Origin of the sequence: Trinickia sp., from assembly GCF_036503415.1 — a bacterium.
Classification (GTDB): domain Bacteria; phylum Pseudomonadota; class Gammaproteobacteria; order Burkholderiales; family Burkholderiaceae; genus Trinickia.
This window is the reverse complement of record NZ_DASXWY010000161.1, coordinates 1-51,397: the sequence shown is the minus strand read 5'-3', so window position 1 is coordinate 51,397 and position 51,397 is coordinate 1. Positions and strand designations below refer to the sequence as shown.

Here is a 51,397-nt window from a genome sequence, read left to right as displayed (position 1 = left end):
CACGCGCTGCAGCAGCTCGCGGTAGGTCACGTTCGTCACCGTACCGTCGTCGGCTTCGAACACGATCGCCGTTTTCTCGGCGTTGCCGAGCTCGATTTGCCGATCCAGGCAGTTGTACGACGCATTCAGCTCGCCGTCTTCGTACCAGGTGTAAAACGGCGCATTCGATTCGTCGAGCACCTTCGTGAACGGCTTGTGCCACGACAACGTCTCGCGAGCGAGCTTCGCCCAGAATCCCTCGTAGTCGTGTTCCGCGTGCTCCATCAGCGCGCGGTACGCGTCCATTCCGGACACCGTCGCATTCGCCACCAATTCGGGGGGCGGCGCAAAGACGCGACTTTCATGAAGGACCGATTCAATCGCAGACATCGACAACTCCTAATCGACAAGATGAAATTTCCTATCCGCCGCCGGCGCGCCCGTCGTTCGAGCATTCGGTCGGGCAGCTTGCAAGCTGGCGCCGATGGATGCGGCACTGCAACATGAAGCGCATCCATCCCGGGTATCGCGTAACAATCCCGAGAATATTCCCTGCACCCGCCCTGCCGCAACTCGCGTGATACCTACCGGTCGCTCTGTCCTATACGCCGCGCTGGGGATTGAATACTGCTGGCGAGATGATCCATGCGCACATCGCGCTTGCTTTACCGTGGCCCAGGCGCGCCCATACAATGCCAGCCTGACCCATGCCCCCGCACCCCATGAATCGATACGCCTGGTTTCTCATTGCCGCCATGCTGCTCGTCGGCAGCAATGTCGGGATCGGCAAGTCGATCGTCGCTTTCGTCCCCGTCCCGCTTTTCGCCACGCTGCGTTTCGTCATCGCGCTCGCCGTACTTTGGCCGCTTTTGCGTGTGAGCAAAATGAAGCGCGTCAAGCGCGACGAATGGTTCAACCTCTTCCTTCAGGCTCTTTTCGGTACGTTCGGCTTCACGCTGCTGATGCTGAGCGGAGTCGCGCGTACCAGCGCGGTGGCGGCCGGAGTCATCACCAGTACGATCCCGGCCGTGGTCGCCCTGTTCGCATGGCTTTTTCTGGGTGAAAGACCTACGGGCCGGGCCATCGTCTCGATCGCATTCGCCGTCGCCGGCATCGTCGTCATCAATCTCTCGCAAGTCGGCGCACACGCACCCGCGCGGCCCGTTGCGGCATCGCTGGCCGGCAACCTGATGGTGCTCGGCGCCGTTTGCTGCGAATCGCTGTACGTGATCTTGTCGCGCCGCCTCACGCAGACATTGGCACCGATCGATATCTGCGCTTACACGCACCTGTTCGGTTTCCTGCTCATGTTGCCGCTCGGCGCCAATACGCTCGCGCACTTCGATTACACGAGCGTGCCCAGCCACACCTGGGTACTCGTCGTCTGGTACGGGCTGTCCGCCAGCATCTTCTCGTTCTGGCTCTGGATGAAAGGCATCCGCCACGTTCACGGCAGCCTTGCCGGCGTCTTCAGCGCCGTACTGCCCATCGCGGCTGCCGCGTACGGCATCGTATTTCTGGACGAACGCCCCACATTCGCGCACGGCATTGCTCTCGCGTGCGTCATGGCCGGTATTGCGCTGGCGAGCGTCGGCACGAAACGCACGCCGCCCGTCGCCTCCTGATCGGGCGCCGGCTCCGGCCGGCCCGGGCGGGTGCCGGGCTCCGAGACGAACGGCCAATGCACAGCGCGGTACAATAGCGCGATTTTTCGCGTTTTCCCGGCGGCCGGCGCGCCGCCTCGCCCCCACAGCATCCAAGCCATGACAGTCATCAAACAGGAAGACCTGATCCAGAGCATCGCCGATGCGCTGCAATACATCAGCTACTACCATCCGCTCGACTACATCCAGGCACTCGGTCGCGCGTATGAACTCGAAGCCAGCCCGGCGGCGAAAGACGCCATCGCGCAAATCCTGACCAACAGCCGCATGTGCGCGGAAGGCCGCCGGCCGATCTGCCAGGACACCGGCATCGTCACCGTCTTCGTGAAGGTCGGCATGGATGTGCGTTGGGGCAGCGAGAGCGGCCCGGCAACGATGGGCGTGACGGAGATGATCAACGAAGGCGTGCGCCGCGGATATCTGAATCCCGACAACGTGCTGCGCGCCTCGATCGTCAATCCGCCGGAAGGTGCGCGCAAGAATACGAAGGACAACACGCCGGCCGTGATCCATTACGAGATCGTGCCCGGCAACACTGTCGATGTGCAGGTCGCGGCCAAAGGCGGCGGCTCGGAGAACAAATCGAAGTTCGCGATGCTCAATCCGTCCGATTCGATCGTCGACTGGGTGCTGAAGACGGTGCCGACGATGGGTGCCGGCTGGTGCCCCCCCGGCATGCTCGGGATCGGCATCGGCGGCACGGCCGAGAAAGCGATGGTAATGGCGAAGGAATCGCTGATGGATCCCATCGACATTCAGGAAATCATTGCGCGCGGCCCGCGTGACTGGATCGAAGAGCTGCGCATCGAGCTGCACGAAAAGGTCAATGCCCTCGGCATCGGCGCGCAAGGCCTCGGCGGCCTTGCGACCGTGCTCGACGTCAAAATCATGGCCGCGCCGACACACGCCGCCTCCAAGCCCATCGCCATCATCCCGAACTGCGCGGCCACGCGCCATGCGCACTTCACGCTCGATGGATCCGGCGCCGCGAAGCTCGAGGCGCCCCCGCTCGACGCCTGGCCGAAGGTTCAATGGGTGGCCGACACCGAGACGAGCAAACGCATCGACCTCAATACGCTGACGGCGGAAGAAGTCGCCAGCTGGAAGCCGGGGCAAACGCTGCTGCTGTCGGGCAAGATGCTCACCGGTCGCGATGCGGCGCACAAGCGCATTGCGGACATGCTGGCGAAAGGCGAAAAACTGCCGGTCGACTTCACGAACCGCGTGATCTACTACGTCGGGCCCGTCGATCCCGTCCGCGACGAAGTGGTCGGCCCGGCCGGCCCGACCACGGCCACGCGCATGGATAAGTTCACCGAGACGATGCTGTCGCAAACGGGTCTCATCTCGATGATCGGCAAGGCCGAGCGCGGCCCGGTCGCGATCGAGGCGATCAAGAAGCACAAGGCGGCTTATCTGATGGCAGTCGGCGGAGCGGCCTATCTGGTGTCGAAGGCCATTCGCGGCGCGAAGGTGCTGGCGTTCGAAGACCTCGGCATGGAAGCCATCTACGAATTCGACGTGACGGACATGCCGGTCACGGTGGCGGTCGACTCCACGGGTACCTCGGTGCATGAAACCGGCCCGAAGGAGTGGCGCGCCAAGATCGGTAAGCTGCCCGTGGTACCGGCTTAAGGCGACGACCTGGCCGCGGCGTCTCGCGTGCGAAAGCCGGGCCGTCGCGCCCGGCTTTTTCACTGCGGCACGCCGAACATCGTGCGATCGGCCAACGCTCGCGCACGCGGCTTGGCATTTCGGACAGCAGCGTTTATCGTTCGCAAACAGATGCCTCACGACAAAGGAAGATCATGCAAGGCGACAAGCAAGTTCTCGACTATTTGAACCGCCAACTGACCAACGAGCTGACGGCAATCAATCAATATTTCCTGCACGCCCGCATGTACAAGCACTGGGGGCTCGAAAAGCTGGGCAAGCACGAATACGATGAATCCATCGGCGAGATGAAGCACGCCGACATGCTCATCGAACGCATCTTCATGCTCGACGGATTACCGAACCTCCAGGATCTGCACAAGCTGCTCATCGGCGAGGAAACGCGCGAGATTCTCGAGTGCGATCTGAAGCTCGAGCAAGGGTCGCAGGCGACTTGCAAGGAAGCCATCGCCTACTGCGAATCGGTTCGCGACTACGTCTCGCGCTCCATCTTCGAAAAAATCCTCGACGATACGGAAGAACATATCGATTGGCTCGAGACGCAACTCGATCTCATCGATAAACTCGGCATTCAGAATTATCAACAGTCGGCAATGGGTTCGATCGAATCCTGATCGAGCAGTAGCCGGACTACGCGATCGTCGCTTCGTCGCTTCGTCACTTTGTCACCTTTCATGACGACCACCCCAACTTCGTTCGAAAGCAGCCCGGCGGACACCGTTCCCGATCTGGCCGCCGCACCCGTCGGGATCTTCGATTCCGGCCTCGGCGGTCTTTCCGTGCTGCGGGCCGTTCGTACCGTGCTGCCCGGCGAGTCCCTCCTCTACGTGGCCGACTCCCGTCACGCCCCCTATGGAGAGCGCGACCACGCCTATATCGTCGAGCGCACGCTCGCGATGGGGGACTGGATCGTTTCGCAAGGTACAAAGGCGCTCGTTGTCGCTTGCAACACGGCGACGGCCGAGTCGATCGCCGCGCTGCGCGAGCGCCTGCCCATTCCCGTCGTAGGCGTCGAGCCCGGCATCAAACCGGCGGCCGCTCAGTCGAAGACGCGCGTGGCCGGAGTGCTGGCCACGCACGTCACGCTGAAAAGCGAGCGGTTTCGCCAATTGGTGGAGCGCCACGCGGCCGATTGCCGCTTCATCTGCCAACCGGGACACGGCCTCGTGGAGGCGATCGAACGCTGCGACATCGATTCACCGGCGCTCTCGCGGCTCCTCGAGGGTTACATCGAGCCCATGCTGGAAGCGGGCGCCGACACCCTCGTCCTCGGTTGCACCCATTACCCGTTCCTCGATACGGCCATCCGCCGAATCGTCGGAGACCGGTTGACGCTCATCGACACGAGCGTTGCCATCGCCAGACAGCTCGAACGCATCCTCGATACTCACGGGTTGCGTGCTGTGCAAGGCACCGCACCCGCGGCGCCGCGCCTCTGCTCCACGAGCGACGGAGCCCATCTGCGGCAGCTGGCCCAGGCTCTCTTGAGCCTGGATCTGCCGGTGGAGCAGTTGCAGCCCGTTGGCGCGCCCGGCTCGGAACGCGGCGTGGCCGGACACGCTCCCAAGGCGGCATAACAGCAAAACCGTTTACACCGGCCTACACCGGCCCGCCCTTCCTGCCCCAATAAAGGGGCAGGACATCCTTCCCCGATAAAAAAACAACGCGCAGGCTTGCAAAGCGTTGCGAACGAAATGATAATAGTTCGCATTAACGTTCTCTACTGCACGAGCCATGATTGTCTGCGTCTGCAAGTCCGTTTCGGACCGGAAGATTCGCGCCGCCATCGCGGAAGGTGTCGATTCGTTCGACGAACTGCAATTCGAGTTCGGCGTCGCCACGTGCTGCGGCAAGTGCGAGGAATCGGTGCGAGACGTCATGGCACAGTGCGGGGTATGTGAGACGCGCTGCGGCGTGCAGCGCCCGGCGCACGCACATCCGATGGAAGTCACTTTTTACGATCGCAAAGCTGCTTGAGCATTGCGCAGTTTGCTTTCGCTGTTTATCTTTTCGTTCGGCGCGCCAGTTTCGTCACCCGCCAGCAGCCGCTCGTGTTCGTCGGAGGACTTCGAGATGGAATTGCTTATCGGTTTCGCCATGGCGCTGGGTATCTCCCTCCTGATTTTTCGCGCATGAAGTGCCAGCCATTGGGTCGCGCGCGCCATGAAGTCGGCGCACTGCCGTATTGATGATGGGCGCGCCATTGAACGTCCCGGCCTCGACGGCATCGGCGCTGCCGCCAGCGGCGCGCATGCGCGCAGTGTCGACCGTGGCCGCGGTTGCCATCATCCACGTCGTGTTGATCGCCCTGATCATGCGGGCGAGCGAGCGTACGGCCCCGCCCGTCGCGATTGAATCTCCCGTCATCCGCGCACAATTGCTGAGCCCCGAACCGGCGCCAGCCGCCCCAAGCGCATTACGGTCGAGCCCCGCGCCCGCTCCGGCACCCCAACCCGTCGTGAAAAAGCACATCGAGCCGCGCGTGCGCCCGCCAGCACCTGTGCACACGGTGTCGCCGCGCGTTCCCGACCATCCAGCGGCGCCCGCGCCATCAGCCGCGTCACAGAACAAGCCCGAGCCGGCTGCGGTCGTCGCGCCTCCCAAAGCGAACGAGGCGGCCAGCCAGCCGGCTCAGCCCGCGCCGGCCGCCACAGGGCGCGAAACGCTTGCGATGAGCGCGCCCAAAGACGTACGTCACGTCGACTGCAACATCGTCAAACCGGACTACCCCGCGTTATCGCGTCGCCGCGGGGAAGCCGGCACGGCGGACGTGAATTTCGTGATCGGCCTCACGGGTACGATCGAAAACATCGAACTTGCCAAGAGCAGCGGCTACCCGCGGCTCGACGAAGCGGCGCTTGCTGCGATGCGCGCGAGTTCTTGCCGTCCTTATACGGAAAATGGCTCGCCGGTCCGCGTGGCCTATACGAAGCCGTTCATATTCGCGTTCGGCGATTGACGTCACCGAGAAAAGAGGAAACCAATGCAGAGCTACGGTGTAGCCCATGTCTGGGCACAGGGCGATTTCGTCACGCGCGCGATTGCGATCGCGTTACTGGCAATGTCGTTGATGTCGTGGAGCGTGATCATCGCGAAGGGATGGAGCGCGCTCCGGCTGCGCCGCCTGACGAAGCATGCCGAGCGCGATTTCTGGCATTCCGGTGATTTCACGAGCGGCATCGAGAAGCTTGGCGCATCGGCGCGCGCCGCCCACGACAACCCTTTCCTTGCGCTCGCGCTGTCGGGCCAGGAAGCCGCCGATCACCACAAGCGAACGCAGCCCCATTTGCACGATCAACTCGACGTTTCCGAATGGATCTCGCGGTGCTTGAAGGACACGATGGACAATCGTGTCGGGCATCTGCAGAGCGGCCTCGGCGTGCTCGCGTCGATCGGATCGACTGCGCCGTTCGTCGGGCTCTTCGGTACCGTATGGGGCATTCATCGTGCGCTGGTCTCCCTCGGTGCGAGCGGCGCGGCATCGATCGATCAAATCGCCGGCCCGATCGGTGAAGCGCTCGTCATGACGGCGTTCGGGCTGATCGTTGCGATTCCGGCCGTGCTCGGTTACAACGCGCTCACCCGCTCGAACAAGGCGATCGTCGGAGGTCTGCGTCGGTTTGCCCACGGCCTGCACGCGTATTTCGTGACAGGGACACGGCTTTCATCGACGGGAACGGGAAGCCTGCGCCTCGCGACGCGCGCGAACTGAACACGGGACGGGCAACGACCATGCAAGCCTTCGATGTCGATGACGACGACGATCTGATGAACGAGATCAACATGACACCGTTTATCGATGTCATGCTCGTGCTGCTCATCGTGTTCCTCGTAGCCGTTCCCGCGATTCATCGCGCAATCGCGGTCGATCTCCCGCAAGCCGGGGGAAGCGCGCCGGCTCCACGTCCCGCCCATGTGAGCGTCAGCGTGCGCGCCGACGGCGCCCTCTTCTGGAACAACGAGCCCGTTGCGCCGGACGCGCTGTTGCAACGAATTCGGAAGACGGCCGAGGCCGATCCACAAACCGAGTTGCATCTCGAAGCCGATCGGAAGGTTCCGTATGAGCGGGTCGCCGAAGTCATGTCGATGGCGCAAGCGGGCGGATTGACGAGAATCGGTTTCGTCACTGCACCCAAGCCGAACGGCGCCCGTTGAGCGCGCATTCCGCGCTCAATAAAAAAGGCCCTCATCATGCGACGAGGGCCCTTTTTTTCATGCGCACACGGCGCCTTCGGGCGGCGGGCTCGCTCGCCATCGGGGTAGCGGGAGCACGCAAATGCGACAGCCGTGATCGTCACGGACAGCGCGTTTCAGCCCTATTCGGCTTGCTATGAGAGAAGCCGCCATATTCCGCACTGGACCGCCAGCGCGAACGGGATTCCACTATAGGTCTCCCTGCCGGACGGTTCAAGCGAACCGCCATAGAAACTACTGATCGTCGCCGGCGCTTCAATGACAAAAGCGATGCACCCGCCTCATGGCGCCACCAGGGACGCTTGCCGTTGCGCCGCGCGAACCTGCTCTTTTGTGGGGCATTCGCCCGGATGTTCGGCCCGATCGATGACCTCGACGAGATAATCGACGAAGGCCCGCACCGCCGGGATCATGCCCTGTCGCGAGACGAACACCGCGAAAAGTTGCGGCGCCGGCAACGTCCAACCCGGCATCACGGGCGAAAGCTGTCCCGTTCGCATGGCGGCGCCATACATCATGACAGGCAATGCAGCGATACCGACACCGGCCAGCACTGCGTCACGAATCGTCGTGAGATCGGCCGTCACCACGCGCGGCTCATGCTCGTGCGCGTGCCGCTTGCCATCGGGTGAAATCAGATTGAACACGTGGCGCCCGTCCCCGCTCGGGGTATCGAGCGTCTCGAAGCGTGCCAGATCGGCCGGAACAACGGGCGGCGCATGCTGGCTCAGCAGGCTCGGGGCTCCCACGAGCATCTGCTCGGTGCGCCAAAGCGGTCGCGCGACGATGTTGGCGTTGTCGGGCGGCTCCGAACGTACGCGCAGTGCCACATCAATGGAGTCGTCGTAAAGATCCATCACCCGATTGGTCACACGGATCGATAGCCGAATTTCCGGATATCGCAGCAGGAACTCAGGAAGGACGTCCGACAGCAGCGTCTGCGAGACCGTCACTGGAACGCTCACACGTACGGTACCGCGCGGCGAGGACCGCAACTCCTGAACCGCATCCATTGCGGCTTGCGCTTGCGTCAGCATCTCTCGGCAATGCTGGTAAAAGAGCTGCCCCGCTTCGGTCAGTGCAAGCTTGCGTGTCGAGCGCTGCAGTAACCGCACACCCACCGCCGATTCCAATTCCGCCACTCTGCGCGACAGGCGTGATTTCGAAATACCGAGCACACGCTCAGCCGCGGAGAAACCACCGTGTTCGACGACGCGTGCGAAATACATTAGGTCGTTCAGGTTGTGCGAATCGAGCTGCATCTGATTGTTCCATCAATGGGACGGTCCATTGCCCTGGAGGTGGCTGGAATGGCGGGTGCCGGTCCATATAATAAGCCTACACACTCTAACCGCGATGCCCGAGAGGGATCGCAGAGATCACTCCACATGTCAGCCACTCGCAGCATCAGATATACGCTCCCGGCCGTCCGCACGACGGAAGGCGGCGGGTTTGTCGTCCATCGACCGTTCCCTACCCGCATGCTGATGGACTTCGATCCATTTTTGCTGCTCGACGAGATGGGGCCCACCGACTACGCGCCCGGCGCGGCCAAGGGCGCGCCCGATCACCCGCACCGCGGATTCGAAACGGTGACCTATCTGCTCGAGGGCCGTTTCAGCCACAAGGATTCGGCCGGGCATGCCGGTGTACTGAAGCCGGGCGACGTTCAGTGGATGACGGCCGGCGCGGGGGTCGTTCACAGCGAGATGCCCGAGGCGGCCTTCGCCGCCGGTGGCGGCCGCGTACACGGGCTCCAACTCTGGGTCAATCTGCCGCGCAAGGACAAGATGATCGCGCCGCGCTACCAGGAAGTCCCTTCGGAGCAGATTCCGATAGCGATTTCGCAAGACGGTAAGGTACGAGTCAAAGTGATCGCGGGCGAAGCGCTCGGCGTGCGGGCCACCATCGAAACGCGCACTCCGATCCTGTATCAGCACTTTTCGCTGCAGCCTGGCGGCTCGGTCGTCCATCCGGTGCCGGAAGGGTTCCGCGTATTTGCTTATGGGCTCTCCGGTGTGGGGCAGTTCGGTCCGACAGGGCAAGCCGTGCGCGCGCAGCATATGGTCGTATTCGGCGACGACGGCGACAGCGTGACGCTGAGCGCGGGCGACGAGCCGCTGGAGGTGCTGCTCATCGGCGGCGCACCGCTCAACGAGCCGATCGTGCGGCACGGTCCGTTCGTGATGAATACAGAGGAGGAAATCAGGCAGGCCGTCGTCGACTATCAGACGGGCCGCATGGGCCAGATCGCCCACTGATTCCCGGCTCCGGGCATTGCCGTGCGCGCGCTGTCTCTCGCGCAGGCGGCGATGAATTGCGTCACAATAGTCGTTCGTGCGGCTGACCGTCTGCGCGCCAGCCGTACGACGGCTATCGGCGCCGCAACGTCGAGCCCGCCCTTGAACCCGGAGCCCAGGCATGAGCGAACGCGTCGTCCACGCAAAGATCGGTCCTACCCCTTATCAAGTTTTGTTCGATGACGGTATCCATCTCTGGCATGCCGACGAACCCGCCGCGCTCGGCGGCGGCGATCGAGCACCCACCCCAGTCTCGCTGCTACTGTCCGGTCTAGGCGCATGCACTTCGATCACGCTGAAGATGTATGCCCAGCGCAAACAGTGGCCGCTGGAGGATGTGCATGTCACCCTCTCGCTCGAGCCCACCGAAGAAGGTTCGACGATCAATCGCACGATCGTTCTCACGGGGCCGCTGTCCGACGAGCAACGCGAACGGCTTCTGCAAATCGCCAACGCCTGCCCCGTTCACAAAATCCTCACGCGTCCGATCAACATCAATACCGGCCTTGCCGCGGTGCCCCCGTCGACCGTGGATGCCACCGGAAAATGAACGCCTGAAGCGAAGGACCCGTCTTGAATTTCGAACACCTCATCCAGATCAACGACCCGCTCAATCCGCTCGTCGAGAAGCTGACGCGCGAGCAGCTTTGGGAGGGGCTCGTGTTGCGTGCTGAGCAACCGCAACTGTTCGTGATCGGATTGGATAGCTGCACGATCCTCTCACGAACGGACTTGACGCTCGAACGCGAACTCCACTACGGCTCCGCTACGGTTCGAGACCGCGTCACGCTGACGCCGAACGAAAGTGTGCGGTACGACATTCTCCCGACGCAGGCATATGTGGGCGGCTCGCTTACGATGACGATCGAGCAACCGAACGCATCCCAGCTTTTTCTGCGTTTTCAGTACGAGACGACCCTCCCTACCGCTGACACCGAAGACGCAAGGCAAACGACGGAAATCGTGAAATCCGCATATCGGGAATCCGATATCGACACCGTGCGCCTCATTCGCCAGTACGCCAGCAACCCGAAAGAACCGCGCGCCTTGCATTAACGGCAACCCACGCGTGGGGTAAGCAAACGGCATCGATACGTCGCTATCGGTGCCGTATCTCGATGAAAATCTTTTTTTCAATTAATAATGATTCTCATTTATACTTTGCTTCATCGAATCGAGACATTGATGCGCAGATGAGTGAATTCAACCGCCCGACAACCCTGACTTTGCGACGCGCTATGCCAACCGCCTCACGTCACAGCCGAAACGAACGGACCGATCCGGCTTCTGGTCTGGGCACGGCTTCAGCAAGCGATGGGAGCGGCAGCGAACGTCGCGAGCAGCGCGTGGTGCGCAGCGATACGCTGCTTCAGGGAGGAACGCATGTGCTGATCGCCCATAACGGCGAAACGTACCAGCTGCGCGCAACGCGCCTGGGCAAGCTGATCCTGACGAAGTAACGACCGGGTATTGTGGGGACCACCTCCCAAGAGGTGTTGGGCAGTAGCCAGCCGCGACGGAATTGCACGCGAGTCTAGACCCCTTCGTGCAACCACTTTTTGCAACCGCCGCAGCCAGCCATGCCGTTTTTTTTATGCGGCGTTACGCTGCTCCAGCTCGACTAGCGAGCGAAACCCCAGAACATCAACCACCAGGCGCTATCGGCGACGGCAAGCGCCGCAATATACGGCAGCATTGCCGCTCCACGCGCAAGGAAGGTGGTCGCATAACGGCTGATCACGCGCCAGCCGAGCCATAGACTCCATAGATTCGCGATCGCAAGCACGGCGATTCTGACGCCCGGCGCCCACTCGAGCGGAATGTGCTCCGCGCGCAGCAGCGAAAGCGTCGTAGCGGACAATCCCAGAAAAACGCCGGCGCCTGCAACGGGGATCAGCGCCTGCGTCAGATGATGCAGCCGCTTGAAATCGAACCGGCCCAGCGCGCGCGTAGCAAGCGACAAACAGACGAGCAGCACGGTGCCATAGACGGCGGCAGTCGCCAGAATGTAGCCGACGATGAGCGCGCCATCGAGCCACGAGAAAACATCGTTTTGTTCAGGGTAGTGAGTCAGCAGGAACCACGGTGCACTCGTGTCGAGCGGCCAGGTGATATCGCGATCGATCAGCCACATGGCAAGCGACTGCTTGATCTGCACAAACCACGGGCTGACCGTCCAGTGAAACGCGCCGATGGCGATCCCGAGCAGGCCATAGAGAATCAGCGCGGTATCCCAGCCGCTCGCGGCATCACGCCCCAACTCCACGACCTCCTGCGACGGCGAACGCCATGACAGCGCAATCGCGTCGCGATGCCCGCTGCACCGACCGCACATATGGCAGGCGGCACCGCCTTTCATATTGCGCAAGGGAACGAGCGGCGCACAATTGATCGGAATCACGCGGTGACCGTGCTCGCCGGCTTTATATGAACGCCGCCACGCGTCTTCATTGACCTTGTAATGAAACGGCGCGAGGCGCGCAAGCAAGGCAAACACACCGTTGACCGGGCACAGGTACCGGCACCACACACGCTTTTCCCGGCCATACAGCAAACCGATCGCGATTGCCGCCACCGTCGAGCCGCCTAGTACGAGCAAAACCGCTCGCGGGTACTGATAGACGCTCACCATCTGTCCGTAGATCGTGGTGAGCCCAAACGCGACAAACGGCCAGCCACCCCAACGCATCCAATGTGGAATGGCGCGTCCTCGCCCATGTTTGCTCGCGAATTCCGACAGTGCGCCTTCGGGACAGAGCACGCCACACCAGAAGCGGCCGAGCATCACCATCGAAAGCAAAACGAACGGCCACCAGATCCCCCAGAAGACGAACTGGGCGGCAAGCGTCAAATTGGTCCAGAGATGAGCAGTGTTGTCGGGCAGCGGCATGCAGGCTGGCACGACAATGAGGAATGCATAGATCGATACGACAACCCATTGCACCGCACGAATGACCGCACCGTGACGCTGCATCCATGCGCCAACTTGCGCGAGCCGACTCGAACCCAACATCGTGACCGCGGGGCTGCTCATACCGGGCGGCCCGCTGTAGTTGCCGGCATGCGGCTCGCGCGGCGCGCAAGCCAACCGACGACCGCCCAATACAAAACGTAGGCGACGAGATTGGTCAACGAAGGATGAGCCCGGTAGCCCGTCAATGCGGCGACGAGCGAGCCGACGGTGCTTGAATCGTCGATCAAAGCCGACGTGTTCCACAGTTGCGCGATACCGAGCGGCAATATCTCCTTGTCGATCAACTTATCGACACCGGTCTGCAGCAAGCCCGCACCGAGCAGCAGCAACATGATCTCGGTAACGCGGAAGAAATGCCGCCACGAGAAGAACCGGCCGCCCAATTGCAGGCAGTAGAACGTGAGAAACGCCAGAGCGAGACCGAGCACGATCGCGAGCACATCGGCGCCGCCGACATGTCCGGACTGCCCGAATCCCAGGCCGTAAAGAAAGATGACCGTTTCGCTGCCTTCGCGGGCAATGGCGAGCGCGACGAGGATCGCGATGCCCCAGCCGTTGCCGTCGCGTGTATGGGTCTGCAGCGAGCGCTCCATGTCGCGCTTCAAGGTGCGCCCGTGCCGCTTCATCCAAAGCACCATCTGCACGATCAGCACGCAGGCGACGAGTACCATGCCCGTCTGGAAGTAATCAGCCGCATCGCCCGAGAGGAATTCGCTGAATCCGACGAGCGCAGCACCCAGCGCGATAGCCGCCAGTACACCCACGCCGACGCCGGCCCAGAGAAACGGCAAAGACCGCCGCGCGGACATATCGCCGTTTTTCAGCCACGCATAGAGGATACCGACGACGAGCAACGCCTCGACGCTTTCCCGCCATACGACGAACAATACCTGCCCCATCCGAACTTCTCCGGCACGCGGCAAACGCGGGTTGCGTCCACCGCGCGCAATGCTCGACTCATCCCACTACTTTGCGACGATCACACCCTGCGCGCTCTGATGGAAATCGTCGAAGAACTTGTACTCCCCGGGCGTCAGCGGCGCGATCACGACGAACGAATCCGCGCCCGGTGCGAGCACCTTTTCCTTGCGCAACTGCACGCTCTCGAACTCGACAGCGCCCTTGCCCGTGTTCCGGATTTCGATCTTGATGCGTTTGCCCGCCGGCACCTCGATGCGCGCCGGCTCGACTTTGCCGTCCGCCATGTCGAGCTTGAATGTCGGCAAGTCTTCCGCATGGACCGAGGCACCGGCCAGCCCGAGAACGACGCCGGCGAGCCATAGACTGAGACGATGAAATTTCATACGTGCAATCCTTCGTCAACGGATCAATATCCGCCCTTCTTGCCGATACCGGCGAACGGGAAGTCGTATTCGATCGTGATCGGCTTGAACCAGGGGCCGACGCCGGTTTCCTTGTCCACATGCCGGCCGAATGCCATATGGCCCGTTTGCATCGGTGGATTGACCACGAGCTTCAGGTGATACTTGCCCGGGCCGGCGAGCTTGACGTTATCGCCATAGTGCGGACCGTCATCGGCCACCATCGGCATGAGGTCGCCCGTCTGCTTGTAGCTCGCACCTGCTTTCGTGAGTTCGTACTTGACCTGCAGGTAGGGCATCCAATCCCCTTCGGCAAAGCCCGTGGGGTTGTTCTTCACAGCGTGGATGTCCGCCTCGAGATGGACGTCAGAATCGGACGCCTTGCGCATCATCCCTTCCGGATCCATCGTGATCGGCTGCAAATAGACGGCGCCGATCTCCATTCCCCCCTCGATCTTTTGCTTGCCGATCGGGTATTCGGCGGCCGACGCCACCGTGGCGACCATCGCGGCAGCCACGATCAGGCCACCGCGCATCCAGGAAGAACGCTGCATTTACACTCCTTCGAAAGACGACCGCGGGCCATTCCGCCCGCGCTGAACTGTGACTCGACGTAATCCGATCGCCGTTCGCATTGCGAAAAGTAACGCGAATGCGAACGATTATCAATTGCGCATAAGTCTAGCATCGTTCCGTCGGACAAACAAACAAAAGAACGACAGCGAAACGTCTCAGTCGCCGCCGACGATGGAGTCCCCGACGTTCGCGCCGAATACGCGGGCGCGGAGCACCGCGAGTTGATCGCGCGCCTGCGCCGCCTTTTCGAATTCGAGATTCTTGGCGTGCTCCATCATCTGCTTCTCGAGCCGTTTGATTTCCTTGGCCAACTGCTTTTCCGACATGTCCTCGAACTTCGCGCGCTGCTGCATTTCCTTGAGCTCGGCACGCGCGTCGTCGGCGTTGTAGACGCCGTCGATGATGTCCTTGATCCGCTTGACCACTCCGCGCGGCGTGATCCCCATGCGTTCGTTGTGAGCCAGTTGCTTTGCGCGCCGACGCTCGGTTTCGTCGATCGCGCGGCGCATGGAATCCGTGATGCGGTCCGCGTAGAGAATCGCACAGCCGTTGACATTGCGTGCCGCCCGCCCGATCGTCTGGATCAGCGAGCGCTCGGCACGCAGGAAGCCTTCCTTGTCCGCATCGAGAATGGCGACGAGCGACACTTCGGGAATGTCGAGCCCCTCGCGCAGCAAATTGATGCCGACGAGGACGTCGAACGTCCCAAGTCGCAGGTCGCGGATGATTTCGACGCGCTCGACCGTATCGATATCGCTGTGCAGGTAGCGGACTTTCACGCCATGGTCGGCCAGAAACTCGGTCAACTGCTCGGCCATCCGTTTGGTCAGCACGGTGACGAGCACGCGTTCGTTCACCGCGACCCGGACATTGATCTCCGAGAGCACGTCATCGACCTGCGTGCGTGCGGGGCGCACCTGCACTGCCGGGTCGACGAGCCCCGTGGGCCGCACGACCTGCTCGACGACCTGCCCGGACGTTTTCCTCTCGTATTCCGCGGGCGTTGCGGTCACGAACATCGCCTGGCGCATCTTGCGCTCGAATTCGTGGAACTTGAGCGGACGATTGTCGAGCGCCGACGGCAGGCGAAAACCGTAATCGACGAGGTTTTCCTTTCGAGCGCGGTCGCCGTTGTACATCCCGTTCAACTGGCCGATCAACACGTGCGATTCGTCGAGAAACATCAGCGCGTCCGACGGGAGATAGTCGACGAGCGTCGGAGGCGGCTCGCCCGGCGCCGCGCCCGAGAAATGCCGCGTATAGTTTTCGATGCCCTTGCAAAAACCGAGCTCCTGCAGCATTTCCAGGTCGAAACGCGTGCGCTGCTCGAGCCGCTGCGCTTCGACGAGCTTGCCGTCGCGATGGAAGAATTCGAGCCGCTCGCGCAGCTCCGCCTTGATCGTCTCCACTGCGCGCATGACGGTCTCGCGCGGCGTCACATAATGCGAGGACGGATAGACGGTAAAGCGCGGGATCTTCTGGCGCACGCGTCCCGTGAGCGGATCGAACAGATGCAGCGATTCGACCTCGTCGTCGAAAAGCTCGATGCGGACTGCCATCTCGGCGTGCTCGGCCGGAAAGACGTCGATGGTGTCGCCCCGTACGCGAAACGCGCCCCGCTGGAAGTCCGCCTCGTTACGGCTGTACTGCATCGCGATCAGCCGCGCGATCACGTCGCGCTGGCCGATCTTGTCGCCCGTGCGCAGTGTCAGGATCATCTGGTGGTATTCGCTCGGATTGCCGATACCGTAGATGGCCGAGACAGTCGCGACGATCACGACATCGCGACGTTCCATCAGGCTCTTGGTGGCCGACAGCCGCATCTGCTCGATGTGTTCGTTGATCGACGAATCCTTTTCGATGAAAAGGTCTCGCTGCGGCACATACGCTTCCGGCTGGTAATAGTCGTAGTAAGAGACGAAGTACTCCACCGCGTTGCGCGGAAAAAACTCGCGAAACTCCGAATACAGCTGCGCGGCAAGCGTCTTGTTGGGCGCGAAGACGATGGCGGGCCGGCCGAGCCGCGCAATCGTGTTGGCCATCGTAAAGGTCTTGCCCGAGCCCGTCACGCCCAGCAACGTCTGATACGACAGGCCGTCGTGGATGCCCTCGACGAGCAAGCGGATCGCCTCCGGCTGGTCGCCGGCCGGCGGATACGGTTGATACAGGTGGAACGGGGAGCCCTCGAACTCGATGAATTTCGATTCGTCGAGTGCATCGGCGGCATGAGGCTGATGTTCGGACATGAGGGAAAAAGGGGCATCGTTCGCCGAAGAAAAAAGCTATTTTAGCGTTTTACGGATAGGCAAGCAGCGGAGCGACCCGACGAGCGCGATATACACGGAAACGAACGCCCGTCCGGCGAAACGCCGCATGCCCGGGCAGAAAAGGCTCCGACGCCGGCCCCGGATTCGTTACAATTACGATCTTCAGCGCTCGCCGTCGGTTCAAGCTCCTGGCCCGTACTCCCGGGCCAACTGCTGCCGGCATGCACGAAGCCGCCGCTTTTCTACTCAGCCGATACAGACCATGTCACTCTTTTCCGCTGTCGAACTGGCCCCCCGTGATCCGATCCTCGGCCTCAACGAAGCCTTCAACGCCGATCCCCGCTCGACGAAGGTCAATCTGGGCGTCGGTGTCTATACCAACGAAGAAGGCAAGATTCCGCTTTTGCGCGCGGTGCGCGAGGCTGAAAAAGCGCGCGTCGAAGCCGCGCTGCCGCGCGGCTACCTGCCGATCGACGGCATCGCCGTCTATGACGCAGCCGTGCAAAAGCTGCTTCTCGGCGAAAGCTCGCCGCTCATCGCAGCCGGGCGCGTCGTGACGGTACAGGCACTCGGCGGTACAGGCGCACTGAAGATCGGTGCGGATTTCCTGAAGCGCGTGGAACCGAACGCGAAGGTCGCCATCAGCGATCCGAGCTGGGAAAATCACCGTGCCCTCTTCGAAAGCGCTGGCTTCGAGGTCGTCGCCTATCCGTACTACGACGCCGCAACACACGGCGTGAATTTTCCGGCGATGCTCGATGCGCTCAACAGCTATCCGGCAGGCACGATCGTCGTGCTGCATGCCTGCTGCCACAATCCGACCGGCGTCGATCTCAGCGAAGCGCAGTGGAAGCAGGTCGTCGAAGTCGTGAAAGCACGCGGGCTCGTACCGTTTCTCGACATCGCGTATCAAGGCTTCGGTGACGGCATCCAGGAAGACGCATTCGCCGTGCGCCTGTTCGCCGAGGCTGAGCTCAACGCATTCGTTTCGTCGTCTTTCTCGAAGTCGTTTTCGCTTTACGGCGAGCGTGTCGGTGCGCTGTCGGTCATCACCACGGGCAAGGACGAGGCTGCGCGCGTATTGTCGCAATTGAAGCGTGTGATCCGCACGAACTACTCGAACCCGCCGACGCATGGCGGCTCCATCGTCGCGAGCGTGCTGGCCACGCCGGCGTTGCGCGCCACGTGGGAAACGGAACTGGGCGAGATGCGCGATCGCATCCGCGCCATGCGCACCGGACTCGTCGAACGCCTGAAGGCTGCCGGCGTCGCGCGAGACTTCGGCTTCGTCAATGCGCAACGCGGCATGTTCTCGTATTCGGGACTCAACGCGGCTCAGGTGGATCGTCTGCGCGAAGAGTTCGGCATCTATGCGGTCGGCACGGGTCGCATCTGCGTCGCCGCCCTCAACATGCGCAACATCGATACGGTGGCAAATGCCATCGCTCATGTGTTGAAGTAATCCAGGCGCTGCCGGCCGCGCCCCCCGTGGGCGGCCCAACGCCCGCTTCGCTGAACGGCACGCTCGCTGCGTGCCGTTTTTTATTGAACGAAAGCGCCGAACCGGCTACCCGCGCTCCCGGGGACAGCTTCGGAGGCACGGCTCACCGCGAGTCGCGGTGGATGTCGTGTGTAACGAAGCCGGCGTCGTTCTCGGGCATATCCAGCCATCCGGGCTGCGCCAGGCTCGCGCGCATATCCTGCAAGCCGCTTTCCCAGTGGAGCCGCATCGTCGAGAGCCCGAACTGATAGTCCTTGTAGTTGCCCTCGAATTCCTTGTCGCGATAGACGAGCTGAAATACGTTATAGCGACGCGAAGTCGCAAGCTCCTCGGCAAGCTTGCACCAAGGATCGTCCCGATGCTCGGGCGATACGCGCGCGAGTACTTCGCGCAGCACATGCCTGAACCGCTGCGAGTGCTGCAGCATATCCGTGACGAGTCTCGTGCGGCTCGAATACTGAATATCCTTGATGCGGCTTTGAACATCGGTGAGCGTATTCGGCGCAGGGCCGCGCGCGCTCCATAGATCAACCTGGAATGCGAGCGTGTCGCGGCGCGGCGTTGTCTGGACGACCTCCGAAAGCGGCGTATTCGACATCAAACCGCCATCCCAGTAAAACTCTCCGTCGATCTCCGTGGCGGCAAAACCGGGCGGCAGCGATGCCGATGCCATGAAGTGCTCGGCCCGCAGCTTCGTATGCTGATTGTCGAAATAGGCGAAGTTACCGGTCTGAACGTTGACAGCCGCCACCGAGACGCGCGTCTCGCCAGAATTGATCCTGTCGAAATCGCACAAACGCTCCAGCGTTGCTTTCAGCGGAGCCGTGTCGTACCAGCTCGCCGTATCGGGCGTGCCGACCGAAAACGGCAACGGCGGCGGCACACGCGGAACGAAAAACCCCTTTTGCCCGTCAACGAGCGCGCTGGCCGCCTGCATGGCGGTGAATGCGGTCCGCACCACCTCTGTCGAATCGAAGAATGCCTGTTCGACCGCGGGCGGCAGCGCCAACCCGTAAGCCGGTTGGCAAATGGTTTCCCAGAATTCTCGCAAGCGCGCGACCCGACGCTCGGGTGCGTTGCCGGCAAGGATCGCGGTGTTGATCGCCCCGATCGAAATGCCGGCTATCCAATTCGGGACGACCCCGGCTTCGTGCAGCGCCTCGTAGACGCCAGCCTGATAAGCGCCGAGCGCACCGCCGCCTTGCAAAACCAGCGCGATCGTCTCATAGGGCGGCAACGCAATGCGTGGCCGTTCGGCTGTTTCCTGCTCCCGTGCGCGCACATGTCCCTCTCGGGACGGAGATTGCGTCTGCGCGTGCAACGGCTGAGCGTTGTGCTCCGCCATCGTGGCTCCTTTTTTTTCAGTGCATGTGCCAACCGTGGCTGAGAACGATCGATTGACCCGTCAGGACCGCATTGGGGAACGCTGCAAGGAACAATGCGGTTTGCGCGACGTCCTCGACCGTCGTGAAAACGCCGTCCACGGTCTGCCCCAGCATGACCCGCTTGACAACCTCCTCCTCGCTGATCCCGAGCTCCTTCGCTTGCTCGGGAATCTGCTTGTCGACGAGCGGCGTACGCACGAAGCCAGGACAAATCACATGCGAGCGCACGTTGTGCGGAGCGCCTTCTTTCGCCAGCACGCGCGCCAGTCCGAGCAAGGCATGCTTGGCGGCGACGTAAGCCGATTTCAGCGGCGAAGCCTCGTGCGAATGGACCGAGCCCATGTAGATGACCACACCGCCGCGATTGTCGCGATACATATGCTTGAGGGCCGCTTTCGTTGTCAGGAATGCGCCGTCCACGTGGATCGCCTGCATTTTCTTCCAATCGGCGAACGAGTAGCTTTCGATTGGATTGACGATCTGGATGCCGGCGTTCGACACCAGAATATCGACCGAACCGAACCGCTCGGCCACTGCATCGATGCCTTGGGTGACAGCGGCTTCGTCGGTCACGTCCATCGCAAGCGCAAGCGCTTTGCCGCCGGCTTTTTCGATCTCCTCCACCACGGCCTGCGCCCCGGCGATGTTCAAATCGGCAATGCCGACGGCTGCTCCATTCGCAGCGAACGTCAGCGCGATGCTTTTGCCAATGCCGCTTGCCGCGCCTGTCACGACCGCGGCCTTACCGCTCAAATTGCTATTCAACGAGGACATTCAGATCTCCATCGACTCGAGCACAATGACACCATGACGCACGATGCGGGACAACCTGGCCGAATGGCATATGCCGTCCGGTCGACTCGCGCGCCAGGATCGACTTCGCTATTGTGCATGAAGGGACGGCCGGCGCGTGGCGATTTGCTCGACGGCGCCGGATCGCCGCTCGAACTCCGAGCGCCGCACTCGAACCTGCACGGGAATCGCTCGCGTACAATGACGCGCCCGTTTGCAGGACGCAATGCGGCGCACCCATACGCTGTCGGCGCGAGTCTCGTGTCGCGGTTCAACTCTCGTTCGATTTGCCATGCTCAGCTATCGCCATGCGTTTCACGCCGGCAATCACGCCGATGTCCTCAAGCACGCTGTCGTCGTACAGTTGCTGCGCTATCTTGGCCAAAAAGAAAAGCCCTACTGGTACATCGATACGCATGCCGGTGCGGGCGTCTATGCGTTGACCGAAGGCTACGCGGCCAAGACCGCCGAATTCGAAACGGGCATAGCCCGACTGTGGAATCGCAACGACTTGCCAGCCGCGCTTGCCGATTACGTCGAGCAAGTGAGCGCCATCAATGCCGATGGCAATCTGCGCCTTTACCCCGGCTCGCCCTATCTGGCCTGGCGCTTGATGCGCCCTCAGGACCGCATGCGCCTATTCGAACTGCATAGCACGGAGATCGAGGTGCTGCGTCATAACTTCCGCGACGCGGGCCGTCGCGCGATGCTCTACGCCGGGGACGGATTCGAAGGCATCAAGGCCCTGCTGCCGCCCGCACCGCGGCGCGCGCTCGTGCTGATCGATCCGTCCTATGAAGACAAGCGCGACTATGCGCGCGCAATAACGTGCCTCGAGGAAAGCCTCGCCCGATTCGCCACGGGCGTGTACGCGGTCTGGTATCCGCAGGTGGTACGCCCGGAGTCGCAGCGGTTCCCGGAGCAGCTGAAGCGCCTGCAAAGCACGGACTGGCTACATGTGAGCTTGACTGTAAGCCGGCCGCCATCGGACGGCTTCGGGCTGTACGGCAGCGGAATGTTCGTTCTCAATCCGCCCTATACGCTCGCGGCGTCAGTGCGGGAGATGTTGCCGTTTCTGAAGGATGTGCTGAACGAGGACGGCGAAGCGCGCTTCGAGATCGAAGCGCGCGTGTCGTAGCGCGTCACTGCCCTGCGGCCGGGCGCGGCCGGTACACGGCGCGCCGATCCGACGCACCGGGCAATTCAATGTAAGGTGCAACCACGATAGGCTGCTGGGCTTGAGGCGCCATCTCCGGCAGCGTGGCCGTGGGCTGCGTGGGCACCATCGCCTGGCGCGCAAGCGGAGCGTTTTGCAGTACAACGCCGCTTCTGCCGTCGTGGATGCCGGTTTGAGTATCGAGCACGACGGGTGCGCGGTCCGAGTCCGCCAGAACGGGGCTCGCTACAACGGCAATCGAGAGTCCGGCCGCCGCCGCGAGTGAACGCGCAGGCGCGGAGAAAAAAGAAATGAGGTGCATGGAGAACTATCCACAAGGCGCGCGACGCAAAACGCGTACGCGACGCTCACACCTTAGCGCGGCCCGGACATTCCGGCTACCGGAAACGCGCGAAACACCGGGTCGAGCCAACGCCGATTGTGATGATCGTCCTCGGCGAGCTGGGAGCACTCAATGCTGCCCCGCTTGCTGCGACTACACAATTACAGCGTATAGCCGTTGCTTTCGAGGGCGCGCAGGCGCTTTTCGAGATCGACGACATCGGACGACGAGGCGAGATATGCTTCGCGGCGGGTGCGTTCGGCCGATTCGAACCAGTTGCTGAGCTTTTCGATGATATAGGCGAGCATGACGTTTCTCCGGGGTCGGGAAACCGCTGCCGAAGCTAGGGATTTCCCGCAAAAGGGTTAACCCGGATTATATAGTGATCACGGAAAGTCGCCAGTGAAATGCACGAATGACGTGCATTCCGCTATGGAATGGTGCCGGCAGCCGTCTTTTTCGTCGAGAATGCACCTTGACGGTGCAACCGGCGTGCGAGCGTCGTTTCCCAGCCTCACACGACCTTTGCGGCAAACGTCGAGTGGCTTTCTTGAAATGCGACGGGATCCTCGCTCGCGAGTTCCTCGAGGATCGGGCAGTCGGGGCGCGCGTCGCCGTGACAATGGCGCGCGAGGTGCGCCAAAACGTCTCGCATCTCTTTGAGTTCGGCAATGCGCCTGTCCAGTTCGCCGACGTGTTCCAGTGCGATCGCCTTGACCTCGGAGCTTGCACGGGATCGATCGTGCCAGAGGGCCACCAGCTTCCGGATATCTTCGACGAGAAAACCCAAACGCCGCGCCTGACGAATGAACCGCAACGTATGCACCTCGGCCGGACCGTAAAGCCGATAACCGGATTCGGTGCGGCCCCGGGGTGCGAGCAACCCGACCTGCTCGTAATAGCGGATCATTTTTGCGCTCACGCCCGACGCGCGCGCAGCTTCGCCGATATTCATCGATACCTCCCGATTCGTGAAGACAGCGTATACCTTCCCACTATGGCAAGGTATACGCTCGATGCAAGCGTGACGATGACCGGCAACGATCCGGCGTTCGCGCTTCGAACCCACTTACATCGAAGGGACACCGAATGATCGAATTCCATGTCGAAGGCATGAGCTGCCAGCATTGCGTTTCAGCTGTCACCCAAGCGGTGCAGGCGGTCGATGCCGACGCACAGGTCGACGTCGACCTTGCGGGGGGACGTGTGCGGGTCGCGTCGAGCGCAGATATCGGGACGCTGACTGCCGCGATCGATGAAGCCGGCTATGCGGTCCAGGAAGCAAAGACCGTCGCCGATCCGGGCTGAGACACCGCATGTTTACAGTCGCGGTGATCGGCGGCTCGGGGCTGGTCGGCCGGGCCGTCATGGAAACGCTGGCCGAGCGGGCGGACTGGCGCGTGATCGGCACCGCTCATCGTCGAGCGGGAGGCGCGCTGATGTCCCTCGACATCCGGGACGCAGCGGCCATCGACGCGTTCATGGCGCGAACATCGCCGGACGCCGTCGTCATTGCGGCAGCTGAGCGGCGCCCCGATGTTTGCGAAAGCGATCCGGCACTCGCTCGCGCGCTCAACGTCGACGCGGTCCGGGCGATCGCATCGGCCGGACGGCGCCACGATGCGTGGGTCTTGTCGATCTCGACCGATTACGTGTTCGACGGCACGAGGCCGCCGTACCGCGTAGACGATCCGCCCTGCCCGCTCAACGCCTACGGCCGCAGCAAGCTCGACGGAGAGCGCGCGCTGGCGCAGGCCACGGATTTCGGCTGTGTGCTTCGTCTACCGTTGCTTTTCGGCCACACAACGGACTTGAGCGAATCGGCGGTGACGAGCCTCGTGCCGGCTGTCGTCGCATCCGCCAAGGCAGGCGCGCCCGCCGCTCGCATGGATGCCTGGGCGACACGCTACCCCACGTTCACCGGCGATGTGGCTTACGTGATTCGCGGCCTGCTGGAGCGGGCGGCAAGCGGGGCCGCCGTATGCGGCCGCGCCCATTGGTCCGGTGACGAGCCGATGACCAAATTCGATATCGCGGTGCGAATCGCCCGCACCCTGAGGCTCGATGCGCGCCTCGAGCCGGTGGCATCGAGCGTCGATTCCACGCCGCGGCCACGCGACTGCCATCTCGACGCAAGTCGGCTCGAAGCGCTCGGGATCGGGCGCCGCACGCCATTCGATGACGCGCTCGAATGGGTGCTGGAACGATATCTCGCCCTGCACCCCGATGCGTCGACTTGATACTGTATAAAAACACAGTATCATTGACACACGCGCCGACGAACGCACCGCCCGGCATTTTTGCTCGCGTACTTCCGTAATTGCATGGCGACTTCGTAGGGGCCGGGTGCCAAACACTACGAAATACCGGGCTACACATCGCCAGCGCGCTCAATACAATCCTTTTCATGAGGGCGAGTCGCTTCGACGAGCTGCCTCAACCGCGTGCTGTTCGCGCGCTGCGGCTCGGCGCCACAAGCGACGTGCCTCGGCCCATATAGGAATTCCGCATGTCTTACCTCGAGGTAGTGGAAGAAGGCGAAGATCTCGAACCGCTCCCACCCGCGCCGGCGCGTCGGACGGGCTCCGCGATGCTCCGGGAGATCGCGCCGCGTTGCGATACGCGGTATTTCGACGAAGCGGCGCTGTCTCCGTTAGCCCGCGCCGACGGTGCGGCGGATTCGACGTTTCTCGCGGCCGAACTCAGTGCGGCGCGAACGGCGGAGGAACGGATCCGGATGATCCGCGGGGTACTTCACATCGTGGGCTTCAGAGGCCTTGGCTACGCAGCCTTGAAACTCAATGCCCAGGCCCAGGCCGAGCGCGCTTATTTGCTACGCGATTACCTGGCGAGCGATTTGTTGCCGAAGGCGCTCGAGGGCGGCTACTTCCTCCGGGATCCGCAAATGCGGCGTGCACTCGACTCGAGCCGGCTTCATGTCTGGGACATCCGTTCGATCCTGGACGCGTCGCGTAACGACGCCCTCGACCCGCAGGTCCGTCGCCACTTCGACGAGCTTCGTGCGCACGGCCTCGCCAGCGGCCTGGCATTCGGGTTACCGATCTCGCAAACGCCGATGCGTGCAATCATCGTTTTTGCAGGGGCGCCGGAGCACTGCGAATGGATCACGGACAGCGTCATCGCGCAGGCCATTGGACTCGGTCTGTCGTTGCACCAACGCTGCTCGGCCTACATCCAGGCCATGTGCAGGCGCGAGGCCACAAACGGGCTGTCCGAGCTGCAGCAACGGATCTTGTCGGCGGTCGTGGCGGGGCTGTCCGATAAGGCCATCGCAGCGCGCTTCGATACGACCGTGCACAACGTCGACTATCACTTGCGGCAACTGCGCGAGAAGCTGGGCGCGCGTAATCGCAGCCAGCTCGCCTATCTCGCCGGACGGCTTCAGGCGGCTTGACTCGCGCGGGCGCGCTAAACGCCGCTTAACCTTCCCAACCCCAGCGCGCAGCGCGGTACACGAGCTGCGCGCGGTTCTCGACGCCGAACATCTTTTGCAGCGCCCGCACGTGGGACGCCACCTTGTGCAGCGAACTCGCCGTTGCGGTGGCGATCTCCTGATCCGACAGCCCTTTGAGGAGCCGCTCGAGAACCGCGGCCTGATCTGCGCTCAACATGAGCTCCCGCGCGCGCCGGACGCAAGCGTCGATATAAGGCTGCACGATGCGGTGCACGGTCAGGGCGATCGTCAATGCGCCCCCCACGGTGCGATCGTTGATCCACCCGATCTCGTGCGCTCGCGAGGTCAGATTGACCGCTACGCGCAAATCGGGCTGCGGTGCCGGCAAGCCGAGCGTCAATCCCGCGTTCATTTCATGCGACCGCAGGCTGTTTGAAAGCATGCGCGCCCGCGAGTCTCCGGTCCGCTCTGCGTACGCTGTGACCTGCCCCGCCTGCCATGTAGCCGGCAATCCGCTTTGCCACAGCGCGGCAAAACGCGGATCGCTTTCGTACAACCGGTGTTTCCAATAAAGGCGAGAGAACGAGATATCGGCTAAATCGCTCATCGAATAGATGCGCAACACGCGTCGGCCTATCATTTCGAACGCGCCGTAATTGAGCATGTGAAACCCCATGTGCAATAGGCGTTCGTGACAACCGAGCAGATCCGATGCGGCACGGTCGACATCGGCGCTTGCGTCGATCTCGTGCAGATGAGCGAGCGCGTCGGCCTGCGAAAACCATATGAGCGTCGGGAATTCGTCGACATCTGTCATCAGGGTACGCCTCGCGTGCCGATATGCGATTTTCTGATTATCATTACCATAAGTTACACGCACTGACCGGCACCACCGTGCCGCGTTACGTGGCGCGCAACGCGACTCTCGACCGGAGGCTCATCGATGCATCACGCCGCATTGCGCGAGGACGCGTCGTCGTTCCCGCCCTCACGTCGTTCATTGGACGCTCAGCAGTCCGAAACGCCAACTTCGCAGCAACATCCGATCGATGTGATCTGGTGCAACGACCCGCGACAAACGAGTGCGGACGATCAACCTTGCCCGTCCCTCGGTATCGCCGGCGCGCTGGCCAGCGCGCGCACCGCTGCAGAGCGCAATCGCATGATCAACGGCCTCTTGCATCTGGTCGGTTTTTCGACGTTTGCCTATTTCGCATTGGAGAGCAACGTCAAGCAAGCCGAGCGGCTCTTCCTGCATGAGGCGTTCGTGCCTCCCACCTATCGCGGCGACTACGTGAAGCAAGGCTATCACGAGATCGATCCGCGCACGCTCGCTGCGCGGCGCGCCAATGCGCCGATGGTGTGGGACTTGTACCATCTGCGCGAGCAAAGCATCGGATCGAGCATCGGCACCCCGGAAGATCGAGCAGTCGACGGCTTTCTGAGCACCATGCGCGATGACGGTATGTGCAGCGGCCTGATGTTCGCCATGCCCATCCCCGGCACGCGCTTGAGCGCCTTCATGAGCTTCACCGCACCGCGCCGCTCGCGGGACTGGATCACGTCGGCAACGGTCGAGCAATCGTTGTCGATCGCGCTGTCGGTCCACGCGTTTGCCTTGCCGCAATTGACCGCGGCCTCGCGCAGCTGTGCGACGAATAGTTTGACGCCATTCGAGCGCGAATTGCTGATGGGTATTGCCGAAGGTGCGTCCGACAAGGAAATCGGCCGCCGCCTGGACACGAGCGCACACAATGTCGATTACCACCTGCGCAAGCTACGCAAGCGTTTCGGCGTAGCGAATCGCATCGAACTCACCTACCTCACCTCCAAGCTCGAGTTGATTTAAGCCGTCACGGCAAGAAGCGGCGTTCGTACGCGCGCTTCCCCACGCCGGTCCATACCGGCCGCGGCCGACCTCGTTAGGACTCCCAACCATTACGTCGAGTCTCGCACGCCGCCTGGCCGTGCGTCGGGCCACCCCGCGTCGGGCTCGGGTCCAGGATGGCGGCTTCCCGTGCCCAGGTCGATTGAGGACTCCGCCTATTGACACGCGCGAGCTCTTCCTGGCGCCAGGCCGCGCCGTCGAACGCGCCTGCCAAGCTCAAGAACCGCTTCCACTCTGCCGTTAAGTGAAGGAGGCACGTACTCGCGCCACCGGCTTTACGACTTCGCTCTAATGGTCCCCAGACAACACAAACGCGGTATCACGTTCATCGTTCGCATCGCCCTGGCCGTTGTACCGATTTTCGTCGGGTCGAACGAGAGCGTTGCTGCGCCGCCGCAATCTGGTCCCGACGACGCGCCACTGACCGCCGACGCGCTTGCATCGATGCCGCTCGAAGCGCTCATGAACGTCAAGGTGGTCAGTACGGCGTCCCTCTTCGAGCAACCTGTTTCGGAAGCACCCGCGGCCGCCGTCATACTGACCGCCGACGATATCCGCAACTTCGGTTGGCGCAAGCTCTCCGATGCACTCGCCTCCCTGCCCGGGCTCTATGTCTCGTACGACCGGACTTATGACTATCTCGGCGCGCGCGGTTTTCGCCGCCCGGGCGATTACAACAGCCGCTTTCTGCTGTTGATCGACGGAATGCGCCTCAACGATTCCGTCTACGATCAAGCTTCGATCGGAACCGACTTTCCGCTCGATATGGATCTGGTCGAGCGAATCGAATATGTGCCGGGCCCCGGATCGGCGGTGTACGGCTCGAACGCGCTCTTCGGTGTCATCAACGTAGTGACGAAAAAGGGCGCGGCATTGGGCGGCGCCCAAACCGCTGTCTCGGTCGGCAGCTTCGGCGAAAAGCGCGCACGCGCGAGCTATGGCTGGCATGGAAGCAACGGGGCCGATCTGCTGCTGTCGGCCACTTCGTACGTCCGCAGCGGGCAAGACCTCTATTACGGCGAGTTCGACACGCCCGACCAGAAAAATGGCGTGGCCAACGGACTCGATTACGATCGCGCGCAGTATCTGTTTGCCAAATTCGCCTACCGTGATTTCGTATTCAGTGCCGGCTACGGCAACCGAACGAAAGGTGTGCCGACCGCGGCCTATGGCGCCAACTTCAACGCGCCGGACAGTACGAGCGATACGCACACCTTCGCCAACGCAACCTACCGCCATGCGTTCTCGGGCAGTCTCGAGGTCGCGTCCGAGATTTATTGGGAACGCTATGACTATCGCATGCCGTCGCTATACGGCACGGCCCCCGCTGTAGTCAACGTCGATGGAGACAAGGCGATCTGGTACGGCGCCGACGTCCATGCGACTTTCACGGGCGTGCCGCGCAATAAGATCGTCGTCGGCATGAGCGTGACGCGCAATGCGAGACGCGATCAATACAACTACAACGTCGACCCGTATCAATCGATACTCGACGATCATCGCAGTTCGAACATTTTCGGTGTCTATGCGGAGGATGAGATCCAGCTTACGGATCGATTGACATTGAACGCCGGTGCGCGATTCGACGAGGAGAGCGTATCCGGTGCGAATGCGAGTCCTCGTCTTGCACTGATTTTCAAAGCGACAGCCGCCGACACGCTCAAGCTCGTGTACGGGCGTGCTTATCGTGCACCCAACGCGTACGAGCTCTATTACACCATTCCGGGAACGGACGGCCAAACTGGCAATCTTGCGCTCAAACCCGAGCACATCACGACGTATGAGTTCATCTACGATCGAAAGATCAGCGACTCCGGACATGCCACGCTGTCGGTCTTCCATTACGACGTGCGCAACCTGATCACCGAAGTACTCACCGATTCCGGGCTGTTCCAGTTTCAGAACGTCGATCGCGTCCAGGCCAACGGCGCCGAGCTTGCCTACGAGCAGCAGCTGGCCGGCGGTGCAACGATCCGGGCGAGCTATTCATGGCAAAGAGCCCGCAACAGCGATACGGGCGCGGCCTTGCAGGATTCGCCGCGACGGCTCGCCAAGCTGAATGTGTTCGTACCGGTCTTCCATCATTCGGCGCGAGTCGGCGCCGAGCTACGGTGTGTATCGTCGCGGCTGGCGCAAGCCGGCGATGCAAGCGGCTACTGTCTCGGCAATCTGAGCATCGGCACAGCGCGGCTTATTCCGCATGCCGACCTGTCGTTTTCGATTTACAACATCACCGACCGGCGCTTTACCGATCCCGCCGGTCCCGGGTTCACGCAAAGCGTCATCGTGCAGCAAAGCCGCACGTTCCTCGCCAAACTCGTGTATGGGTTCTGATGGACCGCACATGAGAAGAAAGCTTGCCGCCGCCGTGTTCATCCTTGCTATCGCAGCCTGTCTGCGTGTGACGGCACATGCTCAGGTCGATCTCTTTTCACTCGAAGCAGCCTATATCTTCAACTTCACCGCGTTCACTGAATGGCCTTCGACGCGTGCCGCTTCGACGAGTCTCACGGTCTGCTCGAGCAACAAGGGGGAGCTCGGTGCCGCGCTCGCCAAACTCGAAGGGCGCCAGGTGGCGGCGCGTACGTGGCACCTGCGCATGCTTTCCGAAGGTTCAACTGCCGCGGGATGCGATGTACTGATCGTAGATGGCAGCCCGGCGACATCGACCGCAATCAAATCCGCACTGGGTACGGACTCGCCATTGCTCATCGTGCGCACGCCCGATGCCCCCGAGGGTCCGTGCGTGGTCCTGCTGGTTCGCCAAGGCGATCAACTGCGCTTCGATATCGACAATAGCGAGGCAGCCCGACGCCATCTGGGCCTGAGCTCCAAATTGCTTCGGCTTGCGAGGAATGTCACATGAAGCACGTCAAGCTCGAAACGCCAAGTCCGGCGCGCGAAATGGCACGGATCAAGACGTTGCGCGTGGGAGTAGCCTTGCTCATATCGAGCCTGGTACTCCTTGTCTATCAAGCCGTGACGCTGCGGACATCCCTGACCGAAGACGCCAACATGATTGCCGAGATGGTGGCGGACAACACCGCGGCGCCGCTGATGTTCGACGACAAGCCGGCTGCGGGCGAAGTCCTGCATTCGCTGAGCAAGGTGCCTTACGTCGAAACGGTGGCGGTCTTCAAGAGCAATGGAGCATTGTTCGCCCGCTACGCGAAGCCCGGACTCACAGAACGCGAGCGCGGCGAAGCCACGCTCGAGCATGCACGCATGCACGCGGGACCCTGGTCGCTCACCGATGTCATCGTCGAATCCGAGGTCCAGGTCAAGGGCAAGGCAATCGGCGAAGTCGTGCTCGTCGCCACGACAGATGCGGTCGTCGCTCAACTGCTCCACTACGGCGCGTTTCTCTCGGCGGCTTCGTTGGTGGCGATCTGGGTCGCGTTCGCGGTCACGTCGCGAATGGGCGCGCGCGTCGCACAAGCGGAGAAAGAGCTCGAATACCTGGCGTCCACCGACCCGTTGACGGGGCTGCCGAATCGTCGCGCGTTCTACGACGAGCTCGACCGGCGGCTGCATCGGCCGAGCTACGTCGGCACGCGTCTCGCACTGGTGCTTGTCGATCTCGACGATTTCAAGACTGTGAACGACACGCTGGGGCACGGTGCGGGCGACGAGTTGCTCACGCGGGTCGCGACTGCCTTGCGTCAAGCCGTACGCAGTACCGATGTGGTGAGCCGGATCGGCGGCGACGAATTCGCGGTACTCGTCGAGATCAATGAAGACAAGAGCGAGGGGCATCTGGCGGCGATGCGCATCGCCCGTGCGCTCGCTCGCCCGTTCAACCTGCAACGATCGAGTATCGTGGCATCCGCGAGCGTTGGCGTGAGCGTGTTTCCCGACGACGCCCGGGAAGTCGCCGCGCTCGTCAGCAGCGCGGACATGGCGCTTTACGCCGCAAAGGGCCGCGGCAAGAACACGGCGGTCGAATTTCACCCCAACATGACGGTGGAGGCGCGGCGGCGCGCCAGACTCGAAAGCGAATTGCGCAAAGCAATCGAGATGGATGCGCTCGATCTCGTCTATCAGCCTCAATTCGATTGCAAAACCGGCGCGCTCGTCGGCGCGGAGGCCCTCGTGCGGTGGGAGCACCCCGCCGACGGTACCGTCTCGCCGGCCGAATTCATTCCTATTGCCGAAGACAGCGATCTCATCGTCGCGCTTGGACAGTGGGTGCTGCGGAGGGCTTGCCGCGACGCCGCGCATTGGAATGAAGTGTCCGCCACGCGAATTCACGTGGCGGTCAACGTCTCGGCCCGTCAGTTGCGGCAATCGGAATTCGATCATCAGGTGAAGGCGGTGCTGTCCGAAAGCGGGCTGGATTCTCAACTGCTCGAGCTGGAGCTGACGGAAAGTCAATTGATGGCGAATATGGATGCGGGCATCGATTCGATGAACCGCCTTCGAGCATCGGGCGTAAGACTATCTCTCGACGACTTTGGAACCGGCTACTCGTCGCTTTCGTATCTTCAATCGTTTCCCGTCAACAGCCTCAAAATCGACCGCAGCTTCGTTCATCCGCTTCCCGATGCGGGGCAACCCATCGTGACCGCGATTATTTCGATGGCGCACAGTTTCGGTATCGCCGTAGTGGCGGAAGGTGTCGAGCACGCCGCGCAACTTGCCTGGCTCGCCGAATCGGGCTGCGATATCGTGCAGGGTTTCCTTACCGGGCGGCCCATGCCGTTCGAGCAACTGATGAAATTGCTGGGCGATGACGCAGCCAAACCACGCGTGCTTAGCGACGCCGGAATGTCACCGAAGACGTTGGCGGAATGAACGGTCGGCACGGCGACTGTTCGAAAACCGTGTATATCGCCGCGATAACCGGCGATCGAACCTGAAAATCGGAATCGGCGCGATTTTCCGAAAACGGCGTCGTCTTGGAGTTTACGGTTCAAATCGCCGATAATAGGCCCGCGCGAACGCATGAGCGTCTCTTTTTCAAAGCGGGATGCGAAAAGCGCTCGCTGGCATGGTCCTTTTCAATATCGACGGTTCGAACAGATGGAAGAATTGCTTCCGCATTACGAGCGCGAGCTTGCGTTGCTCCGGCAATCGCTGCAGCAATTCGCCGCGCGCTATCCGAAAATCGCCGCGCGCCTCGCGATTGCGGGCGAGCACTCGGAAGATCCACATGTGGAACGCATGCTTCAGTCGTTCGCCTTGCTGGCCGCGCGCATCGACGTCAAGCTCGACGACGACTACCCCGATTTCACGGAAGCGTTGATCGAGATACTGTTTCCGCAGTACCTGCGTTCGATTCCTTCATGCTGCATCGCGCAGGTCCGCACCGATGCAGTCTTTGAGAAATTGACCGCCCCGCTGACGATCGCGCGCGGTACGCAATTCGTCGCCAAAGCCACCGAATGCGGCTTTCGCAGCACGTACGACGTAACGCTCGCGCCGCTGCGCGTCACGCAGGGGTCCTACACCGCGTCCCCGCATGCGCCTACCGGCACGATCTTGCCTGCCGAAACGACGGGACTCGTTTCGCTCGGAATTTCGGCCACGCGCGCAGGCGCCCTGCTCAACGCCACTGCACCGCCTCGCTTGCGTTTGCACTTGGCCGGCGCGCGCGAAGTGATCGCGGCGTTGAACGATGCCCTGCATCTGAAGACGGTCGCCGCGTATGTCGAAGCAGACGGTTTGGGCCGTTGGAAGCGCCTCGAGCCCTCGCCTGTTTCCGCGGTGGGGTTCGACGACTGCGAGACGCTCGTCGCGGGGTCCGACGATACTCCCGCTGCGCTGCGTTTGCTCATGGAGTATTTTGCGTTTCCGGAGAAGTTCGACTTCATCGATCTCGATCTGGCCGCATTGCTGAGTACCACCGGTCCCTGCGGTAGTGTGACGGTCCACTTCGCGCTGGCCGAAATTCATAAGGACTCCTGGGCATCGCAGCGTCTCGCGAGGATCGGGGCGAATACCTTCCAGCCGTTTTGTACACCCGTGGTCAATGTCTTCAAACGCGATGCCGCGTCGATCAAGATCAATCCGGACGTGACCGCTTATTCGCTGCTCCCGTCGTTACCGGGCAAACCGGAGGCCGAGATTTTTTCGATCGATGGCGTCAGCACCGCGGGGCCCTCCCCCGCTCGCAAGACAGTGCTCCATCCGGTCAACTCCCTGATGCACGGCAGCGCGGAGAAGCTCGCCGGGCCCTATTGGACGGTGCGCCGCGACCGATGGCGAGCCGATGCCGAGAACCGCGGCCGAACCGAACTCGTGTTCGTGGGACTCGATGGCGAACCGGTAACGCCCGAGTTCCGCGAGTTCGGTGTCGATATGACCTGCACGAACGGGGATCTGCCCGCCTCACTGCCGATCGGCATGCCCGGGGGCGATCTGCAAAGCGGAGGCAGCGAATTGGGACGCAACGTGGCGATGTTGTCGCGGCCGACGCAGCCGGTGCGCTTGCCCCGCGGCGATGGCGCATTGTGGCGGCTCATCGGTCAGATGGCACCTCATACGCTGCAGTTGAGTCAAGCGGGGCTCGATGCGTTCAAGCAGTTCTTTCGGCAATTCGCGACGCTATCGCAGTCACAGGCGCCACACATCGACGGCATCGTGTCGCTGGACTACCGCCCGACGATGCAGTGGATCGCGATGGAACCGTCGCCCGCATTCGTTCGGGGCATCGAGATCACCGCGACCGTCGACGAGCATGCGTTCGCATCGAGCAGCCTGCGTGTTTTTGCGGGCGTGATGGACCGGTTTTTTGCGCCGTATGCGCCCGCGAACAGCTTCGTACAGGTGGTACTGGTATCGAAAAATATCGGCGCCGAAATTTGGCGTTGTCCGCCACGGGAAGGCGCGGCGCCGTTGATTTGACGCTCGTCTATCCCTTGCTGGCGCCAAACGTCAATCCGACGACAAAGTGCCGCTGCATGGCAAAGAACATCAACACCGAAGGCAGCGCCGCCATGATCGAACCGGCCGAGACGAGGTTCCACGCCGTTGTCCACTGCCCCTTGAGCGCCGCGACGCCCACGGTAATGGGCGCAGCCTCGTCGCCTTGCGTCAGGCACAACGCCCAGAAGTAGTCGTTCCAGACGAACGTGAAGACGAGAATGGCCAACGCAGCCAGCGCCGGCCGGATCAGCGGCAATACGATGCGGAAAAACACCGTCCATTCCCCGGCGCCTTCAACTCGCGCAGCCTCGATCAGTTCATACGGCAACTGCTTGATGAAATTGCGCAGAAACAGCGTGCAAAACCCGGTCTGAAATGCGATATGAAAGAGCATCAATCCTTCGACGGTATTGAAAAGCCCGAACTTCAGCGTCAGGTCGCGCACCGGGATCATCAACACCTGCACGGGAACGAAATTCCCCGCCACGAATGCCGCGAACAATAGCGTATTGCCGCGAAAGCGATAGGTCGCAAGCGCGAAACCGGCCATCGAGGCCAGCGCGATCGAGCCCACCACGGCCGGCACCGTGATCAGCACGCTGTTCCAGAAGTAATGCAGCATGGGCGAGGTCGTCAGCGCCTCGGTGTAGTTGCCGATCAGCGAAATATGCTTCGGCCATCCCCAGTAATTGCCCTCGCTGAGCTCTTCGGACGAGCGCACCGACGTCATCAGCACTGCAAGCATCGGCAGCATCCAGACCACGAGCGCAATCGGCACCGAAATCTTGTAGAACCGTCGCGGCAGCGGCTTCCATTTATCGACAGGCAGCGGATACATGAACTTCTCCTTCTACTGCTCGTTACGCAGCGTGCGCCGCAACTGGTAGACGATGTAGACCAGCATGATGGCGAAAAGCACCACGGCGATCGATGCCGAATAACCCAGGCGGTAATACTTGATCGCCTGGTCGTACATGTAATAAGCAAGTACGGTCGAACTCTCGAACGGCCCGCCGCCCGTCATGACGGCGATGAGATCGAAACTGCGCAGTGCACCGATCACGGTAACCACCACCGCCATGAACGTCGTCGGCCGCAGTTGCGGGAGCACGACATGCCAGAGCAATGCCCAGCGGCGCGCGCCCTCCATTCGCGCCGCCTCGAGTTGCTCGCCGTTCAGCGTCGTCAGCCCGGTGAGATAGAGAATCATGCAGTACGAAGTCTGCGCCCACAACGCGGCGATCACGATACCGAACGTGGCATACCGTGCATCGCCAAGCACGGGCACGCCGTGCCCGACGATCAGCGCGAGCAAGCCGAACGTCGGATCGTAGAACCACGAGAACATGAGGCCGACGACCACACCGGACAATACGAACGGCGCGAAGAAGAGCGACTTGACAACGCGCATTCCCGCCACGCTCTGATTCAGATACAACGCTACGGCAAGGCCCGCTGGCGGCGCGAGCAGAAACATCGCAAGCCAGATCACGTTGTTCTTCAGCGCGGTATAGAAAGTCGGCGCATGGAACAGCTCGATGTAATTGGCAAGCCCGACGAATACCTTGTCCGACATGCCATCCCAGTTGAAGAAGCTCAACCAGATCGTCGACGCGATCGGCCATATCACGTAGACGCCGAACATGACGCAAGCCGGCGCGAGGAACAACAGCGCGGCACGTCGCTGGCGGCGCGCCGTGGGCGACAGCTTGCTTCCCGCCTGCCGGCCCGCGCCGGGCCGGCTTGCCGGCGGTTTGCCGGCCGGCATGGAAAAGTCCGCGCCGTCTGGCGCGGCGCGCAAATGCTCGTGGGTGGCTGACTGCGACACGACAAGGCCTCCAATGCGTTTCGGCGTTTCGGCATTTCGGCGGCCAACTACGGCCGCCGCCTGCCCTTACTGCTTGTAGATACGCTTGCGCGTCTGCTCCAGCTGCGTGAGCACAGCATCGATCTGCGTCGGATCGGACACGAATCGCTGCATGCCCTTCATGCCTTCGTCGGCCATCTCCTTCGTCATATCACGATCGTAGAACTGTGCAATACCGCCCTTCGTATTGGACAGAATCTGAAAACCGATCTTCGAAATCGGATCCTCCGGCTCGGGCGATTTGCTGTTGGCCGACAGCGAACCAAGTCCCTTCGCGAGCCGCGCGCCGTTCTCGGGTGTCTCGATGAACGCGAGGAACGCCCGCGCTTCGGCCTTGTGCTTCGCATGCGCGGGAATGTGCAGCGATTCGACGGGACCGTCTTCGGCGGTCGGCACGTTCGAATCGATGATCGGGAACTGGAAGTAGCTCATTTGCGGCTTGATCGACGGCGGGAAACCCGCGCTGATGAACGTGCCCATCAGCATCATTGCGGCCTTGCCCTGGAACAGGAACGGTTGTGCCGCGTCGAGATCGTACGAGAGCGAGTTGTCGATGAAGTCATGATCGTCGATGAGCTGCTTCCACGTCGTATAGACCTTCTTCACGCGCGCGTCGGTATAAGGCACTTCCCCCGCCATCAGCTTTTGATGGAACGCATTCCCGTTCAAACGCAAGTCGAGGTAGTCGAACCAGCCGGCCAGCGTCCAGGCGTCGCGGCCAGCCACGGCGATCGGCGTAATGCCGGCAGCCTTCAGCTTCTTGCAGGCATCGAGGAATTCAGGCCAGGTCTTCGGCTCGCCCGCAATACCGGCCTTTTGAAAGAGATCCTTGCGATAAAACATCCCCCATGAGTAATACACGGTCGGCGCCGCATATTGCTTGCTCTGGTACGACGATGCTTCTTTCGTCGAAGCGTACATCTGATCCCAGCCGTTTTTCGCCCAATCCCCGCTCAGATCTTCGAGCAACCCGCGCTTCGCGTAGTAGGCCATCCGCTCGCCGTCATGCCAGTTCACGATGTCGGGCGCAACGGTCGTGAGCCACCCCGGCAGCTGCACCTTGTAGGCCTCCTCGTCGATGAACGCCGCTTTCACGTCGATATCCGGATGCGCCTTCTTGAAGTCGTCGAGCGTCGATTGCCACACCGCGCGCTGGCTGGCGCCCTTGAAGGCAATGTTGATATCGAGCGTGCCTGCCTGTGCCGCATTGGCCCACCAGGACGCGGCTGTCGCCACCGCGAAAAACGCGGTGGCGACGCCGATGCGAAAACGGTTCGCGGGTTGCTTCATGCGTGTCTCCTTCGTGTTATCTAAGGTTTATATCGTCATCAACGGTAGCCGCCTGAGCGGCAAATAACGCGCTCCGGCCCATTTCAGCTGGAACGATACGCGCAAACGCCCTGCGGTTCGACTCGCGCGGCGCCTATGACGAAGGCGTCGGCTTCGACGCCTTCGACCTCGTACACGCGCTCGCCATAATTGAAGACGTAGGTCACGCCCGCGCGGCGGCTCACTCGCACCCCTTCCGGTAGCGGCACGGCACGCAATCCGGCGCGCTCGGCAACGTCGGCAAAGAGTTCCCGCGTCAACGCTTCATCGAAGAGGCCCGCGCAATAATGGAAGGCACCGTGGCGTACGAAAGCAGGATGGCCATCGCCAAACTCGGCAACGACCTCGTGCGGCGCATGGGTATCGAGCTCGATCAGATCGCGCCAATGGCGGCCCTGCCCCGCATCGCTAACGGGGCGGCCCGCCGATGAGCTTGCCATGCGTACGGCCGGGCAGATATTCGGCCGCAGCGACTCCACTCGCCATACGCGCAGCTGCAATGCCTCGGCAAGCGGTCCCGGCGGCAAATTGCCGGGAATTTGCAAATCGACGGTCTTGGAACCCGTGCGCGGGCCAATGACGACTTGCGCCCCGCTCCGGGTCAATCGCTCGACAAAATCGTCGGGAACGATCGGCAACGGCGGCACGACGATCATTCGATAACCATCGAGCGGCGCATCGACAGGCACGACATCGACATCGAGCCCGAGCGAACGCAACGCGCTGTAGTACTCGAACGCGAAACGCGGATAGTGGAAATCCGCGCCTTGCGGATGAACCTCGAAGAGCCACTTCGCCGGGTAGTCATAGATGAGCGCGACAGAACGCTTCGCATCCTCAACCGCATCGGGGTGAGCTTCGAGCATCGAGCGGATTTCCGCTGCAACGCGCGACGCTTCGCTGCCGCCGATATCGAGCCGGTTGTCGGGCGTATTGAGCCCGGCGTGCATCTGCTCCTGTGCAAACGGTGCCTGTCTCCAGCGGAAATACGACACGCAACCGGCGCCATGCGCAAATGCCTCCCAGCTCCAAAGGCGCACCATGCCCGGCAGCGGCGCCGGATTCCAGTGTGCCCAATTGACGGGCCCCGGCTGCTGCTCCATGACCCAGAACGGCTGGCTCGACATGCCGCGGTAGATATCGTGATTGAAGGAGGCGAAATCGGGATGCCCCGTGCGCAGCCAGCGCGCTTTCGTTTCCGGATCGAACCACAGCTCTTCAAGGGCGCCCAGCGGGTAGCTGTCCCATGCCGCGATATCGAGATCGGCCGCGACCTTGTAATGATCGAACTCGGTAAAGAGCTGCATGAAATTGTGCGCGACGGGCCGCCCAGGCGAATGCGCGCGGATGATCTCGGCCTGCATGCGGTTAAAGCGCGCAAGCTCGTCGGATGCGAAGCGCCGATAATCGAATCGGTGCGAAGGATTCGCCTCGGTCACCGTCGCAGCCGGTGTATCGACCTCGTCGAAGCTGCGGTACTCCATGCTCCAGAACACGTTGCCCCACGCACGGTTGAGCGCGTCTATCGTGCGGTAGCGCGCGCGCAGCCATTCTCGAAAGCGCAGCAGCGCGGCCTCGGAATAGCTGACCACGGTTTGATGACAACCGAACTCGTTATCGATCTGCCAGAAAGCAACGCCAGGATGCGCGCCGTACCGTTGCGCCACTGCGGTACTGATGCGGCGCGCCGCCTCGAAATACGACGGCGACGAAAAGTCGTAATGACGGCGCGAGCCGAACCGGCGTGCCTGCCCATCGGCACCGACGGGCAGAATATCGGGATGCCGGTCGATCAGCCACTTCGGCGGCGTCGCCGTCGGCGTGCACATGACGATTTGGAGTCCTGAACGATGCAATACGTCGACCGCACGGTCGAGCCAGTCCCAGTCGTATTCGCCAGGCGTGGGCTCGATACGGCTCCACGCGAATTCGGCGATGCGCACGCGCTCGATGCCGAGCGCCTTCATCCGTTGCGCGTCGCCTTCCCACATCGATTCCGGCCAATGCTCCGGGTAATAGCAGACTCCAAGGTGCATCCCTTCCCTCCTCAGGCGTAGTGTTCGATCGATTGCAGCGGTGCGATGGCAAAGCCGTCGTCCCCGAATAGATGGCATGCCGAAGCCGGTGCGCCAAATGACATGCGTGCACCCCGCTCGACGCGTGCGTCGCCGGCAACCTTGGCGATCAGCGTGCGGCCGTCCGGCGCATCGAGGTGTACATAGGTCTGCTCGCCGAGGCGTTCGGTGAGCACGACTTCACGCGTGAGCGCAAGCGAGCTGGCGACGTTCACGTCGCCGCCACCGCGCAATGTCAGATGCTCGGGCCGCACGCCCACCGTGACGGGCTGCGACGGGACCAACGATGAGCCGTCCACCGCGAGTCGCACCGTTTCTCCGGTCCCATCGATCACGGCGCTCACGCCATCCGCATCGATCGAGGCGATCGATGCCGGCAGGAAGTTCATGCGCGGCGAGCCGATGAAGCCCGCAACGAAACGGCTCGCGGGCCGGTAATAGAGTTCGAGCGGCGCGCCGATCTGAGCGATGCTGCCGTAACGCTCGGTATCCTTACCGGCATGCAGCAGAACGATTTTGTCGGCGAGCGTCATCGCCTCGATTTGATCGTGCGTGACATAGACGACGCTGGCCTTGGCGAACTGACGATGCAAGCGCGCAATCTCGATCCGCGTTTGCCCGCGCAGCGTCGCATCGAGATTCGAAAGCGGCTCATCGAAAAGGAACACTCCGGGCTCGCGCACGATCGCTCGTCCGATTGCCACGCGTTGGCGCTGTCCACCGGAAAGCGCCTTGGGCCGACGATCGAGCAATGCGTCCAGTTGAAGAATGCGCGCGGCTTCGTGCACCTTACGCACGATTTCCTGCTTCGGCGTCTTGGCGAGCTTCAGGCCGAAGGCCATGTTCTCGAACACCGTCATGTGAGGAAAGAGCGCGTAGCTCTGAAACACCATTGCGACACCGCGCTCGGCCGAAGGCACGTCGTTGACGAGTCGCTCGCCGATGCGCACCTCGCCTCCCGTGACGTCTTCGAGGCCGGCGATCATTCGCAGCAGCGTCGATTTCCCGCACCCTGACGGTCCGAGAAAAACGCAAAACTCGTTCGAACCTATCTCGAGGTTCACATCGCGAATGACCGGCGCTGCATCGCCATATGCCTTGTGAAGACCCTTCAAGGAAATGCTCGCCATCGCTTCCGCTCCGTGATGTAATCGGTCGAAGTCGGAGATTAAGCGCTTAATCAAGCCGGCATAGGAAAACGGCCATCGAGGCCGCGCGCCTTTGCCTTGTCTCCGAATTCATTGATCTAATGGGCGCCATAGTGCCGTTACTCGAAGCAGCTTGCAAACTCTGAACACTCATCCCAAATACTGAGCACGCATGACGACGATCAACGAAGTGGCACGGTTGGCCGGCGTAACGCCCGCCACCGTCTCCAACGTATTGCGCAAGCGTGGCCGTGTCGGCGAGCAAACGCGTCAGCGCGTACTCGATGCCATCGACACCCTGGGCTATCGTCCGCACCTTGCGGCACGCGCGCTGGCGGAGGGACGCGGTCCCACGCTCGCGTTGATGGTCTCGAGCATTGCCAACCCGTTTTATCCCGAGTTCGCGCTCGCGGTCGAACGTGCGGCCCGGGAATCGGGGCACTTCGTCATCATTTGCAATACCAACGACGATCCGGCCATGGGTCGCGCCTATCTGGAGCAAATCGCCGGTACGTTGTCGGAAGGCGTGCTCGTCATGAACGCGAATCTCGATTTCGCCGATCTCGCGGCGACCGAAGCACGCGGCGCACCGGTCGTCCTGTGCATGTGGGAGCGTCCCGAAGCCCCACCGCGCCTGCCCTGCGTGGCAGTCGATTTCGCATTGGCCGGGCAGCTCGCGGCATCGCATCTGATCGCGCTCGGACATCGAAAGATCGGCGCCATCGTCGGCAGCAAAGCGTCCGGTATCCATACGCCGCGTCACGAGGGGTTCGTTGCCGCGATGCGGGAAGCCGGACTCGAAATCGATGCCAGCACCGTCATTCACGCGCCCGACACGATAGAGGGCGGCTACACGGCTGCTCGCTCGCTGCTCGAGCAGCACCGCGCGCTCACGGCGATCTTCGCGACCAATGACCTGCCGGCGCTCGGAGCCATGCACGCGGCGGCCGATGTCGGCCTTCACGTGCCGCGCGATTTGTCGGTCATAGGCATCACCGACATTCATCTCGCCCGCGAATCGCGGCCCGCATTGACAACCGTCGCGATACCGACGGCCGAGGCAGCACAACTTGCCGTCACGTTGCTGCGCAAACTGGTCGTCAAGGGTGCGCGTGCGCCCGATGGGGAACCGGAGATTTGCGAGACCTCGGCACCGCGGCTCGTCGTACGCGCCTCCACGGCCCCGCCGCCCGCGAGGCGCCGTCCAGTCAAGAGGAACACGACCGCATAGCGATGCCAACGCGTGACGCGCATGGCATTGCATGCCATGCTCTCCCTTTGCTCCGCGCGCATGATTGCCTGCATCAGCCTTGCCAGTTCGGCACGCATCGCTATACTTGGAAAAAATCTGAACAAACGATCTGTCCGTCCGTAACTCACGTATCCAACAAAATCCGAGGAGAGGCGCATGGGGGAGCAGCTCGAACAACGCGAATCGTTCGCATTGATGCATCAGATGGGGCTCAACGATGGCGCCATCGAACGCCGCAAGCAAGTCGTTGCTCTGGAGCACTCCGACCTCGCCCGCATTGCGCGCATCAGGGATCTCGTGCTGCCTCGCGTCGACGAGTACGCGGCCGCGTTCTTCGAGCATCTCGCCAAGTTCGACGAGGCTCGTCCGCTGTTCGACAATCGAGCCTTGCTCGAGAAGGCCAAGCGTCTCAAGGCGGAACACCTGCAGGGTCTTGTATCGGGCGACTACAGCAGACATTACGTGGCGCAGCGCATCGAGCTGGGCCGGCTTTACGCCGTGGCAGGGCTCGAGATGCGGTTTTTTCTCGGCGCATTCCATCAACTGCTGAGGTTCATCGGCAACGAGGTCATGACGCATTCGGAGCACGCGCCACTCGAAGCGTTCGATGCCTTCATGTCGCTGAAAAAGGTGGCGTTCTTCGATCTTGGGCTGATCGTCGATGTGCTGGTGTTCGAACGCGAGCGCATCATTCGACAGCAACAGGAAGCCATTCGGGAACTGTCGACACCGGTCCTGCAATTGCGCGATCGCCTGTTGCTGTTGCCGATCATTGGCGTCATCGATACCTACCGGGCCCGGCTCATCACCGAAAACCTGCTCGAAGCGGTGCGCGCACGGCGCGCGAAGGTGGTCGTCATGGACGTCACTGGCGTGGCGACGATCGATTCGCGCGTCGCGAACCACATCCTGCAAACGGTAACCGCGGCACGACTCATGGGTGCGCGGGTCATCGTAACCGGTATCACGGCGGCCGTTGCGCAATCGCTGGTCGCGCTGGGTATCGAGCTCGATCGGCTCCTCGATACGGTCGGCGATCTGCAAGGCGGTATCGAGTTGGCCGAGCAGATTCTGGGCTATCGCGTGTCGCAAGGCAACGCCAACGAGTCGCGCGCCAACGCAACGAGCTGATACCGTGTCCGTTCCCATTCTCAAGCAAGGCGATGTACTCATCGCATCGATTCAATCGGCGCTGTCGGACCAGGATCTCGTTCAACTGCGGGATGACTTCGCCGAGAAGATCGGTCGATTGCGCACGCGAGGCGTCGTCATCGACGTCACCGCGCTCGACGTGCTCGATTCGTTCGCTACCCGCACATTGCGCGGCATCGCCTACATCGCGAAGCTGCGCGGTGCGCAGACCGTCGTAGTCGGGATTCAGCCCGAGGTCGCGTTTGCGATGGTTCAGCTCGGCCTGTCGCTCGATGGCATTGCGACGGCGCTCGATCTCGAGGAGGGCCTCGCCCATCTCGGCGATACCGCGAACGGGAGCGCTGGCGATGGCGGATGAATTTCACGTGCCGATCGAGCGCGAAGAGGATGTCGTCATTGCCCGTCAGAAGGGGCGCGAACTCGCTGCGGCTGCCGGATTCTCGATGACGGACCGGACCATCATCGCACTCGCCATTTCCGAGATGGCGCGCAACATCGTCAGCTATGCACGCCGCGGAGAAGTCATGCTGCGAAAGCTCGACGACGGCGCGCGTGTCGGCATCCTGATCGTCGCGGAAGACGAGGGTCCAGGTATTGCCGACATCGAACTCGCGATGCGCGACGGCTATTCGACCGCGAAGAGCCTCGGCGTGGGCTTGCCCGGGACGAAGCGGATCATGGACGAGTTCGAGTTGATCTCCGTCGTGGGCAAAGGCACGAAGGTCACGATGAGGAGATGGCTGAGATGAACGCCGCGTCCCCGCCTAGTGAACCCATCATCGAATGGGGTTGGGCGGGACGTGCGCTCGAAAGCGTCTCGGGCGACCTGCACGTCGTCGTTCAATTCGACGACGGGGCCGTGGTAGCGCTGCTCGATGGTCTCGGGCATGGCCACGAAGCGGCGCAAGCGGCATGCGCGGCGGCGCCGATCATCGAGGCGCACGCGCGCGAACCCATCTTGCAAGTGCTGCAGCATTGCCACGAAGGGCTGCAAAAGACGCGTGGCGCCGCAATGAGCATCGCGTCGTTCGACGCTCGCGACAGCTCGATGACCTGGGCGGGCGTCGGTAACGTCGACGGCGTTCTCGTTCGGGCCCAACTGGACGCACACGCGCGCGATCGCGCGATTTCGACGCGTGGCGGCGTCGTCGGCTACCGCCTCCCCCCGCTGCGAGCGGAACGCCTGTCGCTATCGCGCGGCGATACGCTCGTGATGGTCACCGACGGCATACAGAGCACATTCACCGCACGCATGCCGATTGCCTTCACCCCACAGGAGCTTGCGGAAACCATCCTCGTACGATACGGCAAGGCTACGGACGACGCGCATGTCGTCGTTGCCCGCTATCTCGGAGCGCACGCATGACGACGCAGCTCGCCGCGCTCGAAGCCGAATACCTGAGCGGGCTTCGAGCCTATCTCGAGCACGAAGGCGAAGCAGGGCTCACGCATGCTTACGAGATCGGCCGGCGCGCCCTGAGCCAGGGCGTGGGACTGCTCGATATGGCTGCGCTGCATTACGCTTCGCTCGATGAACTCGTGCTCCCTGCCCCATCGCGGGATCGGGCCCGGCTCGCGCAAGCCGCGGCAGCGTTCTTCAACGAACTGCTCGCGCCTTTCGAATTGTCCATCGAAGGCTATCGCGCGGCGCTGGCGGCGAGCGAGGAACGGTTTCAACTGGCGGTGAGCGGCACGACCGCGGGCTTGTGGGATTGGAATCCGCAGACCGACGCGATCTATTTCTCCCCGCACTTCAAGCGGATCATGGGCTATGAAAATCACGAGCTGCCCAATGAGCGCCAGGCGCATTTCGGCGCGATTCACCGCGACGATGCGCACCGCGTCGAACAAGCTCTGAAAAAGCACCTCGACGAGCGTCGCCTCTATGACGTCGAATACCGGGTGCGCATGAAGTCAGGCGAGTTCCGCTGGGTCCAATCCCGCGGGCAGGCGTTGTGGAACGACAAGGGCGAGCCTTATCGCATGGTCGGCTGGATCATGGACATCACCGATCGCAAGCGCGACGAGGAAGCGCTGCGCGCATCGGGAGAAGAGCTGCGCCGTCTGTCAGGGCATATCCAGCACATCCGCGAGGAAGAGAAGGCCCGCATCGCACGCGAGCTGCACGACGATCTGGGGCAGCAGTTGACCGCCTTGAAGATGGCCGCGTCGATGCTCGAACATCCAGGCGGCGGCGGATACCTGCCCGCGCCGAAAGAGGCGTTCAAGGCGATGTACCGGATGATCGATCAGCTTGTCGACTCGGTGCGGCGAATCGCGGCCGATCTGCACCCTGTCATGCTCGACGACCTGGGCCTGATCCCCGCGATCGATACGCTGATCGACGAATTCACGGCGCGTTATCGAATCAAGGTGACCCGCCATATCGACGCCGACGCGATTGCGTTCAACCGCGAATGCCGGATCGATCTCTTCAGGATGGTGCAAGAAGCGCTGACGAACATCGCGCGCCATTCGGGCGCAACGGAGGTCGTCCTCGATATCGTTCGCGAGGAGCCGCACTGCGTCGTACGGGTCGTCGACAACGGCCGCGGCGCGGCCCAGAACGATCGACGGGGCAGACATTCGTTCGGGCTGCTCGGCATACGCGAGCGCGCGGCCCTGCTGGGCGGCGAGGTCAGCATCCGGACGGCACCGGGCGCCGGCTTTGCGCTGACTGCGACCTTGCCCCTCGAGGCGGTGGAGGTCAGACGTGAACTGCGCTGAGTAACGCTAAAGCAGGTCTCGCTCGCCGCCGTCATGCCACTGCGTCATCGTCACCGTGACGCCTTGACCCGGTGCCGAACTGATGTGGAATTCGTCGACGAGGCGTTTCGCGCCTGCCAGTCCGGCACCCAACCCGCCTCCTTTGGTCGAATAGCCGTCTTGCATTGCGCGTGCGATGTCGGGAATCCCCGGGCCGTCATCGCGCGCAACGACGAAGACACCGCGACGCTGCCCATCCGCAGTCGAGTGAAACGTCAGTTCCCCGCTGCCCGCGTGAACGACGATATTGCGTGCGATTTCAGTCACCGCGGTGGCCAACGCGGCCACTCGGGCTTCGGGGAGGCCCTGCTGCGCACCGAGTTCGCGAACGACCTGCCGCGTCCAGGCGACATCCGATTCGCCAACCACGGACACATGCACTGCAGTGCCGAGCGTGCGATGCGTCGTCACGGCAACGGCCCTGAGCGGTATATGCGACGGACTCCTTTCATACGAATGCCCTCGCTGTTTTTGGCGTGCATGCATCCTAGCACCGCCGCATCGATGCGTCGTCCCTCCCCGCCGGCACGCGGCTTGCTCGCTTGGCGTTGCCCACCGATCTGTTTCGATATTCACATTTCAACATATCGGGCGATACGCCCGGAGAGGAGCGCCCATGTCCACGCCGACGAACGATTCGCCGCGGCACGATCCCTACGACAACGTGCCCGATTCTTCGCTGCCGCCCTATTCGAACCGACACCCGATCACGCGCGCGTTCGATTCGTTTGCGAGCGCAGTAACACGATGGACCGGTTCGCCTATCGCTTTCAGCATCGCTGTGATCATCATTGCGGCGTGGGGCGTGCTCGGCCCGGTGTTCAAGTTTTCCGATGCCTGGCAGCTCGTCATCAATACTGGCACGACCATCGTCACGTTCCTCATGGTGTTCCTGATTCAGCAAAGCCAGAACAAGGACAGCGTCGCGATTCATCTGAAGCTCAATGAGCTCGTAGCGGCAAACCGCAGAGCGAACAGCGAGCTGATCGGAATCGAGGACGTGTGCGAAGAGGACTTGCGGCGCATTGCGAATGCTTATCTGGCACTCTCGAAAAATGCGGAGGCAACTGAGGAAGTCCGGTCCGAGGTCGAACGCGAGATCAACGAGGCAAAAGAAAGGCCCGGGGGGAAGAACAAGTAACAGCACGACCGAGGAAACAGCACCCGGTCCGCGGATCAGACGATGGCCTTCAGACGGGAAAGCACCTCCTGCGTGTGCTCGCCGATGCGGGCGAGTGCCCGGCGCACGCCGAGGCGGCGCCCGTCCATCGTCAGCGGCAGCAACGCTATCTCGGTCATGCCACCGTCGTCCGTGCGCATCGGTGCGAGGCCACCGCTCGCTTTCAGATGCGGATCGTCGAACAATTGGTGCGGGCGAACGATCGGTGCGTACGGAATACCGGCCGCCTCGAGCTTGGGTGTCAGGTCTTCGACGCGAAGCTGCACGAGTATCGCGCCGAGGCGTTCGAGCAGTTCCGGACGAACGGCCACGCGCTGGGCATTCGTGGCGAAGCGCGGCTCGGCTGCGAGATCGGGGCGTTCGAGCAGTCGGCACAGCGTAACGAATTGCTTGTCGCTCACGGCTCCGATGAAAAGCTGCTCGCCTTCGGCCAGCGTAAAGACGTCGTACACGCTCCAGGCTGAAACGCGCGCTGGCATGGGCGGAGGTGCCTCGCCCGTCATCGCAAACTGCTGCATATGCTGCGAACAGAGGAACACGCAATTCTCGAAGAGCGCGCTTTGCACCTCTTGCCCGCGACCCGTGCGTTCGCGCTCGCGCAGCGCGGCAAGCACACCGATCACGCCGAACATGCCACCCATGATGTCGTTGACCGACGTGCCGGCACGCAGCGGGCGACCGACCGGTCCCGTCATATACGCGAGGCCTCCCATCATCTGCACCACTTCGTCGAGTGCGAGGCGCTTTTCGTAGGGTCCGGGAAGAAAGCCTTTATGCGAAACATAGACGAGTCCCGGGTATAGAGCCGAAAGCGACGCGTAGTCGAGTCCCCGCTTGGCCATCAGCCCGGGGCGGAAATTCTCGATCATGACGTCGCAGGTCCCGATCAATTCGATGGCGGTCCGCCTTCCCTCGGGCGTATCGAGATCGAGCACGACGCTCTTCTTGTTCCGGTTGAACGAGCGGAAAAAGCCGATGCCGAGCCCCGGCAACTGTCGCGTTTTGTCGCCTCCCGGCGGCTCGATTTTGATGACCTCGGCGCCGAGGTCAGCGAGGATCATTCCGCAGGTCGGCCCCATGACCATATGCGTGAATTCGATCACGCGTACGCCTTCGAGCGGGAGGCGGCCGTTGCAATGGGTCTGATTGCTCATATTGCCTCGTCAATGCGCATAGCTACAGGCACTGTATCGGTTCCATATCGGCGTCAAAAGCGGTATTTTGGCAGGCGTTATCGTTCCGATCCGGAATGCCATGTGCCGCGCACGCGGCATCGAGGAGCCTCCTCCGATGCACGACATCGATATCAAAACGCTGCGTCTATTCGTCGCCGTGTGCGATCACCGCAACATAGCGCGCGCCGCCCAGGAGGCCCATATCGAGCCATCGGCGATCAGCAAGCGCATTGCACAACTCGAGAGCGAGCTTGGGGTGCCGTTACTCTCGCGCTCTCGCCGCGGCGTCGATCCGATGCCTGCCGGGCTCGCGCTTCTCGAGCATGCGCGGGCGGTGCTTTTCACGATGGAACGGATGGAGAGCGATGTTGCCGCGCTGGGTGCGGGGCTGCGTGGCAGGGTCAGTATTTGCGCTTCGCCTTCGGCGATGGCCGAGAGTCTGCTCGACGATATCGCATCGTTCATGCGTGAGCCCGAGAATAGGAATATCCGTGTCGATATAGAGGAGCGGATGTCGACCGATCTCGTTCGACAAGTGCGCGAGGGAACATCGGCGATTGGCGTTTGCTGGGACAACGTCGATCGCAGCGGCCTGCACGCGCAACTTTATCGGCGTGATCGCCTTGCGATTGCGGCGCATCGCGATCATCCGCTGGCGAGCAAAAGGTCGATCGATTTCGAGCAGACGCTCGAGTATGACCATGTAGGGCTGCCGCCCAACTCCTCGGTGCATACGATGCTCAGGCGAGCCGCGGCGAACGTCGGTAAGACCATAACGTACAGGGTCATCGTCTCGAACCTGGATGCCACGTTTCGCGTGGCCGCCGCGGGATTGGGGATCAGCGTTGTGCCGGTGGAGGTCGGCCGAACCTATCGCCGCGCGCTCGGGCTGCGGATCGTTCCGCTGAACGACGCATGGGCATACCGGCGTTTCGTTGTCTGTTGCAAGGATTTCGATGCGTTGCAACCGCCGGCCCAGCGGCTCGTGAAGTATCTTGGAACGCGTGCGGAAAGTGAGTGAGGCAAAGGGGCTGAAGACAAAGGAATCAGCTACCGCAGCGTCATGCACTACAACCAACTCGCGAAGCCTGAGGATCGGCTATGAGCGATTCGCTTTTGGAAGAAGTCGAGTCGCTCGCCGATGAGCGTGCAATCCGAGCTAGCTCGCCGGTGCCGACCGCGTAGATCGACGCTCGGCGGCGAGCTTGGAAAAAGCGATCGATGGTTGATCGATGAACCGTTCATACACACTTGCTACGAAGAACGTGAGAGGCCACGCGATGGCGCACGACAGTGCTATCGACCCACCATATCCTAGGTGCCGCGCGGCAATCGTCACGACGGCAGACGCCACGGTAAAAAGTATTGGAAAGTGCGTCAGGTACAGACTGAACGATATTTTCCCAAACCACATTGGCACACGACTGCACAGAAATGATCGGCAGCTCGGTGTAATGCATAATCCCAAGAGGGTGGCCAATGCGGCGACGGAAAACTGGAATTGCGCGCCATCGACACTTTTTGTCAAATTCACTTTGGCCAGCACATCAAGTACCAACTGAAATTGCTGATAGTAACGTGTGAAACTCAGTGTGACACCCAGCCCGAGCAGCGCATAGCCTACGGTGGACCACTGTGCGCTGTTGCGACACAACAGTCGATGTCTGCCCATATAAGCAGCGAAACCAGCGAGGAATAACGAGTATTTGCTCGTTCCGGTCACGAACAACAAGACGACGAAGACGAGCCAAAACGCGGGCCTTGGCAACCGACGATAAATGGCGGATAGAGCAATCACCAGCATTGACCCCCAGAACTCGGCATGGAGCGACCAGAGAGGAATATTGGCTGCGATGCTGAACGGCGTTAGTGGGAATACGTCCTTGAGGTAGGGTGTGTGATCAAATATCGACGCACCACCGTAACCGGTCAGCATTGAGCTCAGCAGCGCTTCACCGAAGAATGAATGAGGTGTGAACGGGTCGAGCGACAATCCCGCGAGCCAACTCGACATGCTGACCCTCGCCGCATCGGCGTGCACCGACGGCATGGACCAAAGCAGCAGCGTCGCGAATATCACGGAACATACGATCGGCGGGTACAGGCGCAGGAATCGTTTGGCAATCTGCGACGGGATACCAAAATTCGACTTGGTGAATGAACCGGCGAGCACAAAGCCGCTCATGGTGAAGAACATATATACCGCCACGGTCCCATTGATCAGCGAAAATACCGGCGTGCCCGTGATCCACGTCTCCCATGAGAAATGAGGCGGCGTCTTCGCGACGCGCGCGAAAGCAGGAAGGAAGGCGGAACAGTAATGCCCTAGAAGCACCATGATCGCAGCAATTCCGCGCATGCCCTCGATAAATTCGAATCTTTCTCCTGCGTTGATTTTTCGACCCATCTCTCGTTCTCATTTTTAGAATACCCCCGATCTTACGGTATAAATGCCTTTCTCATGGTCCGCTTCGTCTTACGGGCTCTTGCCGCCGCCCCAAAGACGGAAAACGCGATTAAAGCTGGAACGAGTGGCACAGCGCGGCTTTTATCTTCTCTTTTTCGCGGTCGTCGAGCGCTTGAGGTTGAACGGCGGCATTTTACGTGCGTCGGCTAGAACGTATAGTTCAACGTCACCATATACCTTTGACTCCGGACGGGACGCCGTCCTGCCAGCGCGAAGCCCAGGTACCCATGAGCTCGCGTGCGCGTCAAGAATATTTCAACCGAACTTGTGGTCGGTGAACGCCCTGATCTGCTCACGCGTCCAGACACCAGGGAAGTTGTGATTCCGAGACTTGCGTAGCTCACGATCGAACGCGCAGGCTCAGTACGCGTAGGTACCTATGGGCGATCACCCCGCATAACAGCGTCACCAGCGCACAAGGCGACGCGTGGGGTCTGTCAATGAGCGGCGGCGCGATGCGCCCTAGCGCGCGTGAGTATTATGCCTGCGCCCCATACGATCAGGGCGGCAATGATGAAGCTCAATACGAGCAGCACGCCGAGCAATACGGTTTCCTCGCCCTCGATGCCTACCGCGCCGAACAGGCGGAACAACGGCGCAAGCGCGGACCACACGGCTTCACTGCCGACCCAGCGCGCGAGCGGATCGATGCGCGAAAGCCCGAAGAAAACCGGGCCAGTCAGCACAAG

At 61.9% G+C, this 51,397-nt stretch carries 52 protein-coding genes and 2 pseudogenes; 31 read left to right on the top strand and 23 right to left on the bottom strand.

The features are described 5' to 3' along the window. Positions 1-369 (bottom strand): acetyl-coenzyme A synthetase N-terminal domain-containing protein (locus VGL01_RS20260; protein WP_331572484.1); only part of this gene is annotated, 369 nt, incomplete at its 3' end. Positions 370-701: 332 nt separating this feature from the next. On the opposite strand from VGL01_RS20260, the gene VGL01_RS20255 reads away from it, so the two are divergent. The 5 genes from VGL01_RS20255 (at position 702) to VGL01_RS20235 (ending at position 5,294) form a co-directional block, all read left to right on the top strand. Then, positions 702-1,604, top strand: coding sequence for a DMT family transporter (locus tag VGL01_RS20255; RefSeq protein ID WP_331572481.1), 903 nt, complete (start codon positions 702-704; stop codon positions 1,602-1,604). Positions 1,605-1,742: 138 nt separating this feature from the next. Beyond that, positions 1,743-3,278, top strand: a complete 1,536-nt coding sequence (locus tag VGL01_RS20250; protein WP_331572479.1) for a fumarate hydratase — start codon at positions 1,743-1,745, stop codon at positions 3,276-3,278. 173 nt (positions 3,279-3,451) lie between these two features. After that, positions 3,452-3,931, top strand: coding sequence for a bacterioferritin (gene bfr, locus VGL01_RS20245; protein WP_173258965.1), 480 nt, complete (start codon positions 3,452-3,454; stop codon positions 3,929-3,931). Positions 3,932-3,991: 60 nt separating this feature from the next. Further along, entirely contained in the window at positions 3,992-4,894 is a 903-nt protein-coding gene (gene murI, locus VGL01_RS20240; RefSeq protein ID WP_331572477.1) for a glutamate racemase, read from the top strand. 157 nt (positions 4,895-5,051) lie between these two features. Then, positions 5,052-5,294, top strand: a complete 243-nt coding sequence (locus tag VGL01_RS20235) for a (2Fe-2S)-binding protein (RefSeq protein ID WP_173258962.1) — start codon at positions 5,052-5,054, stop codon at positions 5,292-5,294. On the opposite strand, the gene VGL01_RS20230 is transcribed toward VGL01_RS20235, so the two are convergent. After that, positions 5,273-5,521, bottom strand: coding sequence for a hypothetical protein (locus VGL01_RS20230; protein ID WP_331572494.1), 249 nt, complete (start codon positions 5,519-5,521; stop codon positions 5,273-5,275). The genes VGL01_RS20235 and VGL01_RS20230 overlap by 22 nt on opposite strands. Here VGL01_RS20230 and VGL01_RS20225 point away from each other — a divergent pair. Genes VGL01_RS20225 through VGL01_RS20215 form a run of 3 tightly spaced genes read left to right on the top strand, consistent with a single transcriptional unit; the run spans position 5,509 to position 7,472 of the window. Beyond that, positions 5,509-6,276, top strand: coding sequence for an energy transducer TonB (locus VGL01_RS20225; RefSeq protein WP_414720311.1), 768 nt, complete (start codon positions 5,509-5,511; stop codon positions 6,274-6,276). The genes VGL01_RS20230 and VGL01_RS20225 overlap by 13 nt on opposite strands. Before the next feature lie 24 nt (positions 6,277-6,300). Continuing rightward, positions 6,301-7,029 carry a MotA/TolQ/ExbB proton channel family protein gene (locus tag VGL01_RS20220; protein WP_331572473.1) on the top strand — a complete coding sequence of 243 codons (729 nt, stop codon included), beginning with the start codon at positions 6,301-6,303 and terminating at the stop codon, positions 7,027-7,029. Positions 7,030-7,049: 20 nt separating this feature from the next. Continuing rightward, a complete protein-coding gene (locus tag VGL01_RS20215) occupies positions 7,050-7,472 on the top strand; it encodes a biopolymer transporter ExbD (protein ID WP_331572471.1) in 423 nt (140 codons plus the stop codon). Positions 7,473-7,792: 320 nt separating this feature from the next. Here the strand turns inward: VGL01_RS20215 and VGL01_RS20210 are convergent, their stop codons facing one another. Next, on the bottom strand, positions 7,793-8,773 hold the full coding sequence (locus tag VGL01_RS20210; RefSeq protein ID WP_331572468.1) for a LysR family transcriptional regulator: 981 nt from the start codon (positions 8,771-8,773) through the stop codon (positions 7,793-7,795). Between the two features lie 126 nt (positions 8,774-8,899). Between VGL01_RS20210 and VGL01_RS20205 the strand changes: the two genes are divergently transcribed. The 4 genes from VGL01_RS20205 (at position 8,900) to hemP (ending at position 11,271) form a co-directional block, all read left to right on the top strand. Further along, positions 8,900-9,772, top strand: coding sequence for a pirin family protein (locus tag VGL01_RS20205; RefSeq protein WP_331572466.1), 873 nt, complete (start codon positions 8,900-8,902; stop codon positions 9,770-9,772). Between the two features lie 160 nt (positions 9,773-9,932). Further along, on the top strand, positions 9,933-10,361 hold the full coding sequence (locus tag VGL01_RS20200) for an OsmC family protein (protein WP_331572464.1): 429 nt from the start codon (positions 9,933-9,935) through the stop codon (positions 10,359-10,361). A gap of 23 nt (positions 10,362-10,384) precedes the next feature. Next, positions 10,385-10,867, top strand: coding sequence for an SRPBCC family protein (locus VGL01_RS20195; RefSeq protein ID WP_331572462.1), 483 nt, complete (start codon positions 10,385-10,387; stop codon positions 10,865-10,867). 137 nt (positions 10,868-11,004) lie between these two features. Beyond that, positions 11,005-11,271 carry a hemin uptake protein HemP gene (gene hemP, locus VGL01_RS20190; protein ID WP_331572492.1) on the top strand — a complete coding sequence of 89 codons (267 nt, stop codon included), beginning with the start codon at positions 11,005-11,007 and terminating at the stop codon, positions 11,269-11,271. A 161-nt stretch (positions 11,272-11,432) separates the two neighbouring features. On the opposite strand, the gene VGL01_RS20185 is transcribed toward hemP, so the two are convergent. The 5 genes from VGL01_RS20185 to uvrB all read right to left on the bottom strand — a co-directional run bounded on the left by VGL01_RS20185 (position 11,433) and on the right by uvrB (position 16,929). Continuing rightward, positions 11,433-12,824, bottom strand: a complete 1,392-nt coding sequence (locus VGL01_RS20185) for a 4Fe-4S binding protein (RefSeq protein ID WP_414720310.1) — start codon at positions 12,822-12,824, stop codon at positions 11,433-11,435. Between the two features lie 17 nt (positions 12,825-12,841). Continuing rightward, positions 12,842-13,684 (bottom strand): FTR1 family iron permease, encoded by an 843-nt coding sequence (locus VGL01_RS20180; protein WP_331572458.1) that lies wholly within the window; start codon positions 13,682-13,684, stop codon positions 12,842-12,844. A 66-nt stretch (positions 13,685-13,750) separates the two neighbouring features. Next, positions 13,751-14,089, bottom strand: coding sequence for a cupredoxin domain-containing protein (locus VGL01_RS20175; RefSeq protein WP_331572456.1), 339 nt, complete (start codon positions 14,087-14,089; stop codon positions 13,751-13,753). Positions 14,090-14,112: 23 nt separating this feature from the next. Next, the gene (locus tag VGL01_RS20170) at positions 14,113-14,661 is read right to left on the bottom strand and encodes an iron transporter (protein ID WP_331572454.1); all 549 of its coding nucleotides are present in this window, start codon (positions 14,659-14,661) and stop codon (positions 14,113-14,115) included. A 177-nt stretch (positions 14,662-14,838) separates the two neighbouring features. Further along, positions 14,839-16,929, bottom strand: a complete 2,091-nt coding sequence (gene uvrB, locus VGL01_RS20165) for an excinuclease ABC subunit UvrB (protein ID WP_331572452.1) — start codon at positions 16,927-16,929, stop codon at positions 14,839-14,841. A 283-nt stretch (positions 16,930-17,212) separates the two neighbouring features. Between uvrB and VGL01_RS20160 the strand changes: the two genes are divergently transcribed. After that, positions 17,213-18,412, top strand: a complete 1,200-nt coding sequence (locus VGL01_RS20160) for an amino acid aminotransferase (RefSeq protein ID WP_331572450.1) — start codon at positions 17,213-17,215, stop codon at positions 18,410-18,412. Between the two features lie 142 nt (positions 18,413-18,554). Here VGL01_RS20160 and VGL01_RS20155 read toward each other — a convergent pair whose 3' ends face one another. Further along, on the bottom strand, positions 18,555-19,796 hold the full coding sequence (locus VGL01_RS20155) for a patatin-like phospholipase family protein (RefSeq protein ID WP_331572448.1): 1,242 nt from the start codon (positions 19,794-19,796) through the stop codon (positions 18,555-18,557). Positions 19,797-19,812: 16 nt separating this feature from the next. Continuing rightward, entirely contained in the window at positions 19,813-20,610 is a 798-nt protein-coding gene (locus VGL01_RS20150; RefSeq protein WP_331572446.1) for a 3-hydroxybutyrate dehydrogenase, read from the bottom strand. A 310-nt stretch (positions 20,611-20,920) separates the two neighbouring features. Here VGL01_RS20150 and VGL01_RS20145 point away from each other — a divergent pair, with 310 nt between their 5' ends. After that, a complete protein-coding gene (locus VGL01_RS20145; RefSeq protein WP_331572444.1) occupies positions 20,921-21,766 on the top strand; it encodes a 23S rRNA (adenine(2030)-N(6))-methyltransferase RlmJ in 846 nt (281 codons plus the stop codon). 4 nt (positions 21,767-21,770) lie between these two features. Here the strand turns inward: VGL01_RS20145 and VGL01_RS20140 are convergent, their stop codons facing one another. The 3 genes from VGL01_RS20140 to cueR form a co-directional block, all read right to left on the bottom strand. Beyond that, a complete protein-coding gene (locus VGL01_RS20140) occupies positions 21,771-22,106 on the bottom strand; it encodes a hypothetical protein (protein ID WP_331572442.1) in 336 nt (111 codons plus the stop codon). Positions 22,107-22,288: 182 nt separating this feature from the next. Continuing rightward, positions 22,289-22,435 (bottom strand): DUF3563 family protein, encoded by a 147-nt coding sequence (locus tag VGL01_RS20135; protein ID WP_331572440.1) that lies wholly within the window; start codon positions 22,433-22,435, stop codon positions 22,289-22,291. Between the two features lie 206 nt (positions 22,436-22,641). Further along, positions 22,642-23,082 (bottom strand): Cu(I)-responsive transcriptional regulator, encoded by a 441-nt coding sequence (gene cueR, locus VGL01_RS20130; RefSeq protein WP_331572438.1) that lies wholly within the window; start codon positions 23,080-23,082, stop codon positions 22,642-22,644. Positions 23,083-23,216: 134 nt separating this feature from the next. Between cueR and VGL01_RS20125 the strand changes: the two genes are divergently transcribed. The 3 genes from VGL01_RS20125 (at position 23,217) to VGL01_RS20115 (ending at position 25,542) form a co-directional block, all read left to right on the top strand. Continuing rightward, positions 23,217-23,435, top strand: a complete 219-nt coding sequence (locus tag VGL01_RS20125; RefSeq protein ID WP_331572436.1) for a heavy-metal-associated domain-containing protein — start codon at positions 23,217-23,219, stop codon at positions 23,433-23,435. A gap of 8 nt (positions 23,436-23,443) precedes the next feature. Continuing rightward, positions 23,444-24,367, top strand: a complete 924-nt coding sequence (locus VGL01_RS20120) for an SDR family oxidoreductase (RefSeq protein WP_331572434.1) — start codon at positions 23,444-23,446, stop codon at positions 24,365-24,367. A gap of 269 nt (positions 24,368-24,636) precedes the next feature. Next, positions 24,637-25,542: a helix-turn-helix transcriptional regulator gene (locus tag VGL01_RS20115; protein ID WP_331572432.1), complete on the top strand. Its 906-nt coding sequence runs from the start codon at positions 24,637-24,639 to the stop codon at positions 25,540-25,542. Between the two features lie 25 nt (positions 25,543-25,567). Here the strand turns inward: VGL01_RS20115 and VGL01_RS20110 are convergent, their stop codons facing one another. Further along, positions 25,568-26,359, bottom strand: a complete 792-nt coding sequence (locus VGL01_RS20110; RefSeq protein ID WP_331572430.1) for a helix-turn-helix transcriptional regulator — start codon at positions 26,357-26,359, stop codon at positions 25,568-25,570. Between the two features lie 126 nt (positions 26,360-26,485). Between VGL01_RS20110 and VGL01_RS20105 the strand changes: the two genes are divergently transcribed. The 5 genes from VGL01_RS20105 to tssF all read left to right on the top strand — a co-directional run bounded on the left by VGL01_RS20105 (position 26,486) and on the right by tssF (position 34,276). Next, entirely contained in the window at positions 26,486-27,391 is a 906-nt protein-coding gene (locus VGL01_RS20105) for a LuxR family transcriptional regulator (RefSeq protein WP_331572428.1), read from the top strand. Between the two features lie 330 nt (positions 27,392-27,721). Next, on the top strand, positions 27,722-29,764 hold the full coding sequence (locus VGL01_RS20100) for a TonB-dependent receptor plug domain-containing protein (protein WP_414720309.1): 2,043 nt from the start codon (positions 27,722-27,724) through the stop codon (positions 29,762-29,764). Between the two features lie 10 nt (positions 29,765-29,774). Next, the gene (locus VGL01_RS20095) at positions 29,775-30,296 is read left to right on the top strand and encodes a YfiR family protein (protein WP_331572426.1); all 522 of its coding nucleotides are present in this window, start codon (positions 29,775-29,777) and stop codon (positions 30,294-30,296) included. Next, positions 30,293-32,224 carry a putative bifunctional diguanylate cyclase/phosphodiesterase gene (locus VGL01_RS20090; RefSeq protein WP_331572424.1) on the top strand — a complete coding sequence of 644 codons (1,932 nt, stop codon included), beginning with the start codon at positions 30,293-30,295 and terminating at the stop codon, positions 32,222-32,224. Before VGL01_RS20095 ends, VGL01_RS20090 begins: the two co-directional genes overlap by 4 nt. 228 nt (positions 32,225-32,452) lie before the next feature. Beyond that, on the top strand, positions 32,453-34,276 hold the full coding sequence (gene tssF / locus VGL01_RS20085; RefSeq protein WP_331572422.1) for a type VI secretion system baseplate subunit TssF: 1,824 nt from the start codon (positions 32,453-32,455) through the stop codon (positions 34,274-34,276). Positions 34,277-34,283: 7 nt separating this feature from the next. Here the strand turns inward: tssF and VGL01_RS20080 are convergent, their stop codons facing one another. From VGL01_RS20080 to VGL01_RS20060, 5 genes are all read right to left on the bottom strand, one after another. Beyond that, complete coding sequence (locus VGL01_RS20080) at positions 34,284-35,135, bottom strand: carbohydrate ABC transporter permease (RefSeq protein WP_331572420.1); 852 nt, start codon at positions 35,133-35,135, stop codon at positions 34,284-34,286. Between the two features lie 12 nt (positions 35,136-35,147). Then, a complete protein-coding gene (locus VGL01_RS20075; protein WP_331572488.1) occupies positions 35,148-36,065 on the bottom strand; it encodes a sugar ABC transporter permease in 918 nt (305 codons plus the stop codon). Between the two features lie 126 nt (positions 36,066-36,191). Next, positions 36,192-37,454: an ABC transporter substrate-binding protein gene (locus tag VGL01_RS20070; protein WP_331572418.1), complete on the bottom strand. Its 1,263-nt coding sequence runs from the start codon at positions 37,452-37,454 to the stop codon at positions 36,192-36,194. Positions 37,455-37,537: 83 nt separating this feature from the next. Beyond that, positions 37,538-39,529: a beta-galactosidase gene (locus VGL01_RS20065; RefSeq protein WP_331572416.1), complete on the bottom strand. Its 1,992-nt coding sequence runs from the start codon at positions 39,527-39,529 to the stop codon at positions 37,538-37,540. A gap of 11 nt (positions 39,530-39,540) precedes the next feature. Then, positions 39,541-40,698: a sn-glycerol-3-phosphate ABC transporter ATP-binding protein UgpC gene (locus VGL01_RS20060; RefSeq protein WP_331572413.1), complete on the bottom strand. Its 1,158-nt coding sequence runs from the start codon at positions 40,696-40,698 to the stop codon at positions 39,541-39,543. 190 nt (positions 40,699-40,888) lie between these two features. On the opposite strand from VGL01_RS20060, the gene VGL01_RS20055 reads away from it, so the two are divergent. From VGL01_RS20055 to VGL01_RS20030, 7 genes and pseudogenes are all read left to right on the top strand, one after another. Beyond that, positions 40,889-41,947: a LacI family DNA-binding transcriptional regulator gene (locus tag VGL01_RS20055; RefSeq protein WP_331572411.1), complete on the top strand. Its 1,059-nt coding sequence runs from the start codon at positions 40,889-40,891 to the stop codon at positions 41,945-41,947. A 177-nt stretch (positions 41,948-42,124) separates the two neighbouring features. Next, the gene (locus VGL01_RS20050) at positions 42,125-43,099 is read left to right on the top strand and encodes a protoglobin domain-containing protein (RefSeq protein WP_331572409.1); all 975 of its coding nucleotides are present in this window, start codon (positions 42,125-42,127) and stop codon (positions 43,097-43,099) included. 4 nt (positions 43,100-43,103) lie between these two features. Further along, entirely contained in the window at positions 43,104-43,478 is a 375-nt protein-coding gene (locus VGL01_RS20045; protein WP_173258902.1) for an STAS domain-containing protein, read from the top strand. Next, positions 43,468-43,869 carry an anti-sigma regulatory factor gene (locus VGL01_RS20040; RefSeq protein ID WP_331572407.1) on the top strand — a complete coding sequence of 134 codons (402 nt, stop codon included), beginning with the start codon at positions 43,468-43,470 and terminating at the stop codon, positions 43,867-43,869. Before VGL01_RS20045 ends, VGL01_RS20040 begins: the two co-directional genes overlap by 11 nt. Then, positions 43,866-44,486 (top strand): SpoIIE family protein phosphatase, encoded by a 621-nt coding sequence (locus tag VGL01_RS20035; protein ID WP_331572405.1) that lies wholly within the window; start codon positions 43,866-43,868, stop codon positions 44,484-44,486. The genes VGL01_RS20040 and VGL01_RS20035 overlap by 4 nt, the downstream gene beginning before the upstream one ends. After that, positions 44,483-44,728 (top strand): annotated as a pseudogene (locus tag VGL01_RS26165) (phosphatase RsbU N-terminal domain-containing protein); the annotation flags it as partial. The gene VGL01_RS20035 and the pseudogene VGL01_RS26165, both read left to right, overlap by 4 nt. 36 nt (positions 44,729-44,764) lie before the next feature. Continuing rightward, positions 44,765-45,847: pseudogene (locus tag VGL01_RS20030) on the top strand (PAS domain-containing protein); the annotation flags it as partial. A 6-nt stretch (positions 45,848-45,853) separates the two neighbouring features. On the opposite strand, the gene VGL01_RS20025 reads toward VGL01_RS20030, so the two are convergent. Then, entirely contained in the window at positions 45,854-46,297 is a 444-nt protein-coding gene (locus VGL01_RS20025) for an anti-sigma regulatory factor (protein WP_331572402.1), read from the bottom strand. A 205-nt stretch (positions 46,298-46,502) separates the two neighbouring features. Here VGL01_RS20025 and VGL01_RS20020 point away from each other — a divergent pair, with 205 nt between their 5' ends. Next, positions 46,503-47,027 (top strand): low affinity iron permease family protein, encoded by a 525-nt coding sequence (locus VGL01_RS20020; RefSeq protein WP_331572400.1) that lies wholly within the window; start codon positions 46,503-46,505, stop codon positions 47,025-47,027. A gap of 35 nt (positions 47,028-47,062) precedes the next feature. Here VGL01_RS20020 and VGL01_RS20015 read toward each other — a convergent pair whose 3' ends face one another. Beyond that, positions 47,063-48,220, bottom strand: coding sequence for a CaiB/BaiF CoA-transferase family protein (locus tag VGL01_RS20015; protein WP_331572398.1), 1,158 nt, complete (start codon positions 48,218-48,220; stop codon positions 47,063-47,065). Between the two features lie 136 nt (positions 48,221-48,356). Here VGL01_RS20015 and VGL01_RS20010 point away from each other — a divergent pair, with 136 nt between their 5' ends. Beyond that, positions 48,357-49,262 carry a LysR family transcriptional regulator gene (locus VGL01_RS20010; RefSeq protein ID WP_331572395.1) on the top strand — a complete coding sequence of 302 codons (906 nt, stop codon included), beginning with the start codon at positions 48,357-48,359 and terminating at the stop codon, positions 49,260-49,262. A gap of 138 nt (positions 49,263-49,400) precedes the next feature. Here VGL01_RS20010 and VGL01_RS20005 read toward each other — a convergent pair whose 3' ends face one another. After that, positions 49,401-50,648 (bottom strand): acyltransferase, encoded by a 1,248-nt coding sequence (locus VGL01_RS20005; RefSeq protein WP_331572393.1) that lies wholly within the window; start codon positions 50,646-50,648, stop codon positions 49,401-49,403. Positions 50,649-51,145: 497 nt separating this feature from the next. After that, positions 51,146-51,394, bottom strand: coding sequence for a hypothetical protein (locus VGL01_RS20000; RefSeq protein WP_331572486.1), 249 nt, complete (start codon positions 51,392-51,394; stop codon positions 51,146-51,148). Positions 51,395-51,397 lie beyond the last annotated feature (3 nt).

Bases quoted from the DNA above. Each gene is read 5' to 3' on its own strand.
- VGL01_RS20005 (WP_331572393.1), bottom strand. From the start codon at position 50,648: ATGGGTCGAAAAATCAACGCAGGAGAAAGATTCGAATTTATCGAGGGC.
- VGL01_RS20020 (WP_331572400.1), top strand. From the start codon at position 46,503: ATGTCCACGCCGACGAACGATTCGCCGCGGCACGATCCCTACGACAAC.
- VGL01_RS20050 (WP_331572409.1), top strand. From the start codon at position 42,125: ATGGGGGAGCAGCTCGAACAACGCGAATCGTTCGCATTGATGCATCAG.
- VGL01_RS20225 (WP_414720311.1), top strand. From the start codon at position 5,509: ATGGGCGCGCCATTGAACGTCCCGGCCTCGACGGCATCGGCGCTGCCG.
- VGL01_RS20080 (WP_331572420.1), bottom strand. From the start codon at position 35,135: ATGTATCCGCTGCCTGTCGATAAATGGAAGCCGCTGCCGCGACGGTTC.
- murI (WP_331572477.1), top strand. From the start codon at position 3,992: ATGACGACCACCCCAACTTCGTTCGAAAGCAGCCCGGCGGACACCGTT.
- VGL01_RS20230 (WP_331572494.1), bottom strand. From the start codon at position 5,521: ATGGCGCGCCCATCATCAATACGGCAGTGCGCCGACTTCATGGCGCGC.
- VGL01_RS20185 (WP_414720310.1), bottom strand. From the start codon at position 12,824: ATGTTGGGTTCGAGTCGGCTCGCGCAAGTTGGCGCATGGATGCAGCGT.
- VGL01_RS20035 (WP_331572405.1), top strand. From the start codon at position 43,866: ATGAACGCCGCGTCCCCGCCTAGTGAACCCATCATCGAATGGGGTTGG.
- tssF (WP_331572422.1), top strand. From the start codon at position 32,453: ATGGAAGAATTGCTTCCGCATTACGAGCGCGAGCTTGCGTTGCTCCGG.
- VGL01_RS20220 (WP_331572473.1), top strand. From the start codon at position 6,301: ATGCAGAGCTACGGTGTAGCCCATGTCTGGGCACAGGGCGATTTCGTC.
- VGL01_RS20060 (WP_331572413.1), bottom strand. From the start codon at position 40,698: ATGGCGAGCATTTCCTTGAAGGGTCTTCACAAGGCATATGGCGATGCA.
- VGL01_RS20065 (WP_331572416.1), bottom strand. From the start codon at position 39,529: ATGCACCTTGGAGTCTGCTATTACCCGGAGCATTGGCCGGAATCGATG.
- VGL01_RS20210 (WP_331572468.1), bottom strand. From the start codon at position 8,773: ATGCAGCTCGATTCGCACAACCTGAACGACCTAATGTATTTCGCACGC.
- VGL01_RS20115 (WP_331572432.1), top strand. From the start codon at position 24,637: ATGTCTTACCTCGAGGTAGTGGAAGAAGGCGAAGATCTCGAACCGCTC.
- VGL01_RS20200 (WP_331572464.1), top strand. From the start codon at position 9,933: ATGAGCGAACGCGTCGTCCACGCAAAGATCGGTCCTACCCCTTATCAA.
- VGL01_RS20075 (WP_331572488.1), bottom strand. From the start codon at position 36,065: ATGCCGGCCGGCAAACCGCCGGCAAGCCGGCCCGGCGCGGGCCGGCAG.
- VGL01_RS20215 (WP_331572471.1), top strand. From the start codon at position 7,050: ATGCAAGCCTTCGATGTCGATGACGACGACGATCTGATGAACGAGATC.
- VGL01_RS20105 (WP_331572428.1), top strand. From the start codon at position 26,486: ATGCATCACGCCGCATTGCGCGAGGACGCGTCGTCGTTCCCGCCCTCA.
- VGL01_RS20110 (WP_331572430.1), bottom strand. From the start codon at position 26,359: ATGACAGATGTCGACGAATTCCCGACGCTCATATGGTTTTCGCAGGCC.
- VGL01_RS20150 (WP_331572446.1), bottom strand. From the start codon at position 20,610: ATGTCCTCGTTGAATAGCAATTTGAGCGGTAAGGCCGCGGTCGTGACA.
- VGL01_RS20055 (WP_331572411.1), top strand. From the start codon at position 40,889: ATGACGACGATCAACGAAGTGGCACGGTTGGCCGGCGTAACGCCCGCC.
- VGL01_RS20170 (WP_331572454.1), bottom strand. From the start codon at position 14,661: ATGCAGCGTTCTTCCTGGATGCGCGGTGGCCTGATCGTGGCTGCCGCG.
- VGL01_RS20235 (WP_173258962.1), top strand. From the start codon at position 5,052: ATGATTGTCTGCGTCTGCAAGTCCGTTTCGGACCGGAAGATTCGCGCC.
- VGL01_RS20070 (WP_331572418.1), bottom strand. From the start codon at position 37,454: ATGAAGCAACCCGCGAACCGTTTTCGCATCGGCGTCGCCACCGCGTTT.
- VGL01_RS20175 (WP_331572456.1), bottom strand. From the start codon at position 14,089: ATGAAATTTCATCGTCTCAGTCTATGGCTCGCCGGCGTCGTTCTCGGG.
- cueR (WP_331572438.1), bottom strand. From the start codon at position 23,082: ATGAATATCGGCGAAGCTGCGCGCGCGTCGGGCGTGAGCGCAAAAATG.
- VGL01_RS20100 (WP_414720309.1), top strand. From the start codon at position 27,722: ATGGTCCCCAGACAACACAAACGCGGTATCACGTTCATCGTTCGCATC.
- VGL01_RS20090 (WP_331572424.1), top strand. From the start codon at position 30,293: ATGAAGCACGTCAAGCTCGAAACGCCAAGTCCGGCGCGCGAAATGGCA.
- VGL01_RS20015 (WP_331572398.1), bottom strand. From the start codon at position 48,220: ATGAGCAATCAGACCCATTGCAACGGCCGCCTCCCGCTCGAAGGCGTA.
- VGL01_RS20155 (WP_331572448.1), bottom strand. From the start codon at position 19,796: ATGGCGGAGCACAACGCTCAGCCGTTGCACGCGCAGACGCAATCTCCG.
- VGL01_RS20010 (WP_331572395.1), top strand. From the start codon at position 48,357: ATGCACGACATCGATATCAAAACGCTGCGTCTATTCGTCGCCGTGTGC.
- bfr (WP_173258965.1), top strand. From the start codon at position 3,452: ATGCAAGGCGACAAGCAAGTTCTCGACTATTTGAACCGCCAACTGACC.
- VGL01_RS20125 (WP_331572436.1), top strand. From the start codon at position 23,217: ATGATCGAATTCCATGTCGAAGGCATGAGCTGCCAGCATTGCGTTTCA.
- VGL01_RS20145 (WP_331572444.1), top strand. From the start codon at position 20,921: ATGCTCAGCTATCGCCATGCGTTTCACGCCGGCAATCACGCCGATGTC.
- VGL01_RS20040 (WP_331572407.1), top strand. From the start codon at position 43,468: ATGGCGGATGAATTTCACGTGCCGATCGAGCGCGAAGAGGATGTCGTC.
- VGL01_RS20180 (WP_331572458.1), bottom strand. From the start codon at position 13,684: ATGGGGCAGGTATTGTTCGTCGTATGGCGGGAAAGCGTCGAGGCGTTG.
- VGL01_RS20250 (WP_331572479.1), top strand. From the start codon at position 1,743: ATGACAGTCATCAAACAGGAAGACCTGATCCAGAGCATCGCCGATGCG.
- VGL01_RS20160 (WP_331572450.1), top strand. From the start codon at position 17,213: ATGTCACTCTTTTCCGCTGTCGAACTGGCCCCCCGTGATCCGATCCTC.
- VGL01_RS20095 (WP_331572426.1), top strand. From the start codon at position 29,775: ATGAGAAGAAAGCTTGCCGCCGCCGTGTTCATCCTTGCTATCGCAGCC.
- VGL01_RS20135 (WP_331572440.1), bottom strand. From the start codon at position 22,435: ATGCTCGCCTATATCATCGAAAAGCTCAGCAACTGGTTCGAATCGGCC.
- VGL01_RS20120 (WP_331572434.1), top strand. From the start codon at position 23,444: ATGTTTACAGTCGCGGTGATCGGCGGCTCGGGGCTGGTCGGCCGGGCC.
- VGL01_RS20205 (WP_331572466.1), top strand. From the start codon at position 8,900: ATGTCAGCCACTCGCAGCATCAGATATACGCTCCCGGCCGTCCGCACG.
- VGL01_RS20255 (WP_331572481.1), top strand. From the start codon at position 702: ATGAATCGATACGCCTGGTTTCTCATTGCCGCCATGCTGCTCGTCGGC.
- uvrB (WP_331572452.1), bottom strand. From the start codon at position 16,929: ATGTCCGAACATCAGCCTCATGCCGCCGATGCACTCGACGAATCGAAA.
- hemP (WP_331572492.1), top strand. From the start codon at position 11,005: ATGAGTGAATTCAACCGCCCGACAACCCTGACTTTGCGACGCGCTATG.
- VGL01_RS20140 (WP_331572442.1), bottom strand. From the start codon at position 22,106: ATGCACCTCATTTCTTTTTTCTCCGCGCCTGCGCGTTCACTCGCGGCG.